The 57,671-nt window shown below is 61.7% G+C and carries 50 protein-coding genes and 2 pseudogenes (2 of these 52 cut by a window edge); 34 read left to right on the top strand and 18 right to left on the bottom strand.

The annotated features are described in order from the left end of the window. The 5 genes in view from HB676_RS10055 to HB676_RS10035 are tightly spaced (at most 32 nt apart) and all read left to right on the top strand, a layout consistent with a single transcriptional unit that may run on beyond the window. Positions 1-665: the 3' portion of an ABC transporter substrate-binding protein gene (locus tag HB676_RS10055; protein WP_213737634.1), read on the top strand. The gene continues 514 nt to the left of window position 1, outside the view; only the last 665 of its 1,179 coding nucleotides appear in the window; its start codon lies beyond the left edge, outside the window; its stop codon occupies positions 663-665. Positions 666-684: 19 nt separating this feature from the next. Beyond that, positions 685-1,560, top strand: a complete 876-nt coding sequence (locus HB676_RS10050; protein WP_213737633.1) for a branched-chain amino acid ABC transporter permease — start codon at positions 685-687, stop codon at positions 1,558-1,560. 11 nt (positions 1,561-1,571) lie between these two features. Continuing rightward, positions 1,572-3,389 carry a branched-chain amino acid ABC transporter ATP-binding protein/permease gene (locus HB676_RS10045; RefSeq protein WP_213737632.1) on the top strand — a complete coding sequence of 606 codons (1,818 nt, stop codon included), beginning with the start codon at positions 1,572-1,574 and terminating at the stop codon, positions 3,387-3,389. Beyond that, entirely contained in the window at positions 3,386-4,093 is a 708-nt protein-coding gene (locus HB676_RS10040; protein ID WP_213737631.1) for an ABC transporter ATP-binding protein, read from the top strand. The genes HB676_RS10045 and HB676_RS10040 overlap by 4 nt, the downstream gene beginning before the upstream one ends. Before the next feature lie 32 nt (positions 4,094-4,125). Next, positions 4,126-4,605 carry a nucleoside deaminase gene (locus tag HB676_RS10035; protein ID WP_213737630.1) on the top strand — a complete coding sequence of 160 codons (480 nt, stop codon included), beginning with the start codon at positions 4,126-4,128 and terminating at the stop codon, positions 4,603-4,605. Between the two features lie 30 nt (positions 4,606-4,635). On the opposite strand, the gene HB676_RS10030 is transcribed toward HB676_RS10035, so the two are convergent. The 4 genes from HB676_RS10030 to HB676_RS10015 all read right to left on the bottom strand — a co-directional run bounded on the left by HB676_RS10030 (position 4,636) and on the right by HB676_RS10015 (position 9,907). Further along, on the bottom strand, positions 4,636-6,126 hold the full coding sequence (locus tag HB676_RS10030) for an amidase (protein WP_213737629.1): 1,491 nt from the start codon (positions 6,124-6,126) through the stop codon (positions 4,636-4,638). Between the two features lie 58 nt (positions 6,127-6,184). Continuing rightward, positions 6,185-7,180 (bottom strand): ABC transporter permease, encoded by a 996-nt coding sequence (locus tag HB676_RS10025; RefSeq protein ID WP_213737628.1) that lies wholly within the window; start codon positions 7,178-7,180, stop codon positions 6,185-6,187. Continuing rightward, positions 7,180-8,766: a sugar ABC transporter ATP-binding protein gene (locus HB676_RS10020; RefSeq protein WP_213737627.1), complete on the bottom strand. Its 1,587-nt coding sequence runs from the start codon at positions 8,764-8,766 to the stop codon at positions 7,180-7,182. Before HB676_RS10020 ends, HB676_RS10025 begins: the two co-directional genes overlap by 1 nt. 64 nt (positions 8,767-8,830) lie before the next feature. Continuing rightward, positions 8,831-9,907: a sugar ABC transporter substrate-binding protein gene (locus tag HB676_RS10015; RefSeq protein WP_213737626.1), complete on the bottom strand. Its 1,077-nt coding sequence runs from the start codon at positions 9,905-9,907 to the stop codon at positions 8,831-8,833. Positions 9,908-10,156: 249 nt separating this feature from the next. Between HB676_RS10015 and HB676_RS10010 the strand changes: the two genes are divergently transcribed. The 8 genes from HB676_RS10010 (at position 10,157) to HB676_RS09975 (ending at position 17,963) form a co-directional block, all read left to right on the top strand. Continuing rightward, complete coding sequence (locus HB676_RS10010) at positions 10,157-11,101, top strand: LysR family transcriptional regulator (protein ID WP_213737625.1); 945 nt, start codon at positions 10,157-10,159, stop codon at positions 11,099-11,101. An 81-nt stretch (positions 11,102-11,182) separates the two neighbouring features. After that, positions 11,183-11,989 (top strand): cysteine hydrolase family protein, encoded by an 807-nt coding sequence (locus HB676_RS10005; RefSeq protein WP_249780155.1) that lies wholly within the window; start codon positions 11,183-11,185, stop codon positions 11,987-11,989. 340 nt (positions 11,990-12,329) lie between these two features. Then, positions 12,330-13,073: a spermidine synthase gene (locus HB676_RS10000; RefSeq protein ID WP_213737624.1), complete on the top strand. Its 744-nt coding sequence runs from the start codon at positions 12,330-12,332 to the stop codon at positions 13,071-13,073. A gap of 162 nt (positions 13,074-13,235) precedes the next feature. Beyond that, positions 13,236-14,489, top strand: a complete 1,254-nt coding sequence (locus tag HB676_RS09995; RefSeq protein WP_213737623.1) for an ABC transporter substrate-binding protein — start codon at positions 13,236-13,238, stop codon at positions 14,487-14,489. A 130-nt stretch (positions 14,490-14,619) separates the two neighbouring features. Then, positions 14,620-15,483 carry a branched-chain amino acid ABC transporter permease gene (locus tag HB676_RS09990; protein ID WP_213737622.1) on the top strand — a complete coding sequence of 288 codons (864 nt, stop codon included), beginning with the start codon at positions 14,620-14,622 and terminating at the stop codon, positions 15,481-15,483. Then, complete coding sequence (locus HB676_RS09985; protein WP_213737621.1) at positions 15,483-16,475, top strand: branched-chain amino acid ABC transporter permease; 993 nt, start codon at positions 15,483-15,485, stop codon at positions 16,473-16,475. The genes HB676_RS09990 and HB676_RS09985 overlap by 1 nt, the downstream gene beginning before the upstream one ends. After that, positions 16,465-17,247 (top strand): ABC transporter ATP-binding protein, encoded by a 783-nt coding sequence (locus tag HB676_RS09980; protein ID WP_213737620.1) that lies wholly within the window; start codon positions 16,465-16,467, stop codon positions 17,245-17,247. Before HB676_RS09985 ends, HB676_RS09980 begins: the two co-directional genes overlap by 11 nt. Further along, complete coding sequence (locus HB676_RS09975) at positions 17,244-17,963, top strand: ABC transporter ATP-binding protein (protein WP_213737619.1); 720 nt, start codon at positions 17,244-17,246, stop codon at positions 17,961-17,963. The genes HB676_RS09980 and HB676_RS09975 overlap by 4 nt, the downstream gene beginning before the upstream one ends. Before the next feature lie 46 nt (positions 17,964-18,009). Here the strand turns inward: HB676_RS09975 and HB676_RS09970 are convergent, their stop codons facing one another. From HB676_RS09970 to HB676_RS09960, 3 genes are all read right to left on the bottom strand, one after another. Continuing rightward, positions 18,010-18,528: an invasion associated locus B family protein gene (locus HB676_RS09970; protein WP_346347314.1), complete on the bottom strand. Its 519-nt coding sequence runs from the start codon at positions 18,526-18,528 to the stop codon at positions 18,010-18,012. Between the two features lie 110 nt (positions 18,529-18,638). Then, on the bottom strand, positions 18,639-21,815 hold the full coding sequence (locus tag HB676_RS09965) for an efflux RND transporter permease subunit (protein ID WP_213737618.1): 3,177 nt from the start codon (positions 21,813-21,815) through the stop codon (positions 18,639-18,641). Then, a complete protein-coding gene (locus tag HB676_RS09960) occupies positions 21,812-22,984 on the bottom strand; it encodes an efflux RND transporter periplasmic adaptor subunit (protein WP_213737617.1) in 1,173 nt (390 codons plus the stop codon). Before HB676_RS09960 ends, HB676_RS09965 begins: the two co-directional genes overlap by 4 nt. A 158-nt stretch (positions 22,985-23,142) precedes the next feature. Here HB676_RS09960 and HB676_RS09955 point away from each other — a divergent pair, with 158 nt between their 5' ends. The 5 genes and pseudogenes from HB676_RS09955 to HB676_RS09940 all read left to right on the top strand — a co-directional run bounded on the left by HB676_RS09955 (position 23,143) and on the right by HB676_RS09940 (position 26,240). Then, positions 23,143-23,604 carry a MarR family transcriptional regulator gene (locus HB676_RS09955; RefSeq protein ID WP_213737616.1) on the top strand — a complete coding sequence of 154 codons (462 nt, stop codon included), beginning with the start codon at positions 23,143-23,145 and terminating at the stop codon, positions 23,602-23,604. Between the two features lie 216 nt (positions 23,605-23,820). Next, positions 23,821-23,980: pseudogene (locus HB676_RS33775) on the top strand (PKHD-type hydroxylase); the annotation flags it as partial. A gap of 18 nt (positions 23,981-23,998) precedes the next feature. Beyond that, entirely contained in the window at positions 23,999-24,967 is a 969-nt protein-coding gene (gene exbB, locus HB676_RS09950) for a tonB-system energizer ExbB (RefSeq protein ID WP_213737615.1), read from the top strand. A gap of 3 nt (positions 24,968-24,970) precedes the next feature. Further along, the gene (exbD, locus tag HB676_RS09945; protein ID WP_213737614.1) at positions 24,971-25,438 is read left to right on the top strand and encodes a TonB system transport protein ExbD; all 468 of its coding nucleotides are present in this window, start codon (positions 24,971-24,973) and stop codon (positions 25,436-25,438) included. A 10-nt stretch (positions 25,439-25,448) separates the two neighbouring features. Beyond that, positions 25,449-26,240, top strand: coding sequence for a TonB family protein (locus HB676_RS09940; RefSeq protein ID WP_213737613.1), 792 nt, complete (start codon positions 25,449-25,451; stop codon positions 26,238-26,240). Positions 26,241-26,297: 57 nt separating this feature from the next. On the opposite strand, the gene HB676_RS09935 is transcribed toward HB676_RS09940, so the two are convergent. From HB676_RS09935 to HB676_RS09910, 6 genes and pseudogenes are all read right to left on the bottom strand, one after another. Beyond that, positions 26,298-26,720 (bottom strand): hypothetical protein, encoded by a 423-nt coding sequence (locus tag HB676_RS09935; RefSeq protein ID WP_249780154.1) that lies wholly within the window; start codon positions 26,718-26,720, stop codon positions 26,298-26,300. Positions 26,721-26,780: 60 nt separating this feature from the next. Next, entirely contained in the window at positions 26,781-27,461 is a 681-nt protein-coding gene (locus tag HB676_RS09930; protein WP_213737612.1) for a site-2 protease family protein, read from the bottom strand. A gap of 26 nt (positions 27,462-27,487) precedes the next feature. After that, a pseudogene (locus tag HB676_RS09925) lies at positions 27,488-27,876 on the bottom strand (GFA family protein). A gap of 85 nt (positions 27,877-27,961) precedes the next feature. Further along, positions 27,962-28,708 (bottom strand): SDR family NAD(P)-dependent oxidoreductase, encoded by a 747-nt coding sequence (locus tag HB676_RS09920; RefSeq protein WP_213737611.1) that lies wholly within the window; start codon positions 28,706-28,708, stop codon positions 27,962-27,964. Positions 28,709-28,724: 16 nt separating this feature from the next. Beyond that, a complete protein-coding gene (locus tag HB676_RS09915; RefSeq protein WP_213737610.1) occupies positions 28,725-29,459 on the bottom strand; it encodes an SDR family oxidoreductase in 735 nt (244 codons plus the stop codon). Positions 29,460-29,604: 145 nt separating this feature from the next. After that, positions 29,605-31,413, bottom strand: a complete 1,809-nt coding sequence (locus HB676_RS09910) for an IlvD/Edd family dehydratase (protein WP_213737609.1) — start codon at positions 31,411-31,413, stop codon at positions 29,605-29,607. Between the two features lie 218 nt (positions 31,414-31,631). Here HB676_RS09910 and ugpC point away from each other — a divergent pair, with 218 nt between their 5' ends. From ugpC to HB676_RS09855, 11 genes are all read left to right on the top strand, one after another. Further along, positions 31,632-32,693, top strand: coding sequence for a sn-glycerol-3-phosphate ABC transporter ATP-binding protein UgpC (gene ugpC, locus HB676_RS09905; protein ID WP_213737608.1), 1,062 nt, complete (start codon positions 31,632-31,634; stop codon positions 32,691-32,693). Positions 32,694-32,750: 57 nt separating this feature from the next. After that, positions 32,751-34,073 carry an ABC transporter substrate-binding protein gene (locus tag HB676_RS09900; protein WP_213737607.1) on the top strand — a complete coding sequence of 441 codons (1,323 nt, stop codon included), beginning with the start codon at positions 32,751-32,753 and terminating at the stop codon, positions 34,071-34,073. A gap of 112 nt (positions 34,074-34,185) precedes the next feature. After that, positions 34,186-35,145, top strand: coding sequence for a sugar ABC transporter permease (locus tag HB676_RS09895; protein ID WP_213737606.1), 960 nt, complete (start codon positions 34,186-34,188; stop codon positions 35,143-35,145). Beyond that, the gene (locus HB676_RS09890) at positions 35,138-36,040 is read left to right on the top strand and encodes a carbohydrate ABC transporter permease (RefSeq protein WP_213737605.1); all 903 of its coding nucleotides are present in this window, start codon (positions 35,138-35,140) and stop codon (positions 36,038-36,040) included. The genes HB676_RS09895 and HB676_RS09890 overlap by 8 nt, the downstream gene beginning before the upstream one ends. Positions 36,041-36,087: 47 nt before the next feature. Next, positions 36,088-37,074: a D-erythronate dehydrogenase gene (denD, locus tag HB676_RS09885; protein ID WP_213737604.1), complete on the top strand. Its 987-nt coding sequence runs from the start codon at positions 36,088-36,090 to the stop codon at positions 37,072-37,074. A gap of 30 nt (positions 37,075-37,104) precedes the next feature. Then, complete coding sequence (locus HB676_RS09880) at positions 37,105-38,274, top strand: acetyl-CoA acetyltransferase (protein WP_213737603.1); 1,170 nt, start codon at positions 37,105-37,107, stop codon at positions 38,272-38,274. Positions 38,275-38,302: 28 nt separating this feature from the next. Continuing rightward, positions 38,303-39,838, top strand: coding sequence for an AMP-binding protein (locus HB676_RS09875; protein ID WP_213737602.1), 1,536 nt, complete (start codon positions 38,303-38,305; stop codon positions 39,836-39,838). A 203-nt stretch (positions 39,839-40,041) separates the two neighbouring features. Next, entirely contained in the window at positions 40,042-41,241 is a 1,200-nt protein-coding gene (locus HB676_RS09870; protein ID WP_213737601.1) for a CoA transferase, read from the top strand. 5 nt (positions 41,242-41,246) lie between these two features. Continuing rightward, positions 41,247-42,413, top strand: coding sequence for an acyl-CoA dehydrogenase family protein (locus HB676_RS09865; RefSeq protein WP_213737600.1), 1,167 nt, complete (start codon positions 41,247-41,249; stop codon positions 42,411-42,413). A gap of 25 nt (positions 42,414-42,438) precedes the next feature. Then, positions 42,439-44,532, top strand: a complete 2,094-nt coding sequence (locus HB676_RS09860; protein WP_213737599.1) for an acetate--CoA ligase family protein — start codon at positions 42,439-42,441, stop codon at positions 44,530-44,532. A 475-nt stretch (positions 44,533-45,007) separates the two neighbouring features. Then, a complete protein-coding gene (locus HB676_RS09855; RefSeq protein ID WP_213737598.1) occupies positions 45,008-45,535 on the top strand; it encodes a carboxymuconolactone decarboxylase family protein in 528 nt (175 codons plus the stop codon). Between the two features lie 26 nt (positions 45,536-45,561). Here HB676_RS09855 and glsA read toward each other — a convergent pair whose 3' ends face one another. Beyond that, on the bottom strand, positions 45,562-47,421 hold the full coding sequence (gene glsA / locus HB676_RS09850; protein ID WP_213737597.1) for a glutaminase A: 1,860 nt from the start codon (positions 47,419-47,421) through the stop codon (positions 45,562-45,564). 109 nt (positions 47,422-47,530) lie between these two features. Next, on the bottom strand, positions 47,531-47,752 hold the full coding sequence (locus HB676_RS09845) for an acetyl-CoA carboxylase biotin carboxyl carrier protein subunit (protein WP_213737596.1): 222 nt from the start codon (positions 47,750-47,752) through the stop codon (positions 47,531-47,533). Positions 47,753-47,903: 151 nt separating this feature from the next. Here HB676_RS09845 and HB676_RS09840 point away from each other — a divergent pair, with 151 nt between their 5' ends. Both HB676_RS09840 and HB676_RS09835 read left to right on the top strand, forming a co-directional pair. After that, on the top strand, positions 47,904-48,881 hold the full coding sequence (locus HB676_RS09840; protein ID WP_213737595.1) for a helix-turn-helix domain-containing protein: 978 nt from the start codon (positions 47,904-47,906) through the stop codon (positions 48,879-48,881). Beyond that, positions 48,811-50,370 carry a carboxyl transferase domain-containing protein gene (locus HB676_RS09835; protein ID WP_213737594.1) on the top strand — a complete coding sequence of 520 codons (1,560 nt, stop codon included), beginning with the start codon at positions 48,811-48,813 and terminating at the stop codon, positions 50,368-50,370. The genes HB676_RS09840 and HB676_RS09835 overlap by 71 nt, the downstream gene beginning before the upstream one ends. A gap of 95 nt (positions 50,371-50,465) precedes the next feature. On the opposite strand, the gene HB676_RS09830 is transcribed toward HB676_RS09835, so the two are convergent. From HB676_RS09830 to HB676_RS09820, 3 genes are all read right to left on the bottom strand, one after another. After that, positions 50,466-51,764 carry an MFS transporter gene (locus HB676_RS09830; RefSeq protein ID WP_213737593.1) on the bottom strand — a complete coding sequence of 433 codons (1,299 nt, stop codon included), beginning with the start codon at positions 51,762-51,764 and terminating at the stop codon, positions 50,466-50,468. A 121-nt stretch (positions 51,765-51,885) separates the two neighbouring features. Next, positions 51,886-53,082: an acetyl-CoA C-acyltransferase gene (locus HB676_RS09825; RefSeq protein WP_213737592.1), complete on the bottom strand. Its 1,197-nt coding sequence runs from the start codon at positions 53,080-53,082 to the stop codon at positions 51,886-51,888. Positions 53,083-53,229: 147 nt separating this feature from the next. Next, positions 53,230-54,000 (bottom strand): enoyl-CoA hydratase, encoded by a 771-nt coding sequence (locus tag HB676_RS09820; protein WP_213737591.1) that lies wholly within the window; start codon positions 53,998-54,000, stop codon positions 53,230-53,232. Positions 54,001-54,189: 189 nt separating this feature from the next. Between HB676_RS09820 and HB676_RS09815 the strand changes: the two genes are divergently transcribed. From HB676_RS09815 to HB676_RS09805, 3 genes are all read left to right on the top strand, one after another. Further along, positions 54,190-54,837, top strand: a complete 648-nt coding sequence (locus tag HB676_RS09815; protein ID WP_213737590.1) for a TetR/AcrR family transcriptional regulator — start codon at positions 54,190-54,192, stop codon at positions 54,835-54,837. A gap of 176 nt (positions 54,838-55,013) precedes the next feature. After that, positions 55,014-56,510, top strand: coding sequence for a CoA-acylating methylmalonate-semialdehyde dehydrogenase (locus HB676_RS09810; RefSeq protein WP_213737589.1), 1,497 nt, complete (start codon positions 55,014-55,016; stop codon positions 56,508-56,510). Positions 56,511-56,652: 142 nt separating this feature from the next. Next, on the top strand, positions 56,653-57,671 hold the 5' portion of the coding sequence (locus HB676_RS09805; RefSeq protein ID WP_213737588.1) for an isobutyryl-CoA dehydrogenase. Its footprint extends 127 nt past the window's final position; 1,019 of the gene's 1,146 nt are visible here — the first part of the coding sequence; the start codon lies at positions 56,653-56,655; its stop codon lies beyond the right edge, outside the window.

Raw genomic sequence — 57,671 nt, 5'->3', positions numbered from 1 at the left:
CCAAGATCGCGCTCATCAGCGACACGACCGCGTACGGGCAGGGCGGCTTTGCTTTGCTCAAGGAGGACTTCACCAAGCTCGGCGTCAAGCCGGTCTACGAGGACTCATCGATCGCGCCGGACACCAAGGACATGTCGCCGCTGCTCGCCAAGGTGAAGGCATCGGGCGCCGACGCCATCGTCGTGCATTCGGTGGCCGCGCCGATGGCGTTGATCGTCAAGCAGGCCAAGGCGGCGGGGATTACGTTGCCGATCATCAACAGTTCGTCGATCGTCGAACCCACCGCGACCGCGCTGTTCGAACCTGCCGAACTCAAGGATGTTTGCGCCGAAACGCCGTCGGCGCCCGAGACCCGCGCCACGCCCAAGATCAAGGAATGGGCCGACGCTTACAAGACGCGGTTCGGGCTGGAGCCCGACGGTCTTGCGCTCGGCCAGTATGACGGCGTGATGATGGCGCTGACGCTGATCGCCAAGGGCGCCAAAACGCCTGAGGATCTGCGTGCGGCCTTGCAAAAGGAGACCTATGAAGGCGTCGCCATGACCTACAAGTCCAACGGCAAGGGTGATCTTTCCCACGACGCCGAAATCGTCTGCTGGGACGGCACCAGCCGCATTCCCAAGGTCGTCGAGCACTACGCCGGCCCGGACATGGTGTTGAAGTGAGCCCGCTACCGGCCCGGCCGTGATTACATTCCTTCAACTCGTAATCAACGGTTTGGCTCTCGGCGCAGCCTATGCGCTGGTCGCACTTGGCTTTGTCTTCATCGTCAATGCGACCGGCGCGGTTAATTTCGCCCATGGTGATCTGGTGATGGCCGGCGGCTACGCCGCCGTCGGCCTCGGTTCGCTGGCGCAAATTCCGGCTGTGTACTTCCTGCCGCTTGTCGCTGTCATCATGTTCGTGCTTGGCGTCGCGCTGGCGCTGCTCGCGTATTTTCCCCTGATCAACCGGCCGCCGTCGACCGTGTTCATCAGTACGTTGTTGTGCGGCATCATCCTGCAAAACGCATTTGTGGTGCTGTTCGGTCCGCAGGCGCATGCGGCCCCGCCGCTCCTGAAAAGCGGTGTCGCTCATTTCGGCGAGATCGAGATCAGCGTCCAGGCTATCGGCACGATGGTGGTGGCTGCGATCCTGATTGCTTCGCAGTATCTGCTGTTCACCCGCACCCAGATCGGACGCCGGCTGCGCGCGACGGCTGAAGATCGTCAGATGGCGCAGGCCGTCGGCATTCCGGCTTTCGCGCTGATCGCGGCGACCTTCGGCCTTGGCACCGCGTTGGCGGGCATCGCCGGCGCGCTGCTGGCCAACCAGTTTTTTGTCTATCCGACCGGTGGAATTCCGCTCAGCGTCTATGCCTATATCGCCGTCGTCATCGGCGGCTGGGGCAGCATCGCAGGCGCTGTGATCGGTGCCATGATCATCTCGCTGTTCCAGGTCGTGGTGTCGGCCTATGTATCCTATGCGGCGGCGACAGGTTTGCTCTACGTCACGCTTCTCCTGATCTTCGTTGTTCGCCCGCAAGGTATCTTCGGCGAACGCGTTCAGCGCCGCGCCTGACCAGACGGGAGATGTCGGTTTTGCTGTCCTGGTTTCTATCCGGCATTCGGCTCCCGCTTGTGCTCGCAACTGCGGCGCTTGCGGCCGACGCGCTGTTTTTTGCCAATCCATATGATATGCGGATTCTGACGCTGTGCGGAATCTATGCGCTGCTGGTGCTCGGCTTCCAGTTCGTGTTCGGTCACGCCGGCGCGGTGTCGCTGGCGCAGGCGACTTTCTTTGGAATCGGCGGGTACATCACCGGCATTGTCGCGACGCATTTCGGAGCGGGGTTCCTGGTGACTTTCCCGTTGTCGATCGCGGGGCCGGTGCTGCTCGCCGTCGTCGTCGGCGTGCCCGTGCTCAAACTTGAAGAGCATTATTTTTCGCTGGCGACGCTGGGCATCGGGCTTGTGGTGTTATTGCTCGCCATCCAGTGGAGCGACATCACTGGCGGCACCAACGGTCTGCCCGGTATTCCATCGATCGATCTTGCCGGCCTCGTTTTGTCGGACCGGCGATCGGTTTTGTATTTCGTGTGGGGGCTGGTCATTGTTGGTTGCCTGATTTCCTATCAGGTGACACGGGGGCTTTACGGTCAGGCCTTCCATCTGATGCGCGAGGATCGGGTCGCGGCGTCGGCGCTGGGGCTCAATATCGCCCATCTGCGATTCGCCGCTTTCATTCTCAGTGCCGCCTATGGCGGCGCCGCGGGCGCGCTGATGGCGCATGTGATTCATGTCGTATCGCCCGAAAATCTCGATCTCGCTTTAATGGTGACGTGTCTCACCATGACCGTAATTGGCGGCCGCACGCGTATTGCCGGCGCGATTCTGGGAGCAATCCTGATCGTCCACTTACGTGAATGGTTTCGCGTCCTCGAGAACTATTACATGATCGCCTACGGGCTCGCGGCGTTATCGGTTCTTATCCTCGCGCCTTATGGTCTTGTCGGTGCAATCGAGCGGCTACGCGCGATGCTTTTCGGGCGCTCGCCTGGCCCAAAGCCGCCATCGGTCTCGGAGCAGGCGCCGCAGGCCGCGCCTGCGGGCCATTACGATCATATTCTCGCAGCGGAGAACGTGACGCTGGCGTTTGGTGGGGTGCGGGCGCTTGATGGCGTCAGCTTCACTTTGCGGGACGGCGAGATTGTCGGCCTGATCGGACCCAACGGTTCGGGAAAGACGACGCTGCTCAACGTCATCTCAGGCCTTTATGTGTGCGACCAGGGGCAGGTGACTTTTCGCGGTCGGGACATCACCGGGGCGCCGGCCCACCTCATTTCGCGACGCGGCATCGCGCGGACGTTCCAGCATATCCACTTGGTCGATGATCTCAGCGCGCTCGATAACATCGCGCTGGCGCGCGCCGGGATCGATGGCGCGGGGCTGTTAAAGGCGATCTCGACAGTCGGCCACGATCGCCTGCTCGAGCGGGCGCGCCGTATCGCCATGGCGGCAGCCGAGCGGCTGGGTATTACGAGTGTCGTGATGGAGCCTTGCGGAGGTTTGCCCTACGGCACGCGTCGGCGTGTGGAAGTTGCTCGCGCCATCGCGACCGGACCGGCGCTGGTTCTGCTGGATGAGCCAGCCGCCGGTCTCAATGAACAGGAGCAACTCGATCTCGCCGAGCGGATCAAGACGTTTGCCGCTGACGGAATCACCGTAGTTGTGGTCGAACACAACCTGGTATTTCTTGCGGCGCTGGCCGAGCGCCTGATCTGCCTCGATCGCGGCAAGGTCATCGCCGCCGGATTGCCCGATGCCGTGCGGCGCGATCCGGCGGTGATCGAGGCTTACCTGGGATTGGGCGCGTCCGAACCCATCCCGATCGCGGCGGGTGCGCCATGAGCGGGCTACTCGAGATCGACAAGCTTTGCGTGTGGTACGGGCCTGTGTTTGCGCTCAAGGACGCCACGCTTTCGGTGGGCAGCGGCGAGGCGGTGGCGCTGATCGGTGCGAATGGCGCCGGCAAATCCACCTTGTTCAAGTCCATCGTTGGTTTCCTGCGCCCGAAGAGTGGAGCGCTACGCTTTCTGGATCGCGACGTCACGGGGCTGCGAACCGAACAGCGGATTCGCCTGGGTGTCGGTTATTCACCGGAGGGCCGGCGGGTGTTTCCGGGGCTGACGGTGCGCGAAAATCTCGAAGTCGCGGTCTTTGCCGGCAAGGCCGAGCGCGCGCGCCGCGTCGACCGCGCCTTCAGCCTGTTCCCGCAACTGGCCACACGGCAGGAAGCCTTGGGGTGGCAGCTATCCGGTGGTCAGCAGCAGATGCTGGCGATCGGTCGCGCGTTGATGGGTCAGCCGCGCCTGTTGCTGCTTGACGAGCCGTCACTGGGATTGTCGCCCAAACTGGCGGACGAAGTGCTGGCCGGGATCAGGGGGATCGTGAAGGATGGCACCTCGGTGCTGCTGGCAGAACAGAATGTCGGCAAGGCGCTGGCCTGCTGCGATCGCGCCTACGTGCTCGAAGTAGGCAAGATCGTGCTGGCCGGCACCGCAGCGGCCTTGCGCGACACCGAGGAGGTCAAGCGGGCGTTTCTCGGAGGTTAAAGCCGGACAGGACTTTTCGAAGGAGACAAGGGATGTATGAAACCAAATATATGCGGCGGGTGCTTGTACTCGCGCAGCGCGGCATGGACACCGGTCATGGTGGCCCGTTCGGCTCGGTCATCGTCAAAGATGGCGAGATTGTCGGCGAAGCCCACAACGAGGTTCTTTCCAGCAACGATCCGACCGCGCACGCCGAACTGCTGGCCGTTCGTCGCGCCAGCGCCAAGCTCAAAACCTTCAACCTCTCCGGATGCGAGCTTTATACCAACGGCGCGCCGTGCTGCATGTGCATGTCCAGCATGCTGTGGGCACGCGTGGATCGCGCTTATTACGCTCTATCCATGGACGACTCGCGCGACATCGGCCTTGGCGATGAGCCGTTCTACGAAGAACTCGCCCGTCCGCTCAACAGCCGCCAGATCATTCCGATGGTGCAAAACCGGGAACTGGCCGGCGAGGCGAGGGCGATCTACGAGGCGTGGGTATCCAAGCCGGACAAGGTGTCGTTCTGATCATCTGCCGCCTCAGCCCGTTCCGTGAAGTCAAAGGGCGGGCGTGCTCGGCGGCGGCCGGCGATAGCGGGTTGCCTGTTCAAAGGCATAGCCGACCTTGAACAGATCGGGCTCGTGATAGGGCAATACCACCATCTCGATCCCCACCGGCACGCCCGCGGTCGTGAAGCCGGCGGGCAGGCAGATCGATGGCAACCAGGTTTGCGCCGCGATCAGCGTGTTGGTCGGAAATCCCAAGACCGGCCAGCGGCCGTTGCGAAGCTCTTCGCGCGTCGGCGGCAGCACCTGGCAGGGCGGGAAGCAAATCGAGTCCAACCGATTGTCAGCCATGATCTTGACGACGGCGCGCTGGAAAGCGTCCCTGGCCGCCAGCTTGCGATAGTAGGCCGGATCCTCCTCGGGATGGGCAGGGCCGGTCATGATGTCGTCGATCAGGTCGAGATTTTTATGATACTTCCCGTCCTTGTAGATCGCGTCGATCGACGAATAGGGCAATGACGGGCGCGACGACAGGAACTTGTTGATGTCGTGCCGCGAGTGCGTGATGTAGAGCGAGGTTTCGACAACGAAGTCCATCAAATTGGGCAGGCTGACCTCGACGATCTCGGCTCCGGCGGATTTGATCTGCGCGATGGCGGCGCGAACCACTTTGTTGACTTGTGCACAATCCGGATCTTCGTCGCTGCCGAACGCCTCCTTGAGCACGCCGATCCGGGCGCCTTTCAATCCATCCGGGTTCAGGTTTTGGGTATAGCTGCCCTTGTGGTCGGCGATCACGAAGGCAGTCGTGTAGGGATCCTGCGGATCGTAACCGACCAGCGTATCGAGCAGGATCGCGGTATCGGTTACCGTTCGGCCCATCGGCCCGGCGGTATCCTGGAAAACCACCAGCGGCGATAGCCCGGCCCGGCTGATAAGACCTGGCGTGACGCGCACGCCGACAAGATTATTGAAGCTGGACGGCAATCGGATCGATCCGCCGGTGTCCTCGCCAATGCCAACCGTCGCCAGATTCGCTGCGATGGCAGCGCCGGTGCCGGCACTGGAGCCGCCGGGATCGCGATCGAGATCATAGGGGTTCTTGGTTTCACCGTTGACGGAGGAATAACCGAACCACGATGTCGCGAAATCCGGCAGCGCCGTCTTGCCCAGGATGATCGCGCCCGCCGCTTTCATCTTGGCGACGATGGTGGCGTCCTTTTCAGGAATGTAGCCTGAAAGACCCACGCAGCCGAAGCGCGTCTCGATACCCTTGGTCTCGGCCTGATCCTTGACGGCTACGGGAATGCCATGCAGCGGACCGCTCAGCGCTCTCGTTGTAGCAAATTTCGTATCCAGGGCGGCGGCCTCTTCGAGTGCGGCCGGATTGAGTTTCACAAAAGCATTCAACGCCGGACCGCTCTGGTCGTAGGCGGATATGCGGTCCAGATAGGCTTGCACCAGCTGAACGCAGGTCAGTTGCCCGGAAAGATAGGCCGCGTGAATTTCGCGGATGGAGGTTTCTTCCAACGTGAAACTCATTTCGAACTCCGATCGTTAGTGAGAAGAAGACAGTGGCCCGCAGACTATCTGGTTCAGTTCATTTGGCCCGCACCAGGCGGGTCAGGCCGGTGTCGAGCGCGAGCGCCGCAACGATGATCGAACCCTTAATGATCGACTGGTAGTACGGGCTGATGTCGAGCAGCACGAAGCCGTTTGAGATGGTCGCAATGATCCCGAGGCCAACGGCGGTTCGCCACATCGCGCCCGAGCCGCCCGAGAGTGAAGTCCCGCCAACGACAACGATCGTCAACACATCGAAGATAATCCCGGGATCGAGATTGGCTTGCGCCGAGCTGAGCTGCGATGCCGCAATACAGCCAGCAAGACCGACGCAGCCGCCCATCAGCACATAGGCACTGGCGACCACCGCCCTGACCCGTATGCCGGACAAGCGGCTAGCTTCATAATTTCCGCCCACCGCATAGATGGCTTCGCCATAGATGGTTCGGGCGAGAACGAAACCGAAGAAAACCAGGAAGATCACGAGCAACATCCCGGAATAGGGGATTCCGTGCCAGCGACCTGCCCCGAGAATCCCGAAATCGTCATTGTTGACCAGAAACGCCGCGTTCTGGGTCAACACCAGCGCCACGCCGTTGATGATGAAGCCGCTGCCGACCGTCGTAATGAAAGGATTGATGCGAACCACAGCCACCAGGATGCCGTTTGCGAGCCCGAACACCAGACCGACCGCGATCGCGGCTGCGAATGAGACCGACGGTGCGTGATTTTGTCCGACATAGGCCGCAACGACCGCACACAGCGAATAGGCTGACGCGACCGACAGATCGAATCCGCCCGTGAGAATCACGAAGGTCATGCCGACAGCCATGATCCCCGCGGGGGCCCATTGCGACGCCATGTTGAAGACGTTTTGTTGCGAAATGAACGCCGGGTTGCCGATCGTGACCACGGCCAGCAACAAAACCAGCGTGAGAATGATGCCATAGACCCTGATCAACGTCGGCAGTTGCGCGCGCCAATTGGCGGTCTGCCGAGCCGGGGCTGAGGCAAGGATGTCCGCGTCGCTCATCAACTAACTCCCGCGTCGCTAGCGCGGCTTTCGACCGCGAAGATCAAATTCAGTATTCGTTCAACCGTGGCATCGTGGCCATCGAGAATGTCGATCTGGCGACCGCGCGCCATCACAAGGACGCGGTCGGAATGCTCGACCACTTCTTCGAGATCGGACGAGACCAGAATAACCCCCATACCCTGATCGCTGAGCCGGCGGATGGCCTGAAAGATTTCCTGCTTGGCGCCGAGGTCGATGCCCCTTGTCGGTTCGTCAAGCAGCAGGATCCTGGGCTTCCGGTTGAGCCATTTTCCAAGCACGAGCTTTTGCTGGTTTCCTCCCGACAGATTGAGCGCTTCGGCATCAAGCCGCTCGGGATTGAATCCGAGTTGCCGGGCGAGGGCCGTGCCGCGCTCGCGCGTCTTGCTCCGATCGATGACGGGCCCGACGGCCACGGCGGGAAGATCGGCCAGCATCAGATTGGACAAGGACGAGCGCGAGAGAACCAGGCCCTGGCGTTTACGGTCCTCCGGGGCGAGAACGATGCCGCGTCCGATCGCCTCGCGAATGGTTCGTGGCCAGGGGCAGTCCACGCCCACAAAGCGCATCGATCCCTGTGCTGAAGGTTCAGCTCCGGCGATACAGCGCAGCACCTCGGTGCGTCCGGCGCCGACCAGGCCCGCGATGCCCAGAATCTCACCTTCATGAAGTCCGAATGACAGGCCCGACACGCGGCCGGGCAGGGCAAGATTGCTAACATGCAACAGTTCCTGGTCCGACGCATGGGTCCGCTTGCTGCCCGGGACGATCTGGACATCGCCAAGCATGGCCTGAACCAGCGTGTCCTTGGTCCAGTTCGCCGCGGTCCGGGTTTCGACCAGCAGGCCTTCCCGCATCACGGAGACCCGGTCGCTTAATTGCAGGACCTCATCGAGATCGTGCGAAATAAAGATGATCGCCACGCCGCTTTCCTTGAGGCGACCGATCAGTTCGTAGAGCCTCGCGCGCTCGTAAGGCCCGAGCGGCGCCGTCGGCTCGTCCATGATCAGTACGTTCTGATCGGTCTGTACAGCTCGCAGGATCTCGATCATCTGCTGATTGGCCACCGACAGCGAGCCCGCATTCGCATGCGGCGGGATCTTCAGGCCCATCCATTCCGACAGTTCGGCAAAGCGGCGCTCCATCCGCCGTTTGTCGGTGACGAAAAATCGGCTCGGAACCTTGCCGAGAAAAGCGTTGGAAAGAACCGACATCTCCGGGATGATCGTCAGTTCCTGATAGATGGCGGCGATCCCGGCGCCGCTCTGCAACCGGGGATCGTCGAACAACAGCGGCGAGCCCTGCACCTCGATCTCGCCGGTGTCGGGCACGCTTGCCCCCGACAGCATCCGGATAAAAGTCGATTTACCTGCGCCATTGGCGCCGACAAGCCCGTGAACTTCTCCGCTCAGAAGCTCAAAATTGATCCCGCGCAGTGCCTGCACGCCCGGAAACGATTTCGACACATTGCGGACGCGGATCGCGACGGTCGAATTGGAATCACGCTTGCGTATCGGTATGTTCCGGGGCGCTGCGGTTCCGCTCCCGATGACTTGCTCGCTCACCAATCTCCTTGCTCCCTCCGGCGTGCGGGATAGATGGGCCCGCACGCACGAGTGTTCATCCAGCTCAGTAAACCGGCTTGTATTTGTCGACGTTGTCTTGACCGATGAAGACGGTGCCGGTCGAGTTGACGATCTCGGGGAGCAGGGCCTCGTCGATGTGGGCGTTGATCGGCTTGCCGTCCAGCGCCATCATCAGCGCGGCGGCGCCGTAATAGGCCTCCTGGTAGGGAAGGTACGCCATCGTGGAGGCCCATTTGCCGGACTTGACCTTGTCGACGCCGACCTTGGTAGCGCCGCCGGAGAAGATGTTGACGTCCTTGCCCGGTGTCTTGCCGGCGGCCACGACGGCCTGCTCCACGCCGCGTGACATATCGTCCCAGGACGAGATGACGATATTGATGTTCGGATGCGCCAGCAGCGCGTCCTGAATTTTTTTCAGCGCGATGCGCGGATCGAAATTGGCGGGCTCATCGACGACCACCTTGACGTTGGGATATTTGGCCGCGGCCTTCTTGATCGCGTTTTCCCAATAGGTGAACAGATCGGAGCCGACAAAGCCGCCAACCGCTGCGACCTCACAGTTTCCTTTGCAGGTGGCGAAGGCGTGATCCATCATGTTGTCGAAATGATAGGGGCCCTGCATCGTGAGCGTGGCGGCAAGCCCGGGCGTATAATCCGGATCGCCGCACATCGCGATATCGATCGACACCACCGGTTTGCCGGTGGGCTTTAGCAAGCGGTTGTAGAGACCACATCCCGGCTGCGCCGCGGCTGGCCCGAACAGATAGCCTTCGAAGCCTTCCGTCACCGCATTCTCGACGACCTTCGCCTGGGTCGCCGGGCTGAAATTCGCATCGAATATCTTGAATTCGAAACCGTATTTCTTTGCCGCGTCCTTGAGGCCTTCAAGGCGCGCCAGACAATAGGGATTGTCCACGCATTCGGTGAGATAGGCGATCCGGTATTTCTTCTTCGGCGTCGTGAAGGACTTGTCGTAATCGACGACGGCTTTCGCGGCCGGAGACATTTCCACGGCGCTCGCCTTGATATTGCTGCCCGCGAGGCCGGCGATGAAAACGAGTGCGACAGCAAAGGCGCGAGCGACCCTGCCGCATGCTGCATTTTCGAATTGGTGCGTCATTCTCGTTCCTCTGCGATCATTGGTTGTATTCATTCGCTAATGAAAAAGCGGCTGCTTTGCTGATGGCGTGGCGCGAGAGTGAAGCTGAGGCTATGTGTTTGTAAACTTGCGTTTTACGATCTATGATCTCGGAAATTCCGAGCGATCGTCGGCTAAGAATGATGCAGCGGTGCAGAAATATGCTTCATGAATAGGCTGGAGGCGGGCAGCACGTATGATCTTCAATCGCTCCATGGACCCCATCGGTTCATGGCTTCTGTCACGTTCCGTCAAATTCGCTATTTCGTCGCGGTGGCTGAGACCGGGAAGATCAGCACCGCCGCTTCCATGGTCGGCATTTCACCATCCGCAGTGACCGAGGCGATCGGGGAACTCGCCGCCGTGTCTGGAATAAAACTGTTCGAGCGCCATCCGCGCGGACTGACGCTTACCTATGAAGGCCACCGTCTGCTCGCGCATTGCAGGAACATTCTTTCTGCCGTCGAGAGCGCCGGTTACGCCATGACGGGGCCGATCAACGATATTTCGGGTCGTATCCAGCTCGCCGTTACCATCACGATCAGCGGATATTTTCTGGCGCCCTTGCTCGCCCGCTTTCATCAGCGTTTCCCCGCCATCGAAGTATCGATCCAGGAAGTGAAACGCAGCGGGATCGAAGCCGGTCTTGTTTCCGGAAAATATGAACTTGGGCTGATGCTGGTGTCGAACCTGTCCGAGCACGCCAATTTGGTCAGTCACACCCTGGTCCGCTCGATGCGTCGGCTCTGGCTGCCACCCAAGCATCCGCTGGTTGACGCCGAAATCATCACGTTGGAGGACGTGGCCCGGCAGCCCTACATCCAGCTTCTGATCGACGACGCGGAAAGCTCGACTCATTCCTACTGGAGTGCGCACAGGCTTGAACCCAACATCGTCGTGCGAACCGAGTCGGTTGAGGCCGTGCGAGGTTTGATCGCGTCCCGTAACGGAGTCACGATCCTGTCCGACATGATGTATCGGCCATGGTCGCTCGAAGGAGACCGGATCGAGGTTCGCGAGGTTGCGGCGGACATCCCAACCTTGAATGCCGGTATCGCTTGGCCCCGCGCCAAAGCGCTCAGCCTCGCGGCCGAGACCTTTGTCGAATTCTGCCGGATCGAATGCGAGAGCGGCCGGATCGGTGGCCGCCGCCAGATGCCGATCGAACGCGGGTGAGGCCGGTCTGTGCTGCTTGGCACATGCCTTGCTTAGATGACCCCTGAAACAGCGCCTTTGCAGCATTCAGGGAGAAGCGAGATGGCAGCGAAATCAATGTCCATGGCAACGACCAAAGATGATGCGGGCATGGCGCAGATTGGCGATGGCGCTTACACGTGGAAAGTGAGCCCCACGCATGTCGATCTCTCGATGCCGCCCGCGACGCCGGTCTTGGCGACGATCGCCGCGGAACCGCAGACGATCACGATCGATCTCAAGCGCTCGGCCATGATCGTGGTCGACATGCAGAACGATTTCTGCGCGCCGGGAGGCTGGGTCGATTGGCTTGGTGCCGACCTCAGTCCGGAACGCGCGCCGATCAAGCCGCTGCAGCGCCTGCTTCCCGCACTTCGCGCGACCGGCGTTCCGATCATTTGGCTGAACTGGGGCAACCGTGCGGATCGCAAGAACCTGCCGCCGACCACGCTGTATGTTTTCAATCGCGACGGCAACGGCATCGGCATCGGTGGCGAGCTGCCGGGCAATGGCGCGCATTTGCTCGAGAAGGATAGCTGGTCGGCTGCGGTCGTCGACGAGCTGGAACAGCTTCCGGAAGATATCAAGGTCGACAAATATCGCATCAGCGGTTTTTGGGACACGCCACTCGACAGCATTCTCAAGAACCTCGATGTGAAGACGCTGTTCTTTAGCGGCGTCAACACCGATCAATGCGTATTGCACTCGCTGACCGACGCGCATTTCCTCGGCTACAATTGTGTGCTCGTGGAAGATTGCTGTGGAACGACATCGCCCGACTTTTGCCGCGAGGCAACGCTTTGGAACGTCAAGTTCTGTTTTGGTTTCGTGACCGATACGAACCAGATCATGGAAGGGCTCGCGTCTTAGCTGTCTTCCGATCAATAAACGGTTTTGCAAACGCTTCGGTAGTTCCCGGCAATAGCCGGATTGAAACGGGAATGGTCTGCAAAACCACCCTCGGCTATGTCGGTGTGCCTCAGAAATCGATAGGCTGCCGTTACGGCATCTAACTATTACCAAACAAATTCAATGGCTTGTCGGCCTATGAGACGGCGTGGCGGAGCGCCGTAAAATCCCGTCTAAGCGAATGCCGTTCCGTCCGTTCAATCCGGGCTTGGCAAGCACGGGACGATGCTGCTCTGGTGGGGAAGCTACGGCGGTCCGTGGCCATGGGCGACGGGGTCAGTCGCGGGCAGGGCGGTCAGGCATGAGCGTGAATTTCGAAGAGCTGGATTTTCGCCCGACCCCGATGGGCGTGCTTAGCCTGCGGCGCCGAAAGTCGCCGTCTTCCGGTATCGACATTTATGAAATCAAGCTCGGCGACGAATTCCTGATGTCGAGCCTGTTCACCGTCGCCGAGGTAGAACTCGCGCGGCTTGGCCTCGCAGCCCTTCTGCGCACCAATGTCGATGTCGTCGTCGGCGGCCTCGGGCTCGGTTACACCGCGTTGGCGGCGCTCGAAAATCCGCGGGTGAACTCACTGATCGTGATCGATGCGCTGGCTGAGGTGATCGAATGGCACGAGCAGGGATTGCTTCCGCTCGGCGAGCAACTCACGAAGGATCGGCGATGCCGCCTGGTTCATGGCGATTTCTTCGCGCTGTCGCATTCGACCGCCGGTTTTGATCCCGGCATGCCGGGGCGCCGCTTCGATGCGGTGCTGGTGGATATCGATCATTCGCCGCGAAATCTACTGCATCCGCGCCATGCCGCACTTTACGAACCGGAAGGACTGGCGCGGCTCGCTTCGCATCTCAATCCCGGCGGCGTTTTCGCGCTGTGGTCGAACGACCCGCCGGATTCCGCGTTCGAGCATGTGATGGCAGGTACCTTCGCGACGTCGGCGGCGCATGTCGTGACCTTCGACAATTGGCGGGGTGAGCACGACGCGAGCAACACCGTCTATGTTGGCGTCAAGTCGGATATGGCCGCCGCGGCACCCGCCGGCTGAAGTCTCGCGACAAGAGCGCGCAAGCGACCCCGCAAACTTGCCCCTGCCAATCCGGCGTGCAATGTTGAACAGGCCAAAACAAGGGAATCCACTGGCGGCAACGCCTCGGGCATCCCGGCCTCAGAGCCTGGCATCGGGTGGGACTTCCAGGAGATCATCAGTATGAGATTTAAGCATATCATCGGGCTGCTGTGCGCCGCCTCGATTTCCGTGATGCTGGCGGGGCATGCCTTCGCGCAGGAAAAGACCGTCAAGATCGGCGCGGTCTATCCGTTGAGCGGCAACGCGGCCAGCGCGGGCGTTCATGCCAAGGCCGCGATCGAAGTCGCGATGGATATCATCAACAATCCCCATCCGGAATTCGGCAATTTTCCGCTGGCCAAGAACGCCGGTCTCGCGGGCCTCGGCGGCGCCAAGGTCGAGGTAGTGTTCGCCGACAACCAGGGTAGCCCCGCGACCGGACAGAACCAGGCCTTGCGGCTGATCACGGAAGAGAAGGTGGTGGCGCTCACCGGCTCTTATCAATCCGGCATCACACTGACGGCAAGCGCGATCGCCGAGAAATACGGAATTCCGTTCGTCAACGGCGAGTCGGTCGCAGCCAACCTCACCGAGCGCGGTTTCAAATGGTTCTTCCGGGTCACGCCGGTGGCGGCGGATTTCGCCAAGATCTATTATGAGTTCCTCAAGGACATGAAGGCCGCCGGCGTCAAGACCGATAGCGTCGCGCTGGTCCATGACAACACGGAATACGGCACGTCAGTCTCGAGCGTGATCACCAGCGTATTCAAAGACAACGGCCAGAGCATCGCACTCGATATCGCCTATGCCGTCAACGCGACCGACGTGCAGAGCCAGATACTGCAGCTCAAGGAGAAGAAGCCCGACGTCGTGATCATGATCGCCTATGCGTCCGACGCGATCCTGTATGCGAAGACGATGCAAGCACTCGACTACAAGCCTCCTATGATCATCGCCGACGATTCCGGTTATTCCGATCCGTCCTTCATCAAGTCGGTCGGCAAGATTTCGCAAGGAGTCCTCAACCGTTCGTCGTGGAGCGTCGGCCCTCCGGGATCACCGACCGCGCTGATCGCTGAAATGTATAAAAAGAAGAGTGGCGACGAGATGGACGATACCGCGGGGCGTCAGATGCAGGCGTTCTTCGTGCTGTGTGGGGCGATCGATCGTGCGGGTTCGACCGATCCCGCCAAGATCCAGGCGGCCTTGAAGGCCACCGATCTGAAGCCCGATCAGTTGATGATGGGTTACAAGGGCATCAAGTTCGATGAGAAGGGTCAGAACGTACTGGCCTCGGGCCTCGTCATTCAACTGCAAGACGGTGAAAATTATGTCGCGGTCTGGCCGAAAGCCAATGCCGAGAAAACGCCGGTCCTGCCTTATAAAGGCTGGTGAGAGTTGGGCGGCGGGCAGGGGTCCCGCCGCCACCTGCTTTAGTTGACTTGCCTTACTTGAATTGCACTTGCTTCATTCGATCCATCGCATCGTCATCTCAGAGACTTAACCCGCAAGATCTCCCGCCGGCATGTCCTCCATTCTTGTTCAGGTGATTGTCGGCGGCCTTCTATTGGGTGCCGTCTACGCGTTGTTCTCCTCCGGCCTCACGCTGGTCTGGGGCATGATGAACATCGTCAATTTCGCGCATGGCGACTTTGTAATGCTCGGCATGTATGTGGCGTTCGTGGTGTGGACGCTGTTCGGCGCGGGTCCCTGGGCGGGTGCGCCGCTGGCCGCGCTGGTACTGGCGACGCTTGGCGTCGTCGTCTATTTCGGGCTGATCCGCGACATCATGAAGGGGCCGATGCTGGCCCAGATTCTCGGCACCTTCGGGCTCGCGCTATTGCTGCGCTATTCGGTGTTCTGGTGGTTTGGCGCCAACTTCCTGTCGCTGCCTGAAAATCTGGTCGGCGGCACTTTTGAGGTCGCGGGCTTGCGCATCCAGGCATCGCGACTGCTGGCCGGCGCGGTCGCCTTGCTGGTGACGCTCGGCCTGCATCTGTTGCTGACGCGTACATCATTGGGATCGAAGATGCTGGCGGTCGCGGAAGATTCCACGGCGGCGCAGTTGATGGGGATCCGGCCCGATACCATGCAGGCCATCGCCTGGGCGATTGCCGCAGGCGCCACGGGTCTGGCGGGCGCGCTGATCGCGACGTTCTTCTATATCGTGCCGACTGTCGGCGAGACGCTCGGCATTGTCGCCTTTGTGACGGTGTCGCTGGGTGGTTTCGGCAGCGTGCCCGGCGCGCTGGTGGCGGGGCTGTTGATCGGTGTCATCGAGTCCTTGTCGGGATACCTGATCGGGCCCGTGTACAAGGACATGGTGGTGTATTCGCTGTTCCTCGGTTTCCTCTGGTTCCGGCCGCAAGGCTTGATGGGCAAATCCTGATGCGACGCCTGTTGTGGCTCTCGGTGGTGCTGGCGCTGGTCGTCGCCTATCCCCTGTTGTTCTCGACGCCATTCCAGCAGCGGCTCGGCGCGCTGGTGCTGCTCTATGCGATCGCGGCCTCGGCCTGGAACATCGTCGGCGGTTATGCCGGCCAGGTGTCGGTCGGACACGTCGTGTTCTTTGGCTGCGGCGCCTATGCCGCGATGGGCGCTTACGCGCATTTCGCCCTGTCGCCGCTGGTTGGCATTCCCGTCGGCATCGTTATCAGCGTGGCGATTTCGGCCATCATCGGCGTACCGACGTTGCGGCTGTCGGGCCATTATTTCAGCATGGCCACCATCGCGGTGGCCGAGCTGGTCCGGCTGATCGTCACCAACACTGGATATCTCGGCGCCGCGGTCGGGCTGAGCGGGCCGACCGTGCCACGCAACGTCTTCGATCTCTCCTTCATCTCGGCACTGCCGTATTATTATCTGTTCCTCGCGGTTCTGGCGTTGACGCTCGGGATCACCTGGTGGATCGCCAACAGTCGGATGGGATTTTATCTCCGCGCGATCCGAGACTCCGAACGCGCCGCGCGCTCGCTGGGCGCGCCCGCCAGCCGTACCAAGCTCTATGCTTTCATGCTCAGCGCCGGTCTCACCAGCGTCGCCGGCGCGCTCTATGCGATGATGTTCGGCTTCGTCGATCCCGAGTCCGGACTTGGCATCCTGATCTCGGTGAAGATGCTGATCATGGCGGCGCTCGGCGGGGCCGGCCTGCTGTTCGGTCCATTGGTAGGTGCGGCGATCCTGGTGCCACTGGAAGAGATTTCCAACAATCTTTTGGGCGGCAAGGGCGCCGGGCTGACGTTTGTGCTCTACGGCGCGATCATCGTGCTGATCGCGCGGTTCCAGCCCGGCGGCATCTTGATGCTGGTGAAGCGGATGATCGCGAAGCGACGCAGCAAGCTGCCGAGTGCCGAGGCGAGGGGAGCCGCGCATGCCCCCTGACGGCTGTCTCCTGGAAGCGCGTGACGTCACTAAAGCCTTTGGCAGTTTCAAGGCTGTCGACGCCGCCTCGGTGAAGCTGGCGCAGGGCGATATTCTCGGCCTGATCGGCCCGAACGGCGCCGGCAAATCCACCTTCTTCAACTGCCTGACCGGTGACCTGCTGTCGACATCCGGCACGGTCCTGTTCGACGGCCATGACATCACGGCACTGACGCCCGAAGCCCGCGCACAACTCGGCCTCGCGCGCACCTTCCAGGTGCCGCAGACATTCGAGAGCATGTCTGTGCTGGAGAACGTGATGATCGGCGCGTTTCTGCGCACGCCGCATCGCTCCGAAGCCGAAGCGCGGGCGCGCGCCGTGCTGGAGCGCGTCGGGATGAGCCGGCTGGCGGATGCGCCGGCGCGCTCGCTGGGTACACCGGGCCGCAAGCGGCTCGAAATCGCCCGCGCGCTGGCGACCGAGCCCAAGGTATTGCTGCTCGATGAAGCCATGGCAGGCCTCACCCAGCGCGAAGTGCAACTTGCGATCGATCTCGTGCGTGACATCCATCGTTCCGGCATCACGCTTGTGATCGTCGAGCACATTATGGAGGTGATCATGTCGCTGGCGACCCGCGTCGTGGTGTTTCACCAGGGCCGGGAGATCGCGCAGGGCAGTCCGCGTGACGTCACGGGCAACCCCGCCGTCATCGAAGCCTATCTCGGCAAGCGCGCGGCCAAGGCCGCCGCGGCGCATACCCCGATCGAGCTGATGGGTGGGCCCGCGACATGACCGCGCCCTTGCTCAAGATCGAGCATCTGGAGGTTCGATATGGCGACCTGATCGGGGTCTCCGATGTGTCGCTGGAGGTGCCTGAGGGCAGCGTGGTGGCGCTGCTCGGCTCCAACGGTGGCGGCAAAACCACCGTGCTCAACGCGATCGCCGGCCTGATCCCGGTTCATGCCGGATCGATCGGGTTTCGCGGGCAGCAGATCGGCGGTCAGAGCGCGTTTGCGATCGTGCGCCAGGGTCTGGCCTTGTCGCCGGAAGGCTGGCGGCTGTTTGTGCAACAGAGCGTCGAGAACAATCTGCGGCTCGGCGCGACTCCGTTGCGCGACAAGGCGCGCGCGGCGGCGCTGCTCGATCGCGTCTACGAGATCTTCCCGAAACTGGCGGAGCGCCGCAGTCAGCGTGCCGGTACCATGTCCGGCGGCGAACGTCAGATGCTGGCGGTCGGACGCGCCTTGATGAGCGACCCCAAGCTTCTGATGCTGGATGAGCCGTCGCTGGGTCTGGCGCCTGCGGTGGTCGAGTCGATGTACGAGACCTTCGGCCGGCTGCACAAGGAAGGGCTGACGATCCTGCTGGCCGAACAATCCATCGAACTCGCGCTCGAGGTTTCGGATTTCGCGACCGTCCTGCAAGTCGGCAAAAGCGTGCTGTCGGGCACCGCGGCCGATCTCGCACACGATCCGCAGGTGCAGAAGGTCTATCTCGGCACCGGCTAATCCCACGACGTCCGCCGGCGGATGGCCGCGGCGCGATGCCGTTCGATTATTTTATCTTGTCGTAAGCGGCGGCGAAATCAGCCAGCGGAATTGGAATGGCGATGGTTTCCTTGGCCATGTCCTGGAACGACACCTTCAACTGCTTTCCCGACTTGAGAGCGGCCAGCAGATCGGGCGCAATCACCGTGCTGGTGTAGCAGCCACGATTTTCGCAGGTCTGGATCTGCAGATCGACCGCCTTGCCGTCATCCACCTGGATTTTCACGCCGACCGGCAGATTGAGCCCGAGCGGCAATTGCACCAGCGCCACCGGCGTGTGGGTGTCGCCGGGCACGCGGATATTGATCAGCACGATCAGTTGTCCGGTCTTGGTGAGAACGGCGCTTTGTTCGATCGCGCATTCGAGCGGAGCGTCGCGGCTGACGCTGGAGCAGCGCACGGCCCAGCCGGGGGCGGCAGGGGGAGTCGCAGACGCCGTCCCGGCAACGGCTGGCGGCGTTGCAGGCACCGGCGCGCTCTGCGCCGTGCTCCTCGATTTGGGAGCCTGGGCGAAGCTGTGGTCGATCGGACCAAAGGCCAGAAGAGCCACGAGGACTACAAATTTAAAAGATATTTTCACTGGCCAGCCTCCGGGATCAATGCATCCCGATGCGGTGGCCAGCAATTAAAGTCAAGTCACTCGGCGGCTTCCTTGACCGCGCTGTGCTCGGCGATGTCGTCACCCTCGTCATTCTTCGAGCGTCCCCAGCCCGCAAACGCGTTCGAAAGCCTGTCGAGATAAAGATAAATCACGGGCGTCGTGAACAGCGTGAGCGCCTGGCTGACGATGAGACCGCCAACCATGGCGTAGCCGAGCGGCTGGCGAATTTCCGATCCGGTGCCGGTCCCCAGCATCAGCGGCACGCCGCCGAGCATCGCCGCCATCGTCGTCATCATGATCGGACGAAACCGCAGGATGGCGGCCTTTCGGATCGATTGTTCCGGCGACAGATGCTCGTCGCGCTCGGCAGAGATCGCGAAGTCGACCATCATGATGCCGTTCTTCTTGACGATGCCGATCAGGAGGATGATGCCGATCAACGCGATCAGGCTGAAGTCGTATCCAAACGCCATCAGGATCGCGAGCGCGCCGACGCCAGCGGAGGGAAGCGTCGACAGAATCGTCAGCGGGTGAATGTAGCTTTCATAGAGAATGCCGAGGATCAGATACACGACCACCAGCGCCGCCATGATCAGCAGTGGCACAGTGCCGAGCGACTGCTGGAACGCCTGCGCGGTACCCTGGAAGCTTGAGTTGAGCGTGGCGGGCGTACCGAGTTCGGCCATCGCCCGTTGCACGGAGTCGGTCGCTTGCCCAAGTGCCGCGTTCTGCGCGAGGTTGAAGCTGATCGTGATCGCCGGAAACTGGCCCTGATGGCTGATCGAGAGCGAGCGCACCGGCACGTTGGTCCAGGTCGCGAATGTCGCTAGCGGCACCTGTTCGCCTGTTAGTGGCGACTTGATGTAGAGTTTGTTGAGCGTGTCGATGTTGCCCTGCAGCTCCGGCAGGATCTCCAGGATCACGTGGTAGCTGTTGAGCTGCGTGAAATATTGCGTGACCTGGCGCTGTCCGAACGCGTCATACAGCGTGTCGTCGATCAGTTGCGGCTGAATTCCATAGCGCGAGGCGGTGTCGCGGTTGATCTTCAGCTGAAGCGTGGTGCCTTCCGTCTGCTGGTCGGTGGCAACGTCGCGCAACTCCGGCAGCGTTTTCATCTTGGCCAGAATCTTCGGCGCCCACTCGTTGAGTTCGTCGAGATTGGCATCCTGCAGCGTGAACTCGAATTGCGTTCGAGTCGGCCGGCCGCCGAGCCGCACGTCCTGCGCGGCCTGCATGAACAGGCGGGCGCCCTGGACCTTTTCGAGCTGCGGACGCAGGCGCGAGATGATCTGCTGGGCGGAGACGTCGCGTTCATTGCGCGGTTTCAACTGCATGAACACGCTGCCGTTGTTACCGGCGCGGCCGTTGCCGCCGATCGCCATCGCCACCGAGTCGACGGCGGGATCGGCCATGGCGATTGCACCAAGAGCCTCCTGCCGCCGCTTCATTTCTGCAAAGGAGATGTCCTGCGCCGCTTCGGACGTGGCGGTGATCAGGCCGACGTCCTGTTGAGGGAAGAAGCCCTTCGGAATGATGACGAACAGATAGACCGACAATCCCAGCGTCGCGAAGAAGATCACGAGCGTCGTCAACCGCCAGCGCATGGCAAGGTCGAGACCGCTCTCATAGGCGTGCAGCATCGCGTCAAAACCGCGCTCGCTCCACTGATAGAGCTTGCCGTGCTGCTGGTTTTCGTTGTGCGCGCGCAGGAAGCGGGATGCCATCATCGGCGTCAGCGTCAGCGACACCACCATCGACACGAAAATGGTCATGGTCAGCGTGACGGCGAATTCGCGGAACAGGCGTCCGATGATGCCGCCCATCAGCAAGAGCGGGATCAGCACCGCGACCAGCGAAATACTGATCGAGACGATGGTGAAACCGATTTCGCTGGCGCCCTTGAAGGCGGCCGCCATCGGCTTCTCGCCTTCTTCGATATAGCGCGTGATGTTTTCCAGCATCACGATGGCGTCGTCGACCACGAAGCCCACCGCGATGGTCAAAGCCATCAGGGACAGGTTATCGAGCGTGTAGCCGAATACCCACATCAGTGCGCAGGCGCCGAGCAGGGCGAGCGGCACGGTCACGGTCGGAATCACCGTTGCCCAGAAACTTCGCAGGAAGATGAAGATCACCATGACGACGAGCGCGATGGTCAAAAGCAGCGTGAACTGGACGTCCTCGACGGCGGCGCGGATGGTCTGGGTACGATCGCTGATGACCGCGATCTGGATCGCGGGCGGGATCGCCGCCACCAGCCTCGGCAGCAGCGACTTGATCTTGTCGACGGTGTCGATGACGTTGGCGCCCGGCTGTTTGTAGACCACCAGGAACACGCCCCGCTTGCCGCCAGCCCAGGCCGCTTGCTTGGCGTCCTCCGGCCCCATGATCGCCTGACCGATGTCGCGAATCCGCAACGGGCCGCCATTGCGATAGGCAATGATGACGTCGTTCCATTCTTTCGGATCCAGCATCTGGTCATTGGCGTAGATCGTATAGGCGCGGGTCTCGCCGTCGATGTTGCCCTTCGGACTGTCGGTCGTGGTGATGTTGATCGAGGCGCGGACGTCTTCCAGCGACAGGCCTTTGGCGACCAGTTTGGCGGGATCGACCTGAACGCGGATCGACGGTTTTTGCTGGCCGCCGATCGTGACCTGCGCCACGCCGGAAATCTGGCTGATCTGTTGCGCAAGCTGAGCATCGACGGCGTCGCTGACGGTCGTCAATGGCAGCGTGTCTGACGTCGCCGACAACAGCAGGATCGGCGAATCCGCCGGATTGACCTTGCGATAGGTCGGGGGCGAGGGGAGGTTCTTGGGCAACTGACCGCTGGCGGCGTTGATGCCGCCCTGGACGTCGTTGGCGGCGCCGTCGATACTGCGGTTGAGGTCGAACTGGATCGTGACGGAGGCCGTCCCGAGGTAGCTCGTCGAGGTCATCTGGGCGATGCCCGGAATCTGCGCGAATTGCCGCTCCAGCGGCTGCGCGACCGACGATGCCATGGTTTCAGGGCTCGCGCCCGGCAACGTTGCGGTGATCTGGATGGTGGGGAAGTCGACCTGCGGCAGCGGCGCGACCGGCAGCAGCGGATAGGCCACGAGGCCGACAAACAGAATGCCGGCCATCATCAGCGACGTGCCGATAGGATAGCGAATAAACGGCGCTGAAATGCCTTCGCCGGTTCCCGTCGTTCCTGTCGGAGCGTGGCTCATTCTTGTCGTACCTTGGGTTGCGCCGGATCCGAGCTGGCCACAGCAGTGCTGACGAGCGTGCCAGCCTGCACTTTGTATTGGCCCGCCGTGATGACCTTCTCGCCGGGCGATAGACCGGTATCGACCACCGAGCGTCCGTCGATCGACTGGCTGACCTTGACCTTGCGCAACTCAGCCTTGTTGTCCTGGTTCACGATAAACGCGTAGAGGCCTTCGGTGCCGTGCTGGATCGCCTCGTCGGGAACCACGGTGGCGCCCTTTAGCGTCTGCACCAAAAGCCGCGTCGAGACGGACTGGCCAGGCCATAATGCGTGGTTCTTGTTATCGAACACGGCTTTGAGGCGAATGGTTCCACTGGTGGAGTCGACCTGATTGTTGACCACCGCCAGTTTTCCTTCTGCGAGGGGCTTCTTGCCATCCGTTGTAATCGCGATGGTCTTGAGCGGCTGAATCGCCTGTGCCTCGTTTATATAGGGTAATTGATCTTCCGGCGCGGTGAAAATCACGGAAATCGGCTCGATCTGGGCGATCGTTACAATCCCGGTCTGGGTCGCCGCATTGACGATGTTGCCGATATCGACCTGGCGCAGGCCGACGACGCCCGAGATCGGCGCCTTGACGGCGGTATAGTCGAGTTGGGTCTGGGCGTTGGAAATGGCCGCGGTGTCGGCAGCGATCTGTGCCGTCAACTGTTGAACGGTCGAGCGCTGGGTATCGAGCTGCTGCCGGGTCGCGAATTCGCCGAGCTTGGTGTAGCGCTGCAAATCCAGATTGGCGTTGGCCAGATTGGCCTCGTCCTGTTCTTTCTTGGCTTTGGCCTGATCCAGCGTGGCCTGATATGGCCGGGGATCGATTTCAGCGAGCAGGTCGCCCTGGTTGACCTCCTGGCCTTCCTTGAAAGCGATTTTATCGATCTGGCCATCGACGCGCGTGCGCACGACAACGGTGTTAAAGCCCTGCACGGTTCCTAGCCCGGTCAAATAGACCGGAAAGTCGGATTTCTGGACCGGCGCGACGGCTACACGGACAGCAACACGGGCCGCAGCCTTTTGCGCGTTGGCGGCTGCCGCAGCCCGGTCCTCGCCCTGATAGCGCTGCCAGCCGTAATAGCCCGCTGCGCCCGCGACCAGGAGCACCAAAACCCAAGTTGTCGTCCGTGACTTTTTCATGTCAGCCCGTTCAGCCCTGCTAGTTCAAAAATTTAGAGTACCGGGTCTTCAAAAAGGTTCATAGTCACCCAGATATAATATGCGTGCACTTAATGTGTAAACACACTATCATCGGAAAAATACTAAACATTTTGAAACGTTTGGGAACCGCCCAATCCATGTCACTGGACCTGAAAAAGCAGTTAATTACACAACTTATCGAAAGCTCGCGGCTGCTGCGCAACTACATCGATCATCGCGCCAAGGGTCGGGGCACCACCCGAGCGCAGTGGATCGTCCTGTTCCGCCTGCGTGAGCAGGAGGGGCTGTCGCAGGTCGACCTGGCGGATGTGCTCGAATTGCAACCGATTTCGCTGGTGCGCCTGCTCGATCGTTTGGTCGAACACGGCCTGGTCGAGCGCCGGCACGACCCCCGGGATCGCCGGGCCAACCGCCTGTTTCTCACGACGGCAGGCCGCCAGCTTGCCGACGATCTCGACAGCCTGCGCGAATCCATTGCGACCGACGTATTGCAGGATGTTTCGGTGACGGCGCTCGAAACCAGCCTCGAAACACTCCAGGACATCAAGGATCGGATCAAAGGCTTTGCCGAGTCCCCTGGTACGGTCGCGGCCAAGTAATCCGCTCCGCCGGAAATCATCACTTCCTGAGTGCACCTGCGAAGGTACCGCGTGCGGTTTTGAATTCCGCCGCTGCGATGATTGCCGAGTCTGATGACGTCTGAATCGTTCGGTTTGAACCGCCATTTCGTAACGTAACCGTGAACACTTACGCCGTGTTTTAGAATGGTTTCAAACTGAAGATTAGAATCGTTTCGAACAGGCACTGCGTGAGCCGTCGCGCCTTTTTTCCAACGGCGGGGCATGATACGGCAAGCTTGCATCCGCGGCCTGACTTTCGATCTCGATACCGCAATTCAGAGTCTGGTGGAGTGTGTGTGCGGGGCGAGATGACGCTGACATCGTCAAATTGACCGGTATCTGTCGCAATCTCTTAGTGCTGCTGGGCCGAAGTATGAACATCTCACATTTTCGAACGATCTATCGCGTGCTGTTCGCGTTGGTGGTGCTGTCGCTGACGCAACCTTCATTCGCGCAGCAGAAGGCCGCGCCGACAGCGCCGCAGGCTCCCGCGGTGTCGCAGCCCGCAGTATCTCAGCCCGTCGTGTCTCAGCCCGCACCGGCTCCCCCGGCCGCGGTTCAACCCACGCCGCCAGCGGCCACCAACGCAACCGCAACACCTGCCGATGACAGCCGATCGCCGAAAGCGACGGCGATCGTGCCGCGCGAATTGTCGCCGTGGTCAATGTTCATGTCGGCTGACATTCTGGTCAAAGCCGTCATGATCGGGCTCGCTTTCGCCTCGCTGGTGACGTGGACCGTCTTCATCGCCAAAATGATCGAACTGTCGCTTGTCCAAAGCAAGCTCCGTGCGGCGCTTAACAAGATCGGCGATTCACGGTCGCTGGCGGAAGCGCAATTCGCGCTCGGCGCCAAGGACAGCGTGTTGTCGGCGTTGCTGGCGGCGGCGATGCGCGAGGCGCGGCTGTCGGCTGGAATTTCCAGCGATAGCGGCATCAAGGAACGGGCGGCGTCGAGTTTCGCGGAGATCGTGCGCGCCGAATCTCGCCGGATCCGGCTCGGCATGGGCCTGTTGGCAACCATCGGCGCGACATCGCCGTTCGTCGGACTGTTCGGCACCGTGTGGGGCATCATGAACAGCTTTATCGGCATCTCGAAGTCGCAGACCACCAATCTGGCCGTCGTCGCGCCGGGCATCGCCGAAGCGTTGCTGGCCACGGCCTTCGGCCTGGTCGCGGCGATTCCGGCCGTGATCATCTACAATCACTTCACGCGGGTCACGAAAGGCTATCTCGAACTCGTCAGCCGCTCGTCGGGTGCCGCGGGGCGCTTGCTGTCGCGCGATCTCGATCGCACCCATGTCAGTTCTGCCAGCGGGGCGCATTCGCGCGCAGCGGAGTAGGCGGTGGCTTTTTCGATCACAGATACGGATGACGACGACGATTTTTCGGAATCGCACGAGATCAACGTCACGCCGTTCATCGACGTCATCCTCGTTCTCCTGATCATCTTCATGGTGGCGGCGCCGTTATCGACGGTCGATCTCCCGATAGATCTGCCGACCTCAAGCGCGACCCCGCAGAAAAAGCCGGACAAGCCGACCTATGTCAGCATCAAGCCGGATCTGACGCTCGCGATTGGAGAAAATCTGGTGAGGCGGACCGACTTGATTCACTCGCTCGATGCCCTGGCTGATATGAACAGGGATCGCTACGTCTTCCTGCGCGCCGATCGCTCGGTACCCTATGGCGAGTTGATGGGCGTGATGGAGCTCCTGCGCGATGGGGGCTATTCGAAGATCAAACTGGTCGCGCTTGAGGGCGCTCCGGGTGCTGCCGCGACCGCCCCGACAACTGAAACTGCGAAGCCCTGACGGCGGAGCGATGACCGACCCTGATCTCGAACAAAAGCCATCCCGGCGGCTGTGGATTCTCGCGGCCGTGGCGGCGCTCGCGCTTCACCTTGGCGGAGCGGCGCTCGCGGTCGCGCATCTGCGCGCCGACGAGGACGGGCTTGATGGTCTGGGTGCGAGTGGGGCCGAGTTTGCCGTCGAGATGGCTTCGCCGAAGGTTCCCGATGACGAACTGCCGCCGGGACCTGATGCGGATCAAATGCAGGCGACGCCGGAGGTTCCCGAGCAGCAGGCCGAGGTCAAGGAGGTGGACCTGCCGAAGGATCGTCCGGTGGAGGCCGAGGACCCCGACCGTATCGTCACACTGAACGAATCGAAGAAGCCCAAGGAAGACGACCCCAAGGTCGCCGCCGTGCAGACTCAGGCTTCGGAAGAAACGCCTGCCCAGGAAGCGTCTTCAAGAAAGACGCTCGACGAGAACGCCCCCGAGGCCGACAAGGCAAGAGCGCCGAACATCGGCATCGGCAAGGACAAACAGCTGCTCACCGCGAAATGGGGCCAGAAGATCAGCGCCTTTATCAAGCTGCATCAGCGCTATCCGGAGAACAGGAGCAAGGAGACCAAGGTAAAGGTCAATCTTGTGCTCAACCGCCGTGGCAACGTCGTATCCGTCAATGTCGTGGGGTCGTCGGGCGATGCGGCGTTTGATCAGGCGGCGGTTTCAATGGTCCGCCGTTCCGACCCGGTGCCGGAGCCGCCGATGGAATTGACTGAGGATACGTTCAACTTCGATATGGATGTGATTTTCGAAAAGCCGAAATGACGGCTCGTTAGAACGGATGCCGCCGCGCCGTGTAAAATTGCGGCTGCCGTCAAACTGTCACCGCAGCAGATATCGAAAGCCGGTGTACACGACAACGAGGCAGGCAAAGATCAGCGCGACGGGTAGCCGGGACTTGCCGTCCGGACCGGTGGCCTTTTTGGGCCGCGGCGGCGGCGGGCGCTTGAAGGCGGTGACGTTGTCCGTCACCTGACCGACCGGTTGAGCCTTGACGTCAGGCGCTTCGCCGACGCCCCCCATCTCGGCGTAATAGCTTCGGTAGATCAAATTGATGGTGGCGTCGCTGGCCTGCGGTTCCGTCATGGCCTTGAGCAATTCCCTGTAGCTGACCAGGAAGGTCTGGGCCTCGGCGGGCAGGGACGAGGCGCCATTGAGCTTCGCCATCATCTTCCAGGTCGCAAAATCGGCGCGAGCCCTGGTATCGGCACGTCGCGCGATCATCATGTCCGCAGCTTTGATCAAGACGGCCTCTGCTCTTTCCGGCGGGTTGGAATTGTTTGGGGCTCAGGTTGGCGAGAGAGTCTAGCTGTTACCGGTTACGACGAGGATACACTGAATCACATAGCCGGTGGTTGTGCGCAGTATCGCCGAAATAACATCAAGATTTAGACCGAACTGCGAACCCGCCAGCGGAAGCAGGATCAGAATGCCGATCAGGATCAGCATCCCGTAGGGCTCCAGCCGGGCCAGCGGCGCCGCCAGCACGCGGGGCAAGAGGCCGACCGCGACCCGTCCGCCGTCCAGCGGCGGAATCGGCATCATGTTGAAGATCGCAAGGATGACGTTGATGACAAGGGCGTTTTTGAGATTGTCGGCCACCCACTGGGCTGCGTTTTCGGGCACATAGGTCAGCAGGTGAAACGCCGCCGCCGCGATCAGCGCCAGGGCGATATTGGTGGCCGGCCCGGCCAGCGCCACGCAGACCATGTCCAGTCGCGGATTGTTCAGGGCGCGGAAATTGACCGGCACCGGCTTGGCGTAGCCGAACAGAAACGGCGAGTGCGACAGCAGCAGGATGGCCGGCATGATCAGGGTGCCGAACGGATCGATGTGCCGCAGCGGGTTGAAGCTGACCCGGCCCTGGTCCCAGGCGGTGTTGTCGCCGAAATGATGCGCGACAAAGCCATGGGCGGCCTCGTGAAAGGTGATGGCGATCACGAGCGGTATTACCCAGACCGAGACGTCATAAAGGGTGGTGTTCACGGATCATCCTGACCGGTTGGGCCGAGCTAGGGCACCTGTTCCGGATATTGTGGTAGTCCGTCGTCGAGTTTTACCCAATGTATTTTTTCGCTGACCCAGATGTGTTCGGTGGGTGCGAACGCGTTGCGGTCGTCGAATGTCGCCAGCGCGACGCCGGCCGCCGTGCCGTTGGTTCGCCAGGACATCAGGCGGGTGCCGCAGGTCTTGCAAAACACTCTGTCGGTGGCCGGAGAAGAGGGATAGCGGCGCTCTCGCCCTCAACCGTCAAGGCATCCTGGGGAAACAGCGCGCGGGCAAAGAACGGCGAGCCCATCGCCTTCTGGCACTTGCGGCAGTGACAGACGCGGACATTGATCGGCTCGCCCCGGGCCTTGATCCGGACCGCACCACACAGGCATCCGCCTTCCCTGATCATGGTGCTCTCGCTGTCAGACGTCTCCAGAGATTCCGTTCCGATTTAATCGGAACGGAATCTCTAATTTTGGAAAACGCTCCAAGCTCTAATACGTCGCGCGGCCGCCGGAAATATCGAACACCGCGCCGGTAGAGAAGGCGCAGTCTTCCGAGGCCAGCCAAGCCGCCATCGCCGCGAGTTCTTCCACCAGCACGAAACGTCCTTTTGGAATCTTCGACAGCATGAAGTCGATATGCTGCTGCGTCAGTTGGTCGAAGATCGCGGTCTTCGCCGCGGCGGGGGTGACGGCGTTGACGGCGATATCGTAGGCGGCCAGTTCCTTGCCCAGCGATTTGGTCAGCGCGATCAGGCCGGCCTTCGAGGCGGAATAATGCGCCGCGTTGGGATTGCCTTCCTTGCCGGCGATCGAGGCGATGTTGACGATACGGCCGTATTTCTGTTTGACCATCGTCGGCACGATCGCCTTGCAGCAGATGAAGGGTCCGTCGAGATTGATGCGCAGCACCTTGCGCCATTCATCGAGGTCAGTTTCCCACACCGTCTTGTTGATCCCGGCGATGCCGGCATTGTTGACGAGTATGTCGATCTTGCCGAAGGCAGCTAGCGTCGCGTCCCGGGTTTTCTCGACGGCAGCGAGATCCGTCACGTCGACCTTGAAGGCGGTGACGCCGGCGCCGATTTCCCTGGCGGTCTTTTCGGCGAGGGGCTGGTCGTGATCCCATATTGCGACCTTCGCGCCTGACGCGACAAAACGTTCGGTGATCGCGCGTCCAAAACCCTGCGCGCCGCCGGTAACGACGGCGCAGCGGCCGTTCAGATCGATCTTGTTCATGATGATGTTCCCTTATTTAAAGCGTCCAGCCGCCATCGATGATATGCGCGACGCCCGTGGTGAACGCGCTTTCGTCACTGGCGAGATAGAGCGCGAGCGAGGCGATCTCGTCGGCGGTGCCGAGCCGTCCCATCGGCTGGCGGCTGACGAACATCTCGCGCCCGCCCGGACCCGCGGCAGCGGCGCGGTTGAGCATCGACGGCGTTTCGATGGTGCCGGGGCAGATGCAATTACAACGAATGCCCTTGGTGATGAAGTCGGTCGCGACCGCGCGGGTCAGCGCCGCGACGGCGGCCTTGGTTGCGCTGTAAACGTAGCGATTGGGCGCAGCCTTGAACACGCCGGCCGCCGACGAGATGTTGACGATCGAGCCGCCACCGCCTTCGAGCATGCTCGGCAGGAAAGACCGGATGGTCCGGTGCATCGATTTGACGTTGAGATCGAACGAAAAATCCCAGTCGTCGTCGGAACAGTCGAGAACGGTACCGTTGTGCACGAAACCCGCCGCGTTGAGCAGGATGTCGACCTTGCCGACGCGCTTTGCCATTGCCGCGACCGCCGCGCTGTCGCGCACATCGAGCTTTGCCACTTCCGCCACGCCGTCCTTGGCGAGTTGCGCCAGGCCCTTTTCATCGATGTCGGTCGCAAACACCGTGGCGCCCTCGCGCGCAAAGGCGATGGCCGAGGCGCGCCCGATACCGGCTGCGCCGGCCGTGACGAATGCGCGTTTGCCTTTCAGGCGGTCTGACATTGTTGCTCTCCCTTATTCAATTTGTTTGAAATTTTTCGTCATTGCGAGGAGCGAAGCGACGAAGCAATCCATTCTTTGGCGTAAAGTGTGGATTGCTTCGCTTCGCTCGCAATGACGATTGTTACAATGACGGCAACGGTTTGCGTCAGTGATTATCCCGCGCCACGCCGACCTTGCCGGCGATGTCGTGATAACGCGTCGCCAGCTCCATGCAGGCGCCGGTGGCCTGCTGGCCGACGGTGGAGCGATAGAGTTCCTGCCACGGCGTCTGGTTGGCCGGGTAGGGGAAACCGCCCTTGGCTTTCAAGTCCGCATGACGGCGTTTCAACTCATCGTCGGAGATCAGGATGTTGGCGCTGCCCTTGTTGAGATCGATGCGAACCATGTCGCCGGTCTTTAGGATGGCGAGCCCGCCATTGGCGGCGGCTTCCGGCGTTGCATTCAGGATCGACGGTGAACCCGACGTGCCGGACTGGCGGCCATCGCCGATGCAGGGCAGGGACAGGATGCCGCGCTTGATGAGGGCGGCGGGCGGCTGCATGTTCACGACCTCGGCGCCGCCGGGATAACCGATCGGCCCGGTGCCGCGCACAAACAGGATGCAATGCTCGTCAATGTTGAGCGAAGCATCGTCGATCCGGTGGTGATAATCCTCCGGTCCCTCGAACACGATGGCACGGCCTTCGAAGGCGTTGAGATCCTTGGGGTTGATCAGATAGCGGTCGCGGAATTCCTTGGAGATCACGCTGGTCTTCATGATCGCGGAATCGAACAGATTGCCGCGCAGCACCAGGAAGCCGGCGTCCTTGACCAGCGGCTTGTCGTAACTGCGGATCACGTCACCGTCGGGTTTTGGCGCATTGCGGCAGTTGTCGCCCATGTTGTGACCATTGACGGTCAAGGCGTCCTCATGGATGCGCTTGTGCTCCATCAGTTCGCGCACCACCGAGGGCACGCCGCCGGCGCGATGATATTCCTCGCCGAGATAGAATCCGGCCGGCTGCATGTTGACCAGCAGCGGAATCTCGTGGCCGTGCTTCTGCCAATCGTCGATCGAGAGCTCCACGCCGATATGGCGGGCGAGCGCATTGATATGGATCGGCGCATTGGTCGAGCCGCCGATCGCCGAATTGACGACGATGCAGTTTTCAAACGCCTTGCGCGTCAGGATGTCGGATGGTTTCAGATCTTCCCACACCATCCCGACGATGCGTGTGCCGGTCTCGTAGGCGATCTGGCCGCGCTCGCGATAGGGCGCGGGGATCGCGGCACAGCCTGGCAGCGACATGCCGAGCGCTTCGGCCAGCGAATTCATCGTCGATGCCGTGCCCATGGTGTTGCAATGGCCCACCGACGGCGCCGACGAGGCCACGATATTCATGAACTCCTCATAGTCGATCTCGCCGGCGGCCATCTGCTCGCGGGCTTTCCAGACCACGGTGCCGGAGCCGGTGCGCTCGCCATTATGCCAGCCGTTCAGCATCGGCCCGCCCGACAGCACGATCGCCGGCAAATTCACGGTAGCCGCGGCCATCAGGCAGGCTGGGGTCGTTTTGTCGCAGCCCGTGGTCAGGACCACGCCATCGAGGGGATAGCCGAACAGGATTTCGACCAATCCGAGGTAGGCGAGGTTACGATCGAGCGCCGCGGTCGGGCGCTTGCCGGTCTCCTGGATCGGATGCATCGGAAATTCCATCGCGATGCCGCCGGCGGCGCGGATTCCCTCACGGACCCGGTGCGCCAATTCAAGGTGATGGCGGTTGCACGGCGACAGGTCGTTGCCGGTCTGCGCGATTCCGATAATCGGCTTGCCGGATTGCAATTCGTGCCGGGTCAGGCCGTAATTGAGGTACCGCTCGAGGTAGAGCGCGGTCATTCCGGGGTTGTGGGGGTTATTAAACCATTCGCTGGAACGGAGTTTGCGCCGGCTGACACCGGCAAGCGGCTTGTTCATGGGTTCTCCCGCAGCGCACACGCCTTATTTTTGTGCGTCATTTCGTATGGGCATCCAATGTTCGCATGTCACCGCGCGCTTCGCAACGTTCGCGCACGGGGCGATCGACTACGACTTTGATCCAACGACATCGCCGAAAAAGTCTGGTAAGACCCCAGTCAAATCAAGCAAGACCGCGGCATTCGCCGCGGGCCAAGAGCGTATTCGGGAGGGTTTTTATGTCGTCAGTGCAAATCCGCGACGTGCGAAAATCGTTTGGCGGCTTTGAAGTCTTGCACGGCGTGTCGATTCCGATCGAGGACGGCGCCTTTGTGGTGCTGGTCGGCCCCTCCGGCTGCGGCAAATCGACCTTGCTGCGGATGCTCGCCGGGCTCGAAAACATCACGTCCGGGACCATTTCGATCGGCGACCGCGTCGTCAACAATGTCCAGCCCAAAGAGCGCGACATTGCCATGGTTTTCCAGAATTATGCGCTCTATCCGCATATGACGGTCGCCGACAATATGGCGTTTTCGCTCAAACTGCGCGGTGCCAGCGCCGACGAGATCAACAAGGGCGTCAAGCGGGCCGCGGAAATCCTGGACCTGACGCCGCTGCTCGATCGCTATCCCCGGCAATTGTCCGGCGGACAGCGCCAGCGCGTCGCGATGGGACGCGCCATTGTGCGCGATCCGCAGGTGTTTCTGTTTGACGAGCCTTTGTCGAACCTCGACGCCAAGCTGCGGGTCGCGATGCGCACCGAAATCAAGGAGTTGCACCAGCGCCTCAAGACCACCACGGTCTATGTGACGCATGACCAGATCGAAGCCATGACCATGGCCGACAAGATCGTGGTGATGCATGACGGCATCGTCGAGCAGATCGGCTCACCGCTGGAACTCTATGATCGGCCGGACAACCAGTTCGTCGCGAGTTTCATCGGCTCGCCGGCGATGAATTTCCTTAAAGGTAATGTCAGGATCAACGGCAGCGCCGGTTTCGAGGGCCCCAATGGCGTGAAACTGCCGCTCAAGTCGGCGCCGGCCAATTCCGACGGCCGGCCGGCGGTCTATGGGGTTCGGCCCGAGCATTTCACCATCGCGGACGACGGCGCGGAAGCCGAGATTGTCGTGGTGGAGCCGACGGGATCGGAGACCCAGGTGTTTGCCAAGCTGGGCGGACAGCAGGTCGTTGCGGTATTCCGCGAACGTCATCAATTCAAGCCGGGCGACAAGGTCCGGCTGAAACCGGATCCGTCGCTCGTGCATCTGTTCGACGACGCGACCGGCAAGCGGCTGTAATTTATCGAAAAACAATTGGTCGAAGAAGAACCAGTAAAACAGGGGAGAACACGTACGATGAATAGCTTTACTCCGGATCGGCGGTCTTTGCTGAAGGGCGGCGGCACTTTGCTCGCGGCTGCGGCGACCATGTCGAGCGAACAATTGCTGGGCCTCGCCAAGGCCTGGGCGCAGGCCGCACCGTGGAAGCCGGAACCGGGCGCCAAGATCAATCTGCTGCGCTGGAAGCGCTTCGTCGAAGCCGAGGACGTTGCGTTCATGAAGATCGTCGATGCCTTCCAGAAGGCGACCGGCGTGGCCATCAACGTTTCCAATGAATCCTATGACGATATCCAGCCCAAGGCGTCGGTCGCGGCCAACACCGGGCAGGGCCTCGATCTGGTCTGGGGTCTGTACTCCCTGCCGTTCCTGTTCCCGAGCAAGTGCGTGGATATGACCGACGTGGCCGATTATCTCGGCAAGAAATGCGGTGGCTGGGCGCCCTCGGGCGAGGCCTATGGCAAGGCGGATGGCAAGTGGATCGGTATTCCCGTTGCGGCCACCGGAAGCCTGGTGAATTACCGTGTCGCCGCGGCTGAAAAAGCTGGCCATAAGGAATTCCCGAAGGACCTCGGCGGTTTCGCCGATCTGATCAAGGGCATGAACAAGAACGGTACCCCCGCCGGCATGGCGCTCGGTCATGCCTCGGGCGATGCCAATGGCTGGCTGCATTGGGCGTTGTGGGCCCATGGCGGCAATCTGATCGACAAGAGCAACAAGGTTGTCATCAACTCGCCGGAAACCGCCAAGGCGCTCGACTACGTCAAGGGACTGTATGACAACTTCATTCCGGGCACCGCGTCCTGGAACGACAGTTCCAACAACAAGGCGTTCCTGGCGGGTCAGCTTTATCTGACCGTCAACGGCATTTCGATCTATGTCACGGCGCGGAAGGAAAATCCGCAAATCGCCGAGGACATGAACCATGCCCATCTGCCGGCCGGCGTTGATGGCAAAACCCGGGAGCTCAATCTGAGCTTCCCGATCCTGGTGTTCACCTTCACCAAATATCCGCAGGCCTGCAAGGCGTTCACCGCCTTCCTGCTCGAGCCGGAGCAATACAATCCGTGGATCGAGGCGGCGCAGGGCTATCTCTCGCCGTTCCTGAACGACTACACCAAAAACCCGATCTGGACCGCCGACCCCAAGAATACGCCGTACCGCGAAGTCGCCACGCTGGCGAACACACCGGCGGGTGTCGGCCAGATGGGTGAGAACGCAGCGGCCGCGATTGCCGACTTCGTGCTGGTCGACATGTTCGCGAACTACTGCACCGGTCGAGAAGATGTGAAGACGGCGATGGCTTCGGCGGAACGTTCCGCCAAGCGCATCTTCCGGTAAACAAGACGGCCGGCGCGGGGTTCCGCGCCGGCTTATTTCTGCTGGATATCTGAGCGACGCTCGGCTTTAAGATAAGGCCGGGCGTCGTCTTCAGGTTTGGAATTGGAGCGAGATGAGTACCCTTCAGACATCGATGCCGGCGCAGGCGGCCGCGGTCGACACGCGCTCGCTATGGTCGCGGCTGCGGACCAACCGCAACTGGGTGGCGTTGTGGTTCATGTTGCCGGCGGCGGCATTTCTCATCTTGTTTCTGGCCTATCCGCTCGGGCTCGGCGTCTGGATGAGCTTTACCGATGAGCGGATCGGCCGCGGTGGTGTTTTCATCGGGCTTGAGAATTACGAATGGCTGTGGGACGACGCGATCTTCTGGCTCTCGGTGTTCAACACGCTGCTCTATACGATTGTCGCCAGCGCCATCAAATTCGCGATCGGTCTCTATCTCGCGCTGCTGTTGAACCGGCATATGCCGTTCAAGGCGATGATCCGCTCGATCGTGCTGATCCCATTCATCGTGCCGACCGTGCTGTCGGCCATCGCGTTCTGGTGGATTTATGATTCCCAGTTCTCGATCATCTCGTGGTCGCTGATCAAACTCGGCCTGATCGACCACAACATCAACTTTCTCGGCGATTCCAATCTGGCGCGCGGCAGCGTGATTTTCGCCAATATCTGGCGCGGCGTTCCCTTTGTCGCGATCACGCTCTTGGCCGGACTGCAGACGGTATCGCCTTCTCTCTATGAAGCCGCGGTGCTCGACGGCGCCACCAACTGGCAGCGCTTTCGGTACATTACCTATCCCTTGCTGACCCCGATCATCGCCGTGGTCATGACTTTCTCGGTGCTGTTCACGTTCACGGATTTCCAGTTGATCTGGGCCCTGACGCGCGGTGGTCCGGTCAATGCCACGCATCTGATGGCCACCTTGAGCTATCAGCGCGGCATCATCAGCGGCCGGCTCGGCGAGGGTGCGGCGATTGCCACCGCCATGATCCCGTTCCTGATGGCGGCGATCGCGATTTCCTGGTTCGGCATGCAGCGCCGTAAATGGCAGCAAGGATCGAACAATGACTGATTCCGTCCTGCCGTCAAAAGTCACCAGCCAGAGCGATGAAAGCGACGGCATGAGCTATCTGGAGTCGTTGCCGCGCCGTGTGGTGACGCTCTATATCCCGCTGTTCGTGATCCTGATCGTACTATTGTTTCCGTTCTACTGGATGGCGCTGACGTCGATCAAACCCGACGAACAGCTGATCGACATGAACAAGTACAACCCGTTCTGGGTGATCCATCCGACCTTCAAGCACATCAGCAAGCTGCTGTTCGAAACCCAGTATCCGCGCTGGCTGTGGAACACGATGTATGTGGCGGTGGGCGCCACGACGTTGTCGATCATCGCCAGCGTGCTCGCGGCCTATGCCATCGTGCGCCTGCGATTCAAGGGCGCAGACGCGGTCGGCGTATTGATCTTCTTTGCTTACCTGGTGCCGCCGTCGATCCTGTTCATTCCGCTGGCCTCGGTGATCCAGGCCTACGGGCTGTTCGATTCGCCGCTGTCGCTGATTTTGGTTTATCCGACGCTGCTGATTCCGTTCTCGACCTGGCTGTTGATGGGATATTTCAAGACCATTCCCTATGAGCTTGAGGAATGCGCGCTGATCGACGGCGCGTCGCGCTGGCAGATCCTGACCAAGATCATCGTCCCGCTGGCGATCCCAGGCATGATCTCGGCCTTCATCTTTTCCTTCACGCTGTGCTGGAACGAATTCATCTACGCGCTCACTTTCCTGCAATCGACGCCGAACAAGACCGTTCCGGTCGCGATCGTGAACGAGTTCGTCGATGGCGATATCTACAAATGGGGTTCGCTGATGGCGGGCGCGCTGGTCGGCTCGCTGCCGCTGGTCATCCTCTACGCGTTCTTTGTCGAGCACTACGTGTCGGCGATGACCGGAGCCGTGAAAGAGTAAGCGCGCAGGCCCCGCAGGCTGAATAAAAAACAACAAGGAGTTGGGTCTTGCATATTCTGGTTTTGGGCGGCGCCGGCATGGTTGGCCGCAAATTGACCGAGCGGCTGGTGCGCGACGGGCGTCTCGGCAAACGAGATATCACCCGCATGACGTTGCAGGACGTGGTCGCGCCTGCCAAGCCCGACAAGGCGGGATTTCCGGTCGATACCGTGACCTGCGATTTCGCGGTGCCGGGTGCGGCGGAAAAACTGGTCGCTGATAAGCCCGACGTGATTTTCCATCTGGCGGCGATCGTCTCCGGCGAAGCCGAACTCGATTTCGACAAGGGCTATCGTATCAATCTCGACGGCACGCGGATGCTGTTCGATGCGATCCGGGCGATCGGTGGCGGCTATAAGCCCCGGGTCGTCTTCACCTCGTCGATTGCCGTATTCGGCGCGCCATATCCGGATGCGATCGGCGACGAATTCTTCCAGACGCCATTGTCCTGCTACGGCACCCAGAAGACGATCGGCGAGTTGCTGCTGGCGGATTATTCCCGTCGTGGCTTCATGGACGGCATCGGCATCCGCCTGCCGACGATCTGCATTCGTCCCGGCCTGCCCAACAAGGCGGCGTCGGGGTTCTTCTCCAACATCCTGCGCGAACCGCTGTCCGGCAAGGAAGCGATCCTGCCGGTGCCGGAAGATGTTCGCCACTGGCATGCCTCGCCGCGCTCGGCGGTCGGCTTCCTGATTCATGCTGCGACCATGGACACCGCAACGGCAGGTCCGCGCCGTAACCTTTCCATGCCCGGATTGTCGGCTACGGTCGGTGAGCAGATCGCCGCGTTGAAGCGAGTCGCCGGCGACAGGGTGGTCGCGCGGATCAAGCGTGAGCCGGACCCGTTTATCATGGGCATTGTCGAAGGCTGGCCGCGCAATTTCGAAGTCAAACGGGCGGTGTCGCTCGGCTTCACTACCGCCGAGAAGACTTTCGACGACATCATCCGGATTCACATCGAGGACGAATTGGGTGGTAACTTCGTCGCTTGATCCGTTGGTATTTTTCTAAAGGAGTGTGCCATGACCGCCAGCATCGTCGGATGGGCTCATACGCCGTTTGGCAAGTTCGATACCGAAACCGTCGAGAGCCTCGTGGTTCGGGTGGCGACCGATGCGCTGGCGGATGCCGGGATTTCGGCCGGCGATGTCGATGAGATTGTGCTCGGGCATTTCAACGCCGGCTTCTCGCCGCAGGATTTTACAGCCGCCTTGGTGCTGCAGGCCGATCCGGCGCTGCGGTTCAAGCCGGCGACGCGCGTGGAAAATGCCTGCGCCACCGGCTCGGCCGCTGTTCATCAGGGCGTGCGGGCGATTGCCTCAGGTGCGGCAAAGATCGTGCTGGTGGTCGGCGTCGAGCAGATGACGCGCACGCCCGGACCCGAGATCGGCCGCAACCTGCTGCGCGCATCCTATCTGCCCGAGGATGGCGATACCCCCGGCGGGTTCGCCGGTGTGTTCGGCAAGATCGCGCAGGCGTATTTCCAGAAATACGGCGACCAGTCCGATGCGCTGGCGATGATCGCGGCCAAGAACCACAAGAACGGCGTCGCCAATCCCTATGCCCAGATGCGCAAGGATTTCGGGTACGAATTCTGCCGTTCCGAAAGCGAAAAGAACCCGTTCGTGGCGGGTCCCTTGAAGCGTACCGATTGCTCGCTGGTCTCGGACGGCGCGGCGGCGCTGGTGCTGACGGATTCCGAGACAGCCAAGACCATGGGCAAGGCCGTCAACATCCGCGCGACCGCGCATGCCCAGGATTTCCTGCCGATGTCGAAGCGCGATATCCTGCAATTCGAGGGCTGCACCGTGGCGTGGCAGCGCGCGCTACAGTCCGCGGGCGTCGAGCTTTCCGATTTGTCGTTCGTCGAAACCCATGACTGCTTCACCGTCGCCGAATTGATCGAATATGAAGCGATGGGATTGACGCCGCGCGGGCAGGGCGCTCGCGCCATCAAGGAAGGCTGGACCCAGAAGGACGGCAAGCTGCCGATCAATCCGTCCGGCGGATTGAAGGCCAAGGGCCATCCGATCGGCGCCACCGGTGTCTCCATGCATGTGATGAGCGCGATGCAATTGGTCGGGCAAGCGCCCGAGGGCATGCAAATCAAGAATGCCAAGCTTGGCGGCATCTTCAACATGGGCGGCGCGGCGGTGGCCAATTACGTCACGCTGCTGGAGCCCGCGAAATAAGCGGCGCGAATTGCCGAGGGCCTGAGCGATGAACGTCGCCGAATGGCTGGCGGCATCGGCGCGGCTTCGTCCCGATGCGCCAGCGCTGCTGACCGGTTTCGATCTCGACGCCGACTACGCGACCTTTGCGCGGCGGGCCGCGGCGATCGGTACGGCATTGGCGCGCGACTGCTACATCACGCCCGGCGACCGCATCGGCCTGTTCGCGAGCAATTGCACGCAATATCTCGAATGCCTTTACGGGATCTGGTGGATCGGCGCCGTGGCGATCCCGATCAATGCCAAGCTTCATGGACGCGAGGCCGCGTGGATCTGCGCCGATGCCGGCGCGAAGCTGACGTTTCTGTCCGACGACACGATCGAGGCCTTGGCTGAGGCGAGGGACGATCTGCCCGAGGGGATGAAAACACTGTCGATGGACAGCGAAGCCTATCGCGCGATGCGCGAAGGCGAGGGCACGCCCATGCCGTTGCCGCGCGAGGAAAGCGATCTCGCCTGGCTGTTCTATACGTCCGGCACGACAGGCCGTCCCAAGGGGGTGATGCTGAGCCATGGCAATCTGGTGGCGATGACGCTTTGTTATCTTGCCGATGTCGACTACGCCACGCCGAACGATGCGTCGCTGTATGCGGCGCCGATATCGCACGGCGCGGGTCTCTATCATTTCCCACATGTCCGCATGGGCGGACGGCATGTGATTCCGGAATCCGGCGGCTTCGATCCCGATGAGGTGCTCAACCTCGGAAGGCAGCTCGACAATGTCGTGATGTTTGCCGCGCCCACGATGGTGCGGCGGCTGGTCGATGTCGCCAAGCGTCGCGGCGAGAATGGCGAGGGGCTTCGCACCATCATCTATGGCGGCGGGCCGATGTATCTCGCCGATATCAGGGACGCAATCGCCACCATGGGCCAGCGCTTTGTGCAGATCTATGGCCAGGGTGAATCGCCGATGACGATCACCTCGCTCAGCCGCGAATGGCATGCGCGCACTGACCATCCGCGTTATCTCGAGCGGCTTGCCTCGGTCGGGCCAGCGCAGAGCGTAATGTCGGTTCGCATCACAGGCGCGGATGGAACGCCGTTGCCGGCGGGCGAGACCGGCGAAGTCGAGGCCAAGGGCTCGGCGGTGATGCTCGGTTATTGGAACAACCCGAAGGCCAATGCCGAGACTCTCAAGGACGGCTGGCTGCGGACCGGCGATGTCGGACGGCTGGATCAAGACGGATTCCTGACGCTGTCGGATCGCTCCAAGGACGTGATCATTTCCGGCGGCACCAATATCTACCCGCGAGAGGTAGAGGAGGCGCTGCTGACGCATCCCGATGTGCGCGAGGTGTCGGCGATCGGCGTGCCGCATCCGGATTGGGGCGAAATCGTCGTCGCCTGCGTGGTGCTGGAACAGGGCGCCGCGGCCGACGATGCTGGCCTTGACGCGCACTGCCTCGCCTCGATCGCGCGCTTCAAGCGGCCCAAGCGCTATGTCTATCTCGACGCGCTGCCGAAGAACAATTACGGCAAGGTGCTGAAGACGGAACTGCGGGTAATGATGGGGAAGGAGGCGTAGGGTGGGCAAAGGCGCACTTGCGCCGTGCCCACCATCTATGTCGATGTACTATGGTGGGCACGCTTCGCTTTGCCCACCCTACGAAGCCCCCCACGCATACGCCCATACGCCTGCCGGCCTTGATCTTGCGGGTGGCCTGCCTTTACTAGACCTCAGAAAAATGGCGCAAACCATACAGCGCCGTCGCCGGGAGCAAACTAACCATGGGACCACTGGAGGGCGTCAAGGTCATCGACATGACGACGGTGCTGATGGGGCCCTATGCGACCCAGATGCTCGGCGATTACGGCGCTGACGTCATCAAGGTCGAAACCCCCGATGGTGACGTGACGCGGCTGATCGGGCCGACCCGCCATGCCGGCATGGGGCCGGTGTTTCTCAACACCAACCGCAGCAAGCGCGGTATTGTTCTCGATCTCAAAAAGCCGGCGGGCCGTGACGCCGTGCTGCGGCTGATCGCGTCCGCCGATGTGCTGGTCTACAATATACGCCCGCAGGCGATGGCGCGGCTGCAACTCGGCTACGACGTGGTCTCGAAGATCAATCCGCGCCTGGTCTATGCCGGCGTGTTCGGCTTCGGCCAGGACGGGCCTTATGCGGCCAAGCCCGCCTATGACGATCTGATCCAGGGCGCGACTGCTTTGCCGGCGCTGATGGCGCAGACCAATGACGGCGTTCCGCGCTACGTGCCGAACGCGCTGGTCGATCGTATCGTTGGGCTCACCGCCGTCGGCGCGATCTGCGCAAGTCTTGTGCATCGCGACCGCACCGGGCGCGGGCAGCGTGTCGATATTCCGATGTTCGAGACCATGGCGAGCTTCGTGATGGGCGATCACATGGGCGGCCTGACCTACGAACCGCCGCTCGACAAAGGCGGCTACGCCCGGCATCTGTCGCGCGACCGGCGGCCCTACAAAACCTCCGACGGCTATATCTGCGTGATCGTCTATAACGACAAGCAGTGGGAGAACTTCTTCAAGGCGACTGGCCGTGACGATCTGCGCCGCGATCCGACCTTCTCGACCTTCGCCGGCCGCGCCACCAACATCAACACGGTCTATGCCGAACTCGCGCGCATCTTCGAAACCCGCACCACCGCCGAGTGGGCTGAGCTGCTCGCCAAAGCGGATGTACCGGTCATGCCGATGCACGATCTCGAAAGTATTTTGGAGGATCCGCATCTGGTCGCGACCGGCTTCTTCCCGGTGGTCAATCACCCCAGCGAAGGCCCGATCCGCAGCATGAAAGTATCCGCCGCGTGGTCGGATACGCCGGTGGAGTGCTTGCGGCTTGCGCCGCGGCTGAACGAGCACGGCGCCGAGGTTTTGCACGAGGCCGGATTTTCCGCCGACGAGATTGCCGCCTTGGTGCGCGACGGCGTCACCACGGCAGCGACGGATTAAAACAAATGGATTTCGCGCTCACAGCCAACCAGGAATCGATCCGCGATGCGGTCGCGAAAATCTGCGCGCGGTTCGACGATGCCTATTGGCTGAAAAAGGACAAGGAGGGCGGTTTCCCGGCCGACTTCCACAAGGCGATGGCGGATGCCGGCTGGCTCGGCATCTGCATTCCCGAGGCCTATGGCGGCTCGGGCCTGGGCATTACCGATGCCGCGATCATGATGCGGACGATTTCGGAATCCGGCGCCGGCATGTCAGGCGCTTCCGCCGTGCACATGAATGTGTTCGGGCTCAACCCCGTGGTGGTGTTCGGCAACGAAGAACAATGCAAGCGGATGCTGCCGCCGATCATCTCGGGCCAGGAGAAGGCGTGCTTCGCCGTCACCGAGCCCAACACCGGCCTTAACACCACGCAGCTTAAGACCCGCGCGGTTCGCAGCGGCGACAAATATATCGTCAATGGCCAGAAGGTCTGGATCTCCACCGCGCAGGTCGCGGAAAAGATTTTGTTACTGGCACGGACCACGCCGCTGGAAGAAGTCAAAAGCCCGACCCACGGCCTCAGCCTGTTCTATACCAATTTCGATCGCAGCCGCATCGCCGTGCATGAAATCGAGAAGATGGGCCGCAAGGCCGTCGATTCCAACGAATTGTTCATCGAGAATTTTGAAATTCCGATCGAGGATCGCCTCGGTGAGGAAGGCCGCGGCTTCGAATATATTCTGCACGGCATGAACCCCGAGCGTATTCTGATCGCGGCGGAAGCGGTTGGGCTAGGCAGGCTGGCGTTGTCGCGCGCCGCCGCCTATGCGAAAACCCGCAATGTGTTCAACCGTTCGATCGGTCAGAACCAGGCGATCCAGCATCCTCTTGCGAAGAACTGGATGGAGCTCGAAGCCGCCTGGCTGATGACGTTGTCGGCGGGCTGGCAATATGATCAGGGGCTGCCGTGCGGGCCGGCGGCCAATACCGCCAAATATCTCGCGGGCGAGGCCGGTTTTCAGGCCTGCGAGCAGGCGGTCATGACGCATGGCGGCTTCGGCTACGCCAAGGAGTTTCACGTCGAGCGTTACCTGCGCGAATCCCTGATCCCCCGCATCGCACCGATCAGCCCGCAGCTCATTCTCAGCTTCATCGCCGAGAAGGTGCTGGGCCTGCCGAAATCGTATTAGCTGAGACCTTTACAAGGATAACATCATGAGCCGTCTCAAGGCCGCGCTTGACCCACGCTCCATCGCGATCATCGGCGCATCGGAAAATCCCAACAAGGTTGGCGGCCGTCCGGTGCATTACCTCGACAAGTTCGGATTCAAGGGCAGGATTTTCCCGATCAATCCGTCGCGGCCGGAAGTGCAAGGCTACAAATGCTACAAGAGCCTCAACGATCTGCCGGAAGCGCCTGAGATGGTGATCGTCGCGGTTGCCGGCGACAACGCCATCGGCGTGGTGGAAGATTGCGCCGCGCATGGCGTCAAGGTCGCCGTCGTAATGGCCTCGGGCTTCGGTGAAGTCGATGCCGTCGCGGGCAAAGCGAAGGAGCGGCGGATGGTCGAGGCCGCCCACAAGGCAGGCATGCGCATCGTCGGCCCGAATTCGCAAGGGCTGGCGAATTTCGGCACCGGCGCGATTGCAAGCTTTTCGACCATGTTCATGGACATGGACCGGGCCGAAGGGCATGTCGCGATGCTCAGCCAGAGCGGTGCGCTCTCGACCGTGCCGGTCGGGTTCTTGCGCCAGCGCGGCATCGGCGTCCGCCACACCCACGCCACCGGCAATGATGCCGATATCACGGTCGGCGAACTCGCGGTCGCGGTCGCCGAGGATCCCGAAGTAAAACTGTTGCTGCTATATCTCGAGAGCATCCCCGAGAAGAAATATCTGGAAGAACTCGCGGCCGTGGCGCTCGACCGTGACCTGCCGATCATCGCATTAAAGTCCGGCCGCTCCGAGGCCGGGCGGGCGGCGGCGCAGTCGCACACCGGCGCGCTCGCTAATGAAGACCGCGTGGTCGATGCGTTCTTTGAGCATCACGGCATCTGGCGCGCGCCTGACATGCGCGGGCTGGTCGAGGCGACCGAGCTTTATCTCAAGGGTTGGAAGCCCAGGGGCCGGCGGCTAGTCGCGATCAGCAATTCCGGAGCGGTCTGCGTCATGACGGCGGACGCGGCGACCGCCGTCGGCATGCCCATGGCGAAGCTGGCGGATGAAACCGACAAGAAGCTGAAAGGCATCCTGCCGAGTTTTGCAACCACGACCAATCCGATCGACCTGACCGCGGCCTTGCTGTCCAACAGCCGGCTGTTCGGCGATATCCTGCCGGTGATTGCGGAAGATCCCGCGGCCGACGCGTTCCTGATCGGCGTCCCCGTCGCAGGTCCGGGTTATGACGTCGAAGCCTTCGCGCGGGATGCTGCGGCGTTCGGCAAGCAGACCGGAAAACCGCTGGTGATCGCCGCGACCCAACACAGCGTCGCCGCGCAGTTCGCGGCGGAAGGCTCCTCCGTGTTTCCGACCGAGACAGAAGCGGTCACGGCACTGCACCAGTTCCTGGCGCATCGCGAATTGATGGCGCGCACCCGCGCGCGCAAGGCGGCCCGCGCCAAGGTAAATCAGCCCAGCATTCCGGTTTCGTCGACGTCGATCATGCTGAACGAAGCCGACAGCCTCGCACTGCTGGCCGCGCGGGGCATTCCCGTGGTGCCGCACCGGTTGTGCCGTTCGCGCGCCGAGGCCATCGCAGCGTTCGAGACCATCGGCGGGCCGATTGTGGTCAAGGGATGTTCGGCCGATATCGCGCACAAGTCGGAGCTTGGCTTGGTGAAACTCGGCGTCAGGACCCGCGAGGAGGCCGGTGAGGTGTGGGCGCAGATGGAGGAGATCATCCGCAAGCATGGCGCACGGTTCGACGGCGTCATCATTGCGGCGATGGCCGGCGGCCGGCGCGAAATCATGATCGGGGCGCATCGCGATCCCGTGTTCGGCCCTGTCGTGGCGGTCGGCGATGGCGGAAAATATGTCGAGATTTTCCGCGATACGACACTTCTGCTGCCGCCGTTTTCCAAAGACGATGCCCGCGAGGCCCTCGGCAAACTGAAGATTGCGCCGCTGTTCGCGGGCGTGCGCGGCGAGCCGCCGATGGATGTCGATGCGCTCTGCGATGCCGTGGTGAAGATCGGCGAGTTGATGCTCGATCCCGCGGCGAGGGTGATGAGCCTCGATCTTAACCCGGTGCTGCTCGACAGTGTCGGTAAAGGTTGCGTGGTGGTGGATGCCGTGGTGTTTCAGGGATAGATCCGCGTCTGAAAGCTGGCGCGGGTTTCATCGCGAATAAAACAGAACGCCGGCGATGACGAGCATAGCCGTCACCGCCAGCGTCTGCGCGAGCGCTTCCGAGGCCGCCCTCTTGGTGGCTTCCTTCATGCCGTTCTCTCCCTAAACCTGGGCGCGATTCATCGTGGCCTGCGAAGACCCGACGACCGATCTGTTGTTACTCGGAACACCCCATACGACGAGTATTCGCTCTAATGAGTCCCCACTCAGCGAATATCGACCGTCTCAAGGTCGAACAGCAATGCGGCGGCATTTTGGCTCAGCTGCAGCCGGTTTATGCGCGAGGGATGGAATTTTGAAAGCGATTTTCCGGTACGCGGCATGATCGAGCCGGCGCGAGCTGTTGATCCGGCTTCATGAGCTGGATACTCTTTCTGACAGAACCTGCCACTCCATAAAGCAGGCCGCAAAATCCCGAGAAAACCCAAGGTGAATTATGGCCCGTATCGATTATTGCGATACTTCGAAATCGAATGAACGTACCCGCGAGATCCTGGGCAAGAACCGCAACGCCAATATCTTTCGAATGATGGCGCATTCGCCTGCTTATTTCGAGCAGTATTGCCGCCTTGGCGGCGCGATCCGCCACCGCGGCGAACTGGATCCGGTGGTGCGGGAACTTGCAATCTCGCGGACCGGCATCCTGTGCGAGGCGCCCTATGAAGTTGTCGCGCACAAGCGCATCGGCAAGAATGTCGGCGTGACTGACGAACAAAACGCGGCGCTGGAAAACTGGAAGTCCGCGACCTGCTTTAATGAACTGCAGCGCGCGGCGCTCGCCCTCACCGACGAGATCGTGGCGATGCGCCGCCCAACCGATGCCACCTTCAACGCCATCGCGGCCAGGCTGACGCCGGCGGCACTGGTCGAATTGCAACTCGCGGTCGGCTTCTACATCATGACGTCGAAATTCCTGGAGACGTTCGCGATCGACATGCAGCCCGTGGAGCAGGTGGTCGGGTAGAGTGCCAGGATTGGACGCTCAGATCGTCAGTTCGTCGTCAGCAAATTCACTCGGGCATTGGCCGCGATCAGGCGGTTGGCAAGCAGTTGCGCGAGATTGCGCATGATGCGCTCACCGATGCGCGGGTGCTCCTCGCGAAAGCGCTGAAAGTCGCGCAACGGGATTTCAAGCGCGGTGACGGCGTTGTCGGCCAGCACGTCGGCGGAGCGATGGGTTTCGAACAGCCCCATTTCTCCGAATGCCATGCCTGCGGTGATGGTCGCGAGCCGGATGCCATCGGGAAGTTTGACGTGAACCACGCCGCTCCTGAGGAAGAACAATGAGGTCGCGGGTTCCCCAGCGGTGATGATCCGCTGTCCCGGTTGATAGGTTCGCACCGTGCCGAGCGAGGCGAGGTGTGTCAATTCATCTGCCGTCAATCCGGCCAGCAAAGCCTGCTCGGATAATTCGGTAATTTCGGTGGAATCGATCGTGCCGCCGTGGCGGTAAACGATCTGGTCCTCGGCCCATTCGATGGCATCGTCGAGCGACTGCCAGTTGCGCAAATTCGAGATACCCTTGACCCATTCGCCAAGCGGTTCCCATTCCGTCGTCGAACGCTTGATGCCGGAGATCACGACCGTGACGTTGAACACGGCCAGTTCGCGAATGCCTTCCGCCAGCAGCCGGGCGCCGGCGCGGGTGATCGCGGCGACCCGGCGCAGGTCGAAAATGATGAATTGCGGGCGCGGCCGGCCTGCAAGCTGGCGCGAGACGTAATCGACATTGGCGAAGGTCAGTGTGCCCACCAGTTCGATGATGCGGACATCGTGATGATGAGCCGCTAGGATTTTCTGCTCATGGGGCCGACGGCTGCGCCGCGAGGCGCTTTTTCCGATGTTGTAGTCGGCGATGATGCTGTTGCGGGCATCGTCGCTGCGGTTGAGCATATGCAGGTCGTAATGCAGCGACAGCGCCTCGCAGACCTTGATGCCGCGCACGCTGTTGCCGTGGCTGTCGAGCCTGGGGGAATAGCTGCCGAGCCCGAGCCGCGCCGGCAACGCCGCCAGGATGCCGCCGCCGACGCCGCTCTTGGCGGGAATGCCGACGCGATAGATCCATTCGCCGGCGTAATCATACATGCCGGAGCTCGTCATCACCGAAAGCGTGCGCGAGATCGCGTAGGGGGTCAGCACCTGCTCGCCGGTCACGGGATTGACGCCGCGATTGGCCAAAGTTGCCGCCATGATCGCGATGTCGCGCGCCGTCACGAGAATTGAGCACTGACGGAAATAGACTTCCAGCACCGCGCTGACATCGTCCTTGATGACGGTGGAATTGCGCAGGAGATAGCCGATCGCGCGGTTGCGGTCGCCGGTCGCGCTTTCCGAGGCATAGACCGCTTCATCGACGCCAAGCTCGCGCCCGGCAAACCGGCCGAGCGCCTGGCGGATATATTCGAGTGCGCCGTCGCCTTTGGCCCGATGAATGAGGCCGGAGCAAGCAATCGCGCCGGCATTGACCATGGGATTGAAGGGATGATTGTCGGCATTGAGCCGGATCGAATTGAAGGGATCGCCCGATGGCTCGACGCCGATCTCACTCTCGACCTGCGCCGCGCCCAGCGTATCCAGCGCCAGCGCGAACACGAACGGCTTCGACATCGACTGGATCGTGAACGGAATTTTGGTATCTCCGACCTCGTAAACATGGCCGTCTAGGGTCGCGAGGCTGATGCCGAAATGAGCGGGATCGGCCTTGCCGAGTTCGGGGATATAGCTCGCCACATTGCCGCCGTTCTCCGCAGCGAAATCCGAGTGGCAGGCGTTGAGGAACCGCAGCAGCGGCACCTTGGCGGAGGCCCAGTCTTCGGCCTTGTGGTGGGGCGCCGGGCGCAAACTATTCATGTCACTTCCTGTCACGCGTATGATTTCACGCCGACTTTACGTCGCCTTGGCGCGCGCCGAAACCTGTCCGGTGGTGCATTATATGGCAGGCGGTGCGGGAAAAACGCGCTCAAGCCGCGATGATGGCGACGATCTGTCCCTCGGCGATCACATCATCCAGCTTCACGAGGATGGATTTGAGTTTGCCCGTTGCCGGAGCGGCGACGGGGATTTCCATCTTCATGGCTTCGACAAAGGCGACATCGTCGCCCTCACTGACGCTGGCTCCGACCTCAAGGGGAAGCGCGCAAACACGGCCCGCGACTTCGGTCACGATCTTGATGTCAGGCATTCCGCGCTCCGGAATTGCTGCCACGCGCGGTCGCATAACAGCGGATATCGAGGGGCGGGCGCCCCGGCTTCCAGTTGTGACTAAGGATTGCCTGAGGTAGCCTGATCATCAAGTGGAATTTAATTCCGCATAGCGAAATAAAAGGTGCTTCATGGGACGACGCTCGGAGCGGCTCAGTAAACAGGGGATGCTTGCCAGCGATCTTGCAGGCGAGGGCGATGTCATTCAGGTGGTGTCGCGCGCCTTCGATGTGTTGCGTTGCTTCGAGGGCCACGAGACGCGGCTTGGCAATCTCGACATTTCCAACCGTTGCGGATTGCCGCGATCGACGGTCTCGCGCCTGACCCATACGCTGACCCGGATGGGCCAACTGGTCTATCTCCCGCGTGACCAAAAATACCGGATCGGGCCAAGCGCGGTCGCGATGAGCACCTCGATGATGCGCGGGCTGCAACTGCGCAATTTGATCCGGCTGCGGTTGCAGGAGGTCGCCGAACAATTGCCCGGCACCGTCGGGTTCGTCATCCCGGATCGATTTCATCTGGTCTATCTCGAGTTCGCCCGCTCAGCCAGCGCGCTCGGTCTGCATGAAAGCACCGGCAGCCGCATCGCGATGGCGAGCACGGCGGCAGGTCATGCCTACACGGCTGCGCTCGACGAAGATGTCGGCGACGCGCTGCTGGCTGAAATGGACCGTGAAAGTCCCGACAGCGCCAAAATGCTGCGGCCGCGTATCGCGGCCAACCGCCAGTTCTTGCGCGAGCACGGCTATGTCGTCGCCTGCGGCCTGTGGAGCCCGCATATCAACGGTCTCGCGGTGCCGCTGTGGTCGCCGCAATATCAAACCTTCGTGGTGACCACGATCGGTCTGTTGTCGGCGATGTATGACGAGAAGCGGTTGCACAGCGAAGTCGCGCCGAAATTGCTGGAGCTTGGCGCCGCGGTCGGCAGTCTGCTGGAGGGTGCCGACGGAGATATCTTCAGCGGCCGGATGGACAGGAAGGCGCTGCCGGTATCAACGCCCAACAATAATAAGAACATCAAGTCGGAGGATGCGAATGAACTGGAAGCCGGAACTCGACGACCTCGCTCGGCGCGAAGCCTTCGCGCGCGAGATGGGAGGCGTTGACAAGGTCAAGCGGCAGCATGACCAGGGCCGGCTTACGGTTCGCGAGCGCATCGACAAACTGGTCGATCACACAAGCTTCCACGAGATCGGCGCGATTTCCGGGATTGCCGAATATAACGAGAATAACGAACTCACCCAACTGACCCCGGCGAATTGCGTCTTCGGGCGCGGCAAGATCGCCGGGCGGCCGGTGGTCGTGGTCGGTGACGATTTCACGGTGCGCGGCGGATCGGCCGATGCCTCGATCTGGGCCAAGCCGTTGATGGCCGAGGAAATGGCGCATGACTTTCGGTTGCCGATCATCCGTGTGATCGAAGGCTCCGGCGGCGGCGGCTCGGTGAAAACCATCGAAACCAAAGGTGCTGCCAATCTGCCGGGCGGGATCGGCGGCACGCGCTGGTACGCCTACACGACTGGGAATTTGGCCCGTGTGCCGGTGGTTGGTCTCGGCCTCGGTTCGGTGGCGGGTCTCGGGGCCGCGCGACTGGCGGCGAGCCATTATTCTGTCATGACCAAGAGTTCGGCGATGTTCGTCGCGGGTCCGCCGGTGGTGAAACGCCTCGGCCAGGATCTGACCAAGCAGGAGCTTGGCGGCGCGGATATCCAGACCCGTGCCGGCGCGATCGATCATGCCGTCGAAACTGAGGAGGAAGCGTTCGCCTGCGCGCGCCGTTTCCTGTCCTATCTGCCGTCGTCGGTCTATGAGTTGCCGCCAACCGTTCCCAGCAACGACGATCCTGAACGCGCGGAGGAGTCGCTGATGACAGCGGTGCCGCGCAATCGCCGTCAGGTCTACAAGATGCGCCCGATCATCGAGGCAGTGGTCGACAAGGGCTCGTTCTTTGAGGTGGGCGCCAATTTCGGCCGCTCGATCATCGCGGGATTGGCGCGGCTGGAAGGCCGCGCCGTGCTGCTGCTCGCCAGTGACTCGTTTCACTACGGCGGATCATGGACGGCGGAAGCCTGCCAGAAGGTGGTGCGTTGGGTCGACTTCGCCGAGACCTTCCATCTGCCGGTAGTCTATCTGATGGATTGCCCCGGCTTCATGATCGGGCTCGATGCGGAGAAGGCGGCGACGATCCGCCATGGCGTGCGAGCGATGGCCGCAGTCAACCAGAGCACCGTGCCCTGGTGCACTATCATCGTGCGCAATTCCTTTGGCGTCGCCGGCGTCGTGCATCAGCCGGCGGACCGATTCTCGCTGCGCTATGCGTGGCCGTCGGCCTATTGGGGCTCGCTGCCGCTCGAGGGCGGCATCGAAGCGGCTTACCGTGCTGAGATCGATGCGGCCGAAGACCCGAAGGCCAAGCTGCAGGAGATCGAGGATCGCCTCAGCAAGCTGCGCTCGCCGTTTCGCTCGGCCGAAAAATTCTGGGTCGAGGAGATCATCGACCCGCGCAAGACTCGCTCTTTGTTGTGCGAATTCGCCCGGCTGGCCGAACCGATCCGCACGCCGGGTCCGGCAACGAATATGAAGATCAGGCCGTAAGGGCCGCGCTTCGCGCGGATCCGTTGGCGCATCTCGAACCATGAGTTCGCGCGAACTTCGCTCCGTCCTCATCCTGATCAGGATGAGGGGTGTCTTTACGCCACCGCCGGTTTGGGAACCACCGGCTTCGGCGGCCGCGAGATCGCCAGCGTCAGCGTCGCCGCGATGATGCACAGCGCGCCGGCGGCGAAGAATGCCGGCAAATAACTCAACAGCACCGTGCGCGACAGACCCGCACCGAACGCGGCGACACCGGCGCCGAGTTGATGACCGGCGAAGATCCAGCCGAACACCAGATTGGCGCGTTCCGGCCCGAATCGTTGCGCGGTGAGGCGCACGGTCGGTGGTACCGTAGCGATCCAGTCGAGGCCATAGAACATCGCAAACAGCGACAGGCCGTAGAACGAGAAATTGCTGAACGGCAGGAACAGCAGCGACAGGCCGCGCAGGCCATAATACCAGAACAGCAGCCAGCGGTTGTCATAGCGGTCCGACAGCCAGCCCGATCCGATGGTGCCGAAGAGATCGAAGATACCCATCGCGGCGAGCAGGCTCGCGGCCTGAACCTGCGGAATACCGAAATCGAGGCACATCGGTATGAGATGCACCTGCACCAGGCCGTTGGTGCTGGCGCCGCAGACAAAGAACGTGGCGAACAGGATCCAGAACACCCGGGTCTTGGCCGCATCGCGCAGCGTGCCGAGCGCGGCTGCCATGATCGGCGCGTTGTTGGGGGCCGGCAATGGCAGCGGTTGCGTGCCGTCGTCGCCGAAAGGCCGCAGGCCGACATCTCCAGGACGATCACGCATCACCATCAGTACCGCGAACGCGGCGATGCCGAGCAGTCCGCACATCAGCCCCAAGGCAACTCGCCATCCCATTCGGTCGGTCAGGCTCGCCAGCAGCGGCAGGAAAACTAGTTGTCCGGTTGCAGCACTGGCGGTCAGAATTCCGATGACAAGCCCACGTCGTGCTCCGAACCAGCGCGCCGCAACCGTCGCGCCCAGCACCAACGCTGTCATTCCGGTGCCGATGCCGACCACGACGCCCCACAACAGCATCAATTGCCAGATCTCTGTCATCCCGAGCGAAAGCAGCAACGCCGACACCACCGTCAACAGCGCGGCCAGCGTGACATTGCGCAGGCCGTACCGGTTCATCAGCGCCGCGGCGAACGGCGCCATCAGCCCGAACAGGATGAAACGAATGGAAAGCGCCGAGGAAATCTGCGCGGTGGTCCAGCCAAATTCCTTTTGCAGCGGCACGATGAAGACGCCGGGCGCACCGACCGCCCCGGCGCTGATCAGCGCGGTGAGAAAGGTCACGCCGACCATCACCCAGCCGTAATGGATATTGCGACGGGCGAGGGCGGCCGACAGCCAGTTCGAGATCATTTAGCCTCTGAAAAGTTATCTGGAAGGGAAGGTTTGCGGGATGTGCCGGATGCACATCCTAGTTCAGGAACCGGGCGACATAAATGCCGAACTTCCCTCGTTTTCGGACAGAGCCGTAACGTCAGTGCATAATGCGTTCGATCGCGATCGCGGTGGCTTCGCCGCCGCCGATGCAGAGTGCGGCGACGCCGCGTTTCAGATTATGGGCTTCGAGAGCATGCAGCAGCGTCACGATCAGGCGGGCGCCGGTCGCGCCGATGGGGTGGCCGAGCGCGCAGGCGCCGCCATAGATGTTAAGCTTCTCGCGGGGGATTCCGAGATCGCGCTGCGCGGCCATCGCGACCACCGCGAACGCCTCGTTGATCTCGAACAGATCGACATCGCCGACGCTCCAGCCGACCTTGTCGAGTACTTTACGGATCGCCGGGATCGGCGCGGTCGTGAACCATTGCGGTTCCTGGCTGTGGGTCGCATGCCCCCTGATCTCGGCCAGCGCGGGCAGGCCGTCGCGGTCGGTGAGGGATCGCTTTGCCAGGATCAGCGCAGCAGCGCCGTCGGCGTTTGCGGAAGAGGCGGCGGGCGTGATGGTGCCGTTGGGGCGGAATGCCGGCTTCAAGCCCGGAATTTTCGCGGGATCGACCTTCAGCGGAATCTCGTCATTGCCGATCGTGCGCGGGCCGGCCTTTTCCGCAATCGTGATCGGCACGATCTCGGCCTTGAACGCGCCGCCCTCGACCGCCTTGCGGGCGCGGGTCAGCGTCTCCATCGCGTAGGCGTCCTGATCGGCGCGGGTGAACTGATAGGCCTCCGCGGTGGCTTCGCCGAAATCGCCCATCGAGCGGCCGGCCTCGTAAGCATCTTCGAGGCCGTCGAGGAACATGTGATCGATGATCCGGTCATGACCGGCGCGGTAACCGCCGCGCGCCTTGGCCAGCAGATAGGGCGCGTTGGTCATGCTTTCCATGCCGCCGGACACCACGATCCCGGCCGAACCGGCGTTGATGATGTCGTGCGCCAGCATGGTCGCCTTCATCCCCGAGCCGCAAACCTTGTTGATGGTAGTGGCGCCCGTGGCATCCGGCAGTTTGGCGCCGCGTGCCGCCTGCCGCGCCGGCGCCTGACCCTGTCCGGCCGGCAGCACGCAACCCATGAACACCTCTTCGATCCGCTCCGGCGCGAGTTTGGCTCGTTCGACCGCGGCCGAGATCACATGGGAGCCAAGCTTGTGGGCGCTGAAGGGCGAGAGATCGCCCAGAAATTTGCCCAGCGGCGTGCGGGCGGCGGAAACGATGACGACCGGATCGGAAGATGTGGCCATGACGGAATCTCCTCAATGTCACGCGCTGCAGCGCGTCTTTTGCATGACAATCATCATATGATGCAATGCAAAATTTGCAATGCGGCAGGCCTGAGAAATTGTCATGGCATGGATGAACTGACGGCGCGGGTCTGACGGCCTTGCCCACTACCGTTTTCGGTCGATAAAACCCTGCATCAGTCGCTGCGGCTCGCCGGTCAGGAACGATCGCCCGAACACGCCGATGCTGAGATCGACGGATTCCTTCAGCGGCAATTCTTCCCATTGCCGGATCAGGTCTTTCTGGGCGCGCAGCGCTTGCGGCGCGCATTCCAGCAGCATCGCCGCGGTCCTTTCGACCGCAGCGTCGAGACCGTTGGGCGGCGCGACCACGTCAACCAGTCCCCAGGCGAGGGCGGTGGGAGCGTCGATATTCTCGGCTGTCATCAACAGCCAGCGGGCACGGCCGGCACCGATCAGCCGCGGCAATAATGCGGCGTGGATCACGCTGGGGATGCCGACCCTGACTTCGGGCATGCCAAACCTGGCGTCATGCGCCGCGACCCGGAAGTCGCAGGCGGCGGCCACTTCAAGTCCGCCGCCGAGGCACCAGCCGGGCATCCGGGCGATAACAGGCCCGGGAAAGGCGCGCACGGCTTCGCAGAGATCGCGCAAGCCGGTGATGAAGGTCTCGGCGGAGGCCTGATCGAGCTGTACCATTTCCTTGATGTCGGCGCCGCCGATCATGCTCTTTTCGCTCTGGCCGGCGAGTACAAGTACGCGGATATCCCGATCGGCCGCGAGCGATTGAAGTCCTTCGCGCACGCCGTTGATCGCAGCCGATCCCAGGATATTGAGCGAGCCGGCGTTGCAGATCGTCAGGCGGACGACGCCGCGCGGGTCGCGGTCGACGCCGCAAAACGGGTTGAGCATCTGCATCGGGTGGCTCGCCATCGATTGGTTGAGTTGCAAGGGATTGTACCACTTCCCGGATCAAACCACAGCCTTGTCAAGGCCGCTGGAAAATGCGAATCCCCGGGGCAGGGACACGCATAAATACAATAAAAAAACAACTTTCCGCGGCGGCGGATGTGATTATATGACCTCAAACATCTTATGGGACCGCCGATGCGATATTCCAGGGAACACAAGCTCGAGACCCACGCGCGGATCGTGAAGAAGGCTTCGGTCAGGCTTCGCGAGAAGGGCGCGCATGGCATCGGCGTCGCCGATCTGATGAAGGAAGCCGGTCTGACCCATGGCGGCTTCTACGCGCATTTCGATTCCAGGGAAGCGCTTGTGATCGAGGCCTTTGCGCATGCGATGGACCGCTCGACCGAGCGCTGGCGCAAGCTGGCCGAGCAGACCCCGCCGGACAAGCGCCTTGCCACCATCGTCAATTCCTATTTGACGACGGTTCATCGCGACGATCCTGGCCATGGCTGCGCGGTCCCGTCGCTGGGCTCGGAAATCGCGCGCGAGAGCCCGAAAACCCGCAGGGCGTTTGCGGCCAAGCTCGAGCAGATGATCGACATGCTCGCCGAGCAGCTCCCGGGCGCAACACCCAAAGCTGCGCGAAAGCAGGCGATGGCGACGCTGGCGACCATGATGGGCACGCTGGTGCTGTCGCGCATCGCCGGCAGCGGAGAGTTTTCCGACGAGATCCTTAGCGCCGGGCGTGCTGCCGTGCTGGGTGGGACGGCGTCGCCGGCAAAGGCTGCGAAGAAGGCAACGCCCAAGGTCATCGCAAAGAAGACCAAAAAGACCGCCTCATAGGCGCCACAATACTCGGCGCGCGGACCCACCGCATTCGACGTTGGTCGTAGAGCGCCGGAAACGCCGCAAAGGCCGCATTTTCGCAAATCCGCCGCGCGCTGAAAAACCTTTCCAAACGCTGTAAAGACTGCAAGATGCCGCTCAAATCGGCACGTGCAGAGCTCTTGGAGGAACGAATGCGTACAATCGGACATTTTATCGGCGGCCGCGAGGTCAAGGGCACATCCGGCAAGTTTGCGGACGTGTTTGAGCCGATGACCGGCGACGTTCAGGCGCAGGTCGCGCTGGCCTCCAAGGCCGAATTGCGCGCCGCGGTCGAGAACGCCAAGGCGGCGCAGCCGGAGTGGGGCGCGACCAACCCGCAACGCCGCGCCCGTGTGATGATGAAGTTCCTCGAACTGGCGCAGCGCGATTACGACAAGCTGGCCGAGTTGCTGGCGCGCGAACACGGCAAGACCGTTCCCGATGCTCGCGGCGATATCCAGCGCGGCCTCGAAGTGGTGGAATTCGCCTGCGGCATTCCGCACCTGATGAAGGGCGAATACACCGAGGGCGCCGGCCCCGGCATCGACATCTATTCGATGCGGCAACCCCTGGGCGTCGTCGCTGGCATCACGCCGTTCAATTTCCCGGCGATGATCCCGCTGTGGAAGTGTGCGCCCGCGATTGCCTGCGGCAATGCCTTCATTCTCAAGCCATCGGAGCGCGATCCCGGTGTGCCGATGGCGCTGGCGGCGCTCATGATCGAAGCGGGGCTGCCGCCGGGCATCCTCAATGTCGTCAATGGCGACAAGGAGGCGGTCGACGCCATCCTCGACGATCCCGATATCAGCGCCGTGGGCTTTGTCGGCTCCTCGCCGATCGCGCAATATATCTATGAACGTGCGGCCGCCACCGGCAAGCGTGCGCAGTGCTTCGGCGGCGCCAAGAACCACGCCATCGTGATGCCGGACGCCGACATGGACCAGACCGTCGATGCGCTGATCGGCGCGGGTTACGGTTCGGCTGGCGAGCGCTGCATGGCGATCTCCGTCGCGGTGCCCGTGGGCAAGACCACCGCCGACCGCCTGATGGAAAAACTGATCCCGCGCGTCGAGAGCTTGAAGATCGGCACCTCAATCGATCCCTCGGCGGATTACGGTCCGCTGGTGACCAAGGCTGCGCTCGAGCGCGTCAAGGATTATGTCGAGATCGGCATCAAGGAAGGCGCCAAGCTCGCGGTCGATGGCCGCGGCTTCAAGATGCAGGGCTATGAAAAGGGTTTTTACATGGGCGGTTGTCTGTTCGACAACGTCACCAAGGACATGCGGATTTACAAGGAAGAGATTTTTGGTCCCGTGCTCTCGGTGGTGCGCGCCAACGACTACAAGGAAGCGCTGGCGCTGCCGTCGGATCATGACTACGGCAACGGCGTTGCGATCTTCACCCGCGACGGCGACGCCGCGCGCGATTTTGCCGCCAAGGTCAATGTCGGCATGGTCGGCATCAACGTGCCGATCCCGGTGCCGATCGCCTATTACACCTTCGGTGGCTGGAAGAAGTCCGGCTTCGGCGATCTCAACCAGCATGGTCCGGATTCGATCCGCTTCTACACCAAGACCAAGACCGTGACGGCGCGCTGGCCGTCCGGCGTCAAGGAAGGCGCGGAGTTCTCGATTCCGACGATGAATTGACGCTCGTCAATTAGCGCAGGCTTAGAGCCGTCATTGCGAGCGCAGCGAAGCAACCCATCCTTAATGCCGTTCGATGGATTGCTTCGTCGCTTCGCTCCTCGCAATGACGGAGGATAGTGATTGATCCATTGGCGGCTTTTTGATGCAATTCGCTCTCAACGAGGACCAGATTGCTGTTCGCGATATGGCGCGGGATTTCGCGGCGGAAAAAATCGCGCCGCATGCGATACGCTGGGATGAGGAAAAGCATTTTCCGGTCGATGTGATGCGCGAAGCGGCCAAGCTCGGCATCGGCGGGGTCTATATCCGCGACGATGTCGGCGGCTCCGCGCTGACGCGGTTCGATGCGGCGCTGATCTTCGAGGCGCTGGCGCAGGGCTGCCCGACGGTGTCGGCGTTCATCTCGATCCACAACATGTCGGCGTGGATGATCGACGCCTTCGGCAGCGAGGCGCAGCGCCAGAAATGGTTGCCAAAGCTCTGCACCATGGAATTGCTGGCGAGCTACTGCCTGACCGAACCGGGCTCTGGTTCGGACGCCGCGGCGCTGCGCACCCGCGCGGTGCGTGACGGCGACCATTATGTCCTCAACGGTCAGAAGCAGTTCATTTCCGGCGCGGGTGGCGGCGACATTTATGTCGTAATGGTTCGCACCGGCGATAACGGGCCGGGCGGTATCTCGACATTGGTAATCGAGGGCGATACGCCGGGGCTTTCGCTCGGCGCCAACGAGCGCAAGATGGGCTGGAACGCGCAGCCGACCCGCGCGGTGATCTTCGAGAATGCGCGCGTGCCGGTCGCAAACCGGCTCGGCGACGAGGGTATCGGCTTTAAGATTGCGATGGCCGGGCTCGACGGCGGCCGCATCAACATCGCGGCCTGTTCGCTCGGCGGCGCGCAATCCGCGCTCGACAAGTCGCTGGCCTATATGAGAGAGCGCAAGGCGTTTGGTAAGCGCCTCGACGAATTCCAGGCGCTGCAGTTCCGGCTGGCCGACATGGCGACGGAACTCGAGGCGGCGCGCACCTTTGTGTGGCGTGCCGCGGCGGCGCTCGATCGCAAGGATGCCGACGCGACAATGTTATGCGCGATGGCCAAGCGCTTCGGCACCGATGTGGGTTTTGAGGTCGCCAACCAGGCGCTGCAATTGCATGGCGGTTA

Origin of the sequence: Bradyrhizobium sp. dw_411, from assembly GCF_018449695.1 — a bacterium.
Lineage (GTDB): Bacteria > Pseudomonadota > Alphaproteobacteria > Rhizobiales > Xanthobacteraceae > Bradyrhizobium.
Note: the sequence above shows the minus strand (reverse complement) of the source record. Positions and strands in the feature narration are given on the sequence as shown.

Excerpts from the sequence above, each read along its gene's own strand:
- HB676_RS10045 (WP_213737632.1), top strand. The coding sequence starts at position 1,572 with ATGTCGGTTTTGCTGTCCTGGTTTCTATCCGGCATTCGGCTCCCGCTT.
- HB676_RS10040 (WP_213737631.1), top strand. The coding sequence starts at position 3,386 with ATGAGCGGGCTACTCGAGATCGACAAGCTTTGCGTGTGGTACGGGCCT.
- HB676_RS10035 (WP_213737630.1), top strand. The coding sequence starts at position 4,126 with ATGTATGAAACCAAATATATGCGGCGGGTGCTTGTACTCGCGCAGCGC.
- HB676_RS10030 (WP_213737629.1), bottom strand. The coding sequence starts at position 6,126 with ATGAGTTTCACGTTGGAAGAAACCTCCATCCGCGAAATTCACGCGGCC.
- HB676_RS10025 (WP_213737628.1), bottom strand. The coding sequence starts at position 7,180 with ATGAGCGACGCGGACATCCTTGCCTCAGCCCCGGCTCGGCAGACCGCC.
- HB676_RS10015 (WP_213737626.1), bottom strand. The coding sequence starts at position 9,907 with ATGACGCACCAATTCGAAAATGCAGCATGCGGCAGGGTCGCTCGCGCC.
- HB676_RS10010 (WP_213737625.1), top strand. The coding sequence starts at position 10,157 with ATGGCTTCTGTCACGTTCCGTCAAATTCGCTATTTCGTCGCGGTGGCT.
- HB676_RS10005 (WP_249780155.1), top strand. The coding sequence starts at position 11,183 with ATGGCAGCGAAATCAATGTCCATGGCAACGACCAAAGATGATGCGGGC.
- HB676_RS10000 (WP_213737624.1), top strand. The coding sequence starts at position 12,330 with ATGAGCGTGAATTTCGAAGAGCTGGATTTTCGCCCGACCCCGATGGGC.
- HB676_RS09995 (WP_213737623.1), top strand. The coding sequence starts at position 13,236 with ATGAGATTTAAGCATATCATCGGGCTGCTGTGCGCCGCCTCGATTTCC.
- HB676_RS09990 (WP_213737622.1), top strand. The coding sequence starts at position 14,620 with ATGTCCTCCATTCTTGTTCAGGTGATTGTCGGCGGCCTTCTATTGGGT.
- HB676_RS09985 (WP_213737621.1), top strand. The coding sequence starts at position 15,483 with ATGCGACGCCTGTTGTGGCTCTCGGTGGTGCTGGCGCTGGTCGTCGCC.
- HB676_RS09980 (WP_213737620.1), top strand. The coding sequence starts at position 16,465 with ATGCCCCCTGACGGCTGTCTCCTGGAAGCGCGTGACGTCACTAAAGCC.
- HB676_RS09975 (WP_213737619.1), top strand. The coding sequence starts at position 17,244 with ATGACCGCGCCCTTGCTCAAGATCGAGCATCTGGAGGTTCGATATGGC.
- HB676_RS09965 (WP_213737618.1), bottom strand. The coding sequence starts at position 21,815 with ATGAGCCACGCTCCGACAGGAACGACGGGAACCGGCGAAGGCATTTCA.
- HB676_RS09960 (WP_213737617.1), bottom strand. The coding sequence starts at position 22,984 with ATGAAAAAGTCACGGACGACAACTTGGGTTTTGGTGCTCCTGGTCGCG.
- HB676_RS09955 (WP_213737616.1), top strand. The coding sequence starts at position 23,143 with ATGTCACTGGACCTGAAAAAGCAGTTAATTACACAACTTATCGAAAGC.
- exbB (WP_213737615.1), top strand. The coding sequence starts at position 23,999 with ATGAACATCTCACATTTTCGAACGATCTATCGCGTGCTGTTCGCGTTG.
- HB676_RS09940 (WP_213737613.1), top strand. The coding sequence starts at position 25,449 with ATGACCGACCCTGATCTCGAACAAAAGCCATCCCGGCGGCTGTGGATT.
- HB676_RS09920 (WP_213737611.1), bottom strand. The coding sequence starts at position 28,708 with ATGAACAAGATCGATCTGAACGGCCGCTGCGCCGTCGTTACCGGCGGC.
- HB676_RS09915 (WP_213737610.1), bottom strand. The coding sequence starts at position 29,459 with ATGTCAGACCGCCTGAAAGGCAAACGCGCATTCGTCACGGCCGGCGCA.
- HB676_RS09910 (WP_213737609.1), bottom strand. The coding sequence starts at position 31,413 with ATGAACAAGCCGCTTGCCGGTGTCAGCCGGCGCAAACTCCGTTCCAGC.
- ugpC (WP_213737608.1), top strand. The coding sequence starts at position 31,632 with ATGTCGTCAGTGCAAATCCGCGACGTGCGAAAATCGTTTGGCGGCTTT.
- HB676_RS09900 (WP_213737607.1), top strand. The coding sequence starts at position 32,751 with ATGAATAGCTTTACTCCGGATCGGCGGTCTTTGCTGAAGGGCGGCGGC.
- HB676_RS09895 (WP_213737606.1), top strand. The coding sequence starts at position 34,186 with ATGAGTACCCTTCAGACATCGATGCCGGCGCAGGCGGCCGCGGTCGAC.
- HB676_RS09890 (WP_213737605.1), top strand. The coding sequence starts at position 35,138 with ATGACTGATTCCGTCCTGCCGTCAAAAGTCACCAGCCAGAGCGATGAA.
- HB676_RS09880 (WP_213737603.1), top strand. The coding sequence starts at position 37,105 with ATGACCGCCAGCATCGTCGGATGGGCTCATACGCCGTTTGGCAAGTTC.
- HB676_RS09875 (WP_213737602.1), top strand. The coding sequence starts at position 38,303 with ATGAACGTCGCCGAATGGCTGGCGGCATCGGCGCGGCTTCGTCCCGAT.
- HB676_RS09870 (WP_213737601.1), top strand. The coding sequence starts at position 40,042 with ATGGGACCACTGGAGGGCGTCAAGGTCATCGACATGACGACGGTGCTG.
- HB676_RS09865 (WP_213737600.1), top strand. The coding sequence starts at position 41,247 with ATGGATTTCGCGCTCACAGCCAACCAGGAATCGATCCGCGATGCGGTC.
- HB676_RS09860 (WP_213737599.1), top strand. The coding sequence starts at position 42,439 with ATGAGCCGTCTCAAGGCCGCGCTTGACCCACGCTCCATCGCGATCATC.
- HB676_RS09855 (WP_213737598.1), top strand. The coding sequence starts at position 45,008 with ATGGCCCGTATCGATTATTGCGATACTTCGAAATCGAATGAACGTACC.
- glsA (WP_213737597.1), bottom strand. The coding sequence starts at position 47,421 with ATGAATAGTTTGCGCCCGGCGCCCCACCACAAGGCCGAAGACTGGGCC.
- HB676_RS09845 (WP_213737596.1), bottom strand. The coding sequence starts at position 47,752 with ATGCCTGACATCAAGATCGTGACCGAAGTCGCGGGCCGTGTTTGCGCG.
- HB676_RS09840 (WP_213737595.1), top strand. The coding sequence starts at position 47,904 with ATGGGACGACGCTCGGAGCGGCTCAGTAAACAGGGGATGCTTGCCAGC.
- HB676_RS09835 (WP_213737594.1), top strand. The coding sequence starts at position 48,811 with ATGAACTGGAAGCCGGAACTCGACGACCTCGCTCGGCGCGAAGCCTTC.
- HB676_RS09830 (WP_213737593.1), bottom strand. The coding sequence starts at position 51,764 with ATGATCTCGAACTGGCTGTCGGCCGCCCTCGCCCGTCGCAATATCCAT.
- HB676_RS09825 (WP_213737592.1), bottom strand. The coding sequence starts at position 53,082 with ATGGCCACATCTTCCGATCCGGTCGTCATCGTTTCCGCCGCCCGCACG.
- HB676_RS09820 (WP_213737591.1), bottom strand. The coding sequence starts at position 54,000 with ATGCAGATGCTCAACCCGTTTTGCGGCGTCGACCGCGACCCGCGCGGC.
- HB676_RS09815 (WP_213737590.1), top strand. The coding sequence starts at position 54,190 with ATGCGATATTCCAGGGAACACAAGCTCGAGACCCACGCGCGGATCGTG.
- HB676_RS09810 (WP_213737589.1), top strand. The coding sequence starts at position 55,014 with ATGCGTACAATCGGACATTTTATCGGCGGCCGCGAGGTCAAGGGCACA.